This is a genomic window from Candidatus Rokuibacteriota bacterium (assembly GCA_030647435.1).
GTDB lineage: Bacteria > Methylomirabilota > Methylomirabilia > Rokubacteriales > CSP1-6 > AR37.
The window spans coordinates 1-56440 of record JAUSJX010000029.1 but is presented as its reverse complement, the minus strand read 5'-3'; the positions used below and the strand labels follow the sequence as shown (position 1 = coordinate 56440).

The 56440-nt window shown below is 68.3% G+C and carries 59 protein-coding genes and 2 pseudogenes (1 of these 61 cut by a window edge); 49 read left to right on the top strand and 12 right to left on the bottom strand.

The features are described 5' to 3' along the window. From Q7W02_05360 to Q7W02_05350, 3 genes are all read left to right on the top strand, one after another. Positions 1-754, top strand: partial view of an amidohydrolase family protein gene (locus tag Q7W02_05360; protein MDO8475617.1) — the 3' portion only. Its footprint begins 440 nt before the window's first position; 754 of the gene's 1194 nt are visible here — the last part of the coding sequence; its start codon lies off the left edge, out of view; its stop codon occupies positions 752-754. After that, positions 751-1449, top strand: a complete 699-nt coding sequence (locus Q7W02_05355) for a pirin family protein (protein ID MDO8475616.1) — start codon at positions 751-753, stop codon at positions 1447-1449. The genes Q7W02_05360 and Q7W02_05355 overlap by 4 nt, the downstream gene beginning before the upstream one ends. 152 nt (positions 1450-1601) lie before the next feature. Continuing rightward, the gene (locus Q7W02_05350; GenBank protein MDO8475615.1) at positions 1602-2567 is read left to right on the top strand and encodes an amidohydrolase family protein; all 966 of its coding nucleotides are present in this window, start codon (positions 1602-1604) and stop codon (positions 2565-2567) included. 391 nt (positions 2568-2958) lie between these two features. Here Q7W02_05350 and Q7W02_05345 read toward each other — a convergent pair whose 3' ends face one another. Beyond that, positions 2959-3630 (bottom strand): CBS domain-containing protein, encoded by a 672-nt coding sequence (locus tag Q7W02_05345; GenBank protein MDO8475614.1) that lies wholly within the window; start codon positions 3628-3630, stop codon positions 2959-2961. A 597-nt stretch (positions 3631-4227) separates the two neighbouring features. Here Q7W02_05345 and Q7W02_05340 point away from each other — a divergent pair. From Q7W02_05340 to Q7W02_05320, 5 genes and pseudogenes are all read left to right on the top strand, one after another. Further along, on the top strand, positions 4228-4866 hold the full coding sequence (locus Q7W02_05340) for a pyridoxamine 5'-phosphate oxidase family protein (GenBank protein MDO8475613.1): 639 nt from the start codon (positions 4228-4230) through the stop codon (positions 4864-4866). Between the two features lie 75 nt (positions 4867-4941). Further along, positions 4942-5421: a substrate-binding domain-containing protein gene (locus Q7W02_05335; GenBank protein ID MDO8475612.1), complete on the top strand. Its 480-nt coding sequence runs from the start codon at positions 4942-4944 to the stop codon at positions 5419-5421. 8 nt (positions 5422-5429) lie between these two features. Continuing rightward, on the top strand, positions 5430-5780 hold the full coding sequence (locus tag Q7W02_05330; GenBank protein ID MDO8475611.1) for a hypothetical protein: 351 nt from the start codon (positions 5430-5432) through the stop codon (positions 5778-5780). 316 nt (positions 5781-6096) lie between these two features. Next, positions 6097-6210: pseudogene (locus Q7W02_05325) on the top strand (BrnT family toxin). Between the two features lie 327 nt (positions 6211-6537). Next, complete coding sequence (locus Q7W02_05320; protein MDO8475610.1) at positions 6538-6942, top strand: cupin domain-containing protein; 405 nt, start codon at positions 6538-6540, stop codon at positions 6940-6942. A 218-nt stretch (positions 6943-7160) separates the two neighbouring features. Here the strand turns inward: Q7W02_05320 and Q7W02_05315 are convergent, their stop codons facing one another. Continuing rightward, positions 7161-8618 carry an Nramp family divalent metal transporter gene (locus Q7W02_05315; protein MDO8475609.1) on the bottom strand — a complete coding sequence of 486 codons (1458 nt, stop codon included), beginning with the start codon at positions 8616-8618 and terminating at the stop codon, positions 7161-7163. Next, entirely contained in the window at positions 8615-9016 is a 402-nt protein-coding gene (locus Q7W02_05310) for a VanZ family protein (protein MDO8475608.1), read from the bottom strand. Before Q7W02_05310 ends, Q7W02_05315 begins: the two co-directional genes overlap by 4 nt. Before the next feature lie 63 nt (positions 9017-9079). On the opposite strand from Q7W02_05310, the gene Q7W02_05305 reads away from it, so the two are divergent. The 4 genes from Q7W02_05305 to Q7W02_05290 all read left to right on the top strand — a co-directional run bounded on the left by Q7W02_05305 (position 9080) and on the right by Q7W02_05290 (position 15487). After that, the gene (locus Q7W02_05305) at positions 9080-11431 is read left to right on the top strand and encodes a DEAD/DEAH box helicase (GenBank protein MDO8475607.1); all 2352 of its coding nucleotides are present in this window, start codon (positions 9080-9082) and stop codon (positions 11429-11431) included. Between the two features lie 13 nt (positions 11432-11444). Further along, positions 11445-12659 (top strand): ribonuclease H-like domain-containing protein, encoded by a 1215-nt coding sequence (locus Q7W02_05300; GenBank protein MDO8475606.1) that lies wholly within the window; start codon positions 11445-11447, stop codon positions 12657-12659. 128 nt (positions 12660-12787) lie between these two features. Beyond that, a complete protein-coding gene (locus Q7W02_05295) occupies positions 12788-13813 on the top strand; it encodes an extracellular solute-binding protein (GenBank protein MDO8475605.1) in 1026 nt (341 codons plus the stop codon). 36 nt (positions 13814-13849) lie between these two features. Continuing rightward, positions 13850-15487, top strand: a complete 1638-nt coding sequence (locus Q7W02_05290; GenBank protein MDO8475604.1) for an iron ABC transporter permease — start codon at positions 13850-13852, stop codon at positions 15485-15487. Here the strand turns inward: Q7W02_05290 and Q7W02_05285 are convergent, their stop codons facing one another. Beyond that, the gene (locus Q7W02_05285; protein ID MDO8475603.1) at positions 15488-16579 is read right to left on the bottom strand and encodes an ABC transporter ATP-binding protein; all 1092 of its coding nucleotides are present in this window, start codon (positions 16577-16579) and stop codon (positions 15488-15490) included. A 2-nt stretch (positions 16580-16581) separates the two neighbouring features. Beyond that, positions 16582-17577, bottom strand: a complete 996-nt coding sequence (locus tag Q7W02_05280) for a D-glycerate dehydrogenase (GenBank protein ID MDO8475602.1) — start codon at positions 17575-17577, stop codon at positions 16582-16584. A gap of 163 nt (positions 17578-17740) precedes the next feature. On the opposite strand from Q7W02_05280, the gene groES reads away from it, so the two are divergent. From groES to Q7W02_05230, 10 genes are all read left to right on the top strand, one after another. Further along, on the top strand, positions 17741-18028 hold the full coding sequence (groES, locus tag Q7W02_05275; protein MDO8475601.1) for a co-chaperone GroES: 288 nt from the start codon (positions 17741-17743) through the stop codon (positions 18026-18028). A gap of 131 nt (positions 18029-18159) precedes the next feature. Further along, a complete protein-coding gene (groL, locus tag Q7W02_05270; protein MDO8475600.1) occupies positions 18160-19782 on the top strand; it encodes a chaperonin GroEL in 1623 nt (540 codons plus the stop codon). A gap of 180 nt (positions 19783-19962) precedes the next feature. After that, complete coding sequence (gene rpsF / locus Q7W02_05265; GenBank protein ID MDO8475599.1) at positions 19963-20316, top strand: 30S ribosomal protein S6; 354 nt, start codon at positions 19963-19965, stop codon at positions 20314-20316. Beyond that, entirely contained in the window at positions 20316-20726 is a 411-nt protein-coding gene (locus Q7W02_05260; GenBank protein MDO8475598.1) for a single-stranded DNA-binding protein, read from the top strand. Before rpsF ends, Q7W02_05260 begins: the two co-directional genes overlap by 1 nt. A gap of 12 nt (positions 20727-20738) precedes the next feature. Next, positions 20739-20984, top strand: coding sequence for a 30S ribosomal protein S18 (rpsR, locus tag Q7W02_05255; protein ID MDO8475597.1), 246 nt, complete (start codon positions 20739-20741; stop codon positions 20982-20984). 38 nt (positions 20985-21022) lie between these two features. Continuing rightward, on the top strand, positions 21023-21466 hold the full coding sequence (gene rplI / locus Q7W02_05250) for a 50S ribosomal protein L9 (protein ID MDO8475596.1): 444 nt from the start codon (positions 21023-21025) through the stop codon (positions 21464-21466). Positions 21467-21468: 2 nt separating this feature from the next. Continuing rightward, the gene (dnaB, locus tag Q7W02_05245) at positions 21469-22830 is read left to right on the top strand and encodes a replicative DNA helicase (GenBank protein MDO8475595.1); all 1362 of its coding nucleotides are present in this window, start codon (positions 21469-21471) and stop codon (positions 22828-22830) included. 19 nt (positions 22831-22849) lie between these two features. After that, a complete protein-coding gene (locus tag Q7W02_05240; protein MDO8475594.1) occupies positions 22850-24214 on the top strand; it encodes a sigma 54-interacting transcriptional regulator in 1365 nt (454 codons plus the stop codon). A gap of 224 nt (positions 24215-24438) precedes the next feature. After that, complete coding sequence (locus Q7W02_05235; protein MDO8475593.1) at positions 24439-24624, top strand: hypothetical protein; 186 nt, start codon at positions 24439-24441, stop codon at positions 24622-24624. A gap of 14 nt (positions 24625-24638) precedes the next feature. Beyond that, positions 24639-25610 carry an isocitrate lyase/PEP mutase family protein gene (locus tag Q7W02_05230; protein ID MDO8475592.1) on the top strand — a complete coding sequence of 324 codons (972 nt, stop codon included), beginning with the start codon at positions 24639-24641 and terminating at the stop codon, positions 25608-25610. A 12-nt stretch (positions 25611-25622) separates the two neighbouring features. Here Q7W02_05230 and Q7W02_05225 read toward each other — a convergent pair whose 3' ends face one another. Beyond that, positions 25623-26276 carry a DedA family protein gene (locus tag Q7W02_05225; GenBank protein MDO8475591.1) on the bottom strand — a complete coding sequence of 218 codons (654 nt, stop codon included), beginning with the start codon at positions 26274-26276 and terminating at the stop codon, positions 25623-25625. Further along, the gene (locus tag Q7W02_05220; protein ID MDO8475590.1) at positions 26273-26755 is read right to left on the bottom strand and encodes a DUF421 domain-containing protein; all 483 of its coding nucleotides are present in this window, start codon (positions 26753-26755) and stop codon (positions 26273-26275) included. Before Q7W02_05220 ends, Q7W02_05225 begins: the two co-directional genes overlap by 4 nt. A gap of 167 nt (positions 26756-26922) precedes the next feature. On the opposite strand from Q7W02_05220, the gene Q7W02_05215 reads away from it, so the two are divergent. Then, positions 26923-28746 (top strand): APC family permease, encoded by a 1824-nt coding sequence (locus tag Q7W02_05215; protein MDO8475589.1) that lies wholly within the window; start codon positions 26923-26925, stop codon positions 28744-28746. Positions 28747-28782: 36 nt separating this feature from the next. Next, positions 28783-30604 (top strand): annotated as a pseudogene (locus Q7W02_05210) (APC family permease). 38 nt (positions 30605-30642) lie between these two features. On the opposite strand, the gene Q7W02_05205 reads toward Q7W02_05210, so the two are convergent. Further along, the gene (locus Q7W02_05205) at positions 30643-31278 is read right to left on the bottom strand and encodes an enoyl-CoA hydratase-related protein (GenBank protein MDO8475588.1); all 636 of its coding nucleotides are present in this window, start codon (positions 31276-31278) and stop codon (positions 30643-30645) included. Positions 31279-31288: 10 nt separating this feature from the next. Beyond that, the gene (locus tag Q7W02_05200) at positions 31289-31450 is read right to left on the bottom strand and encodes a hypothetical protein (protein ID MDO8475587.1); all 162 of its coding nucleotides are present in this window, start codon (positions 31448-31450) and stop codon (positions 31289-31291) included. A 186-nt stretch (positions 31451-31636) separates the two neighbouring features. On the opposite strand from Q7W02_05200, the gene Q7W02_05195 reads away from it, so the two are divergent. The 11 genes from Q7W02_05195 (at position 31637) to Q7W02_05145 (ending at position 39371) form a co-directional block, all read left to right on the top strand. Next, positions 31637-32587, top strand: coding sequence for a GNAT family N-acetyltransferase (locus Q7W02_05195; protein ID MDO8475586.1), 951 nt, complete (start codon positions 31637-31639; stop codon positions 32585-32587). A gap of 51 nt (positions 32588-32638) precedes the next feature. Continuing rightward, entirely contained in the window at positions 32639-33547 is a 909-nt protein-coding gene (locus Q7W02_05190) for a hypothetical protein (protein MDO8475585.1), read from the top strand. A 4-nt stretch (positions 33548-33551) separates the two neighbouring features. Continuing rightward, entirely contained in the window at positions 33552-33878 is a 327-nt protein-coding gene (locus tag Q7W02_05185) for a gamma-butyrobetaine hydroxylase-like domain-containing protein (protein MDO8475584.1), read from the top strand. Further along, positions 33878-35425, top strand: coding sequence for an MDR family MFS transporter (locus Q7W02_05180; protein MDO8475583.1), 1548 nt, complete (start codon positions 33878-33880; stop codon positions 35423-35425). Before Q7W02_05185 ends, Q7W02_05180 begins: the two co-directional genes overlap by 1 nt. Before the next feature lies 1 nt (position 35426). Further along, positions 35427-35945 carry a hypothetical protein gene (locus Q7W02_05175; protein ID MDO8475582.1) on the top strand — a complete coding sequence of 173 codons (519 nt, stop codon included), beginning with the start codon at positions 35427-35429 and terminating at the stop codon, positions 35943-35945. After that, complete coding sequence (locus Q7W02_05170; protein ID MDO8475581.1) at positions 35942-36130, top strand: hypothetical protein; 189 nt, start codon at positions 35942-35944, stop codon at positions 36128-36130. The genes Q7W02_05175 and Q7W02_05170 overlap by 4 nt, the downstream gene beginning before the upstream one ends. 12 nt (positions 36131-36142) lie before the next feature. Continuing rightward, positions 36143-36292, top strand: coding sequence for a hypothetical protein (locus tag Q7W02_05165; GenBank protein MDO8475580.1), 150 nt, complete (start codon positions 36143-36145; stop codon positions 36290-36292). Continuing rightward, positions 36289-36687, top strand: a complete 399-nt coding sequence (locus tag Q7W02_05160) for a PPOX class F420-dependent oxidoreductase (GenBank protein MDO8475579.1) — start codon at positions 36289-36291, stop codon at positions 36685-36687. Before Q7W02_05165 ends, Q7W02_05160 begins: the two co-directional genes overlap by 4 nt. A 27-nt stretch (positions 36688-36714) precedes the next feature. Continuing rightward, positions 36715-38652, top strand: a complete 1938-nt coding sequence (locus Q7W02_05155) for an ABC-F family ATP-binding cassette domain-containing protein (GenBank protein ID MDO8475578.1) — start codon at positions 36715-36717, stop codon at positions 38650-38652. Further along, a complete protein-coding gene (locus Q7W02_05150) occupies positions 38649-38963 on the top strand; it encodes an HNH endonuclease (protein MDO8475577.1) in 315 nt (104 codons plus the stop codon). The genes Q7W02_05155 and Q7W02_05150 overlap by 4 nt, the downstream gene beginning before the upstream one ends. 96 nt (positions 38964-39059) lie before the next feature. Then, complete coding sequence (locus Q7W02_05145) at positions 39060-39371, top strand: helix-hairpin-helix domain-containing protein (protein MDO8475576.1); 312 nt, start codon at positions 39060-39062, stop codon at positions 39369-39371. Between the two features lie 449 nt (positions 39372-39820). Here the strand turns inward: Q7W02_05145 and Q7W02_05140 are convergent, their stop codons facing one another. From Q7W02_05140 to Q7W02_05130, 3 genes are all read right to left on the bottom strand, one after another. After that, complete coding sequence (locus Q7W02_05140) at positions 39821-40021, bottom strand: cold-shock protein (GenBank protein ID MDO8475575.1); 201 nt, start codon at positions 40019-40021, stop codon at positions 39821-39823. 321 nt (positions 40022-40342) lie between these two features. Then, positions 40343-40543, bottom strand: coding sequence for a cold-shock protein (locus Q7W02_05135; GenBank protein MDO8475574.1), 201 nt, complete (start codon positions 40541-40543; stop codon positions 40343-40345). Positions 40544-40757: 214 nt separating this feature from the next. Next, on the bottom strand, positions 40758-41825 hold the full coding sequence (locus tag Q7W02_05130; protein ID MDO8475573.1) for a hypothetical protein: 1068 nt from the start codon (positions 41823-41825) through the stop codon (positions 40758-40760). Between the two features lie 257 nt (positions 41826-42082). Between Q7W02_05130 and Q7W02_05125 the strand changes: the two genes are divergently transcribed. The 14 genes from Q7W02_05125 to Q7W02_05060 all read left to right on the top strand — a co-directional run bounded on the left by Q7W02_05125 (position 42083) and on the right by Q7W02_05060 (position 56419). Then, entirely contained in the window at positions 42083-43114 is a 1032-nt protein-coding gene (locus Q7W02_05125; protein MDO8475572.1) for a rod shape-determining protein, read from the top strand. A gap of 51 nt (positions 43115-43165) precedes the next feature. Next, the gene (gene mreC / locus Q7W02_05120; protein MDO8475571.1) at positions 43166-44005 is read left to right on the top strand and encodes a rod shape-determining protein MreC; all 840 of its coding nucleotides are present in this window, start codon (positions 43166-43168) and stop codon (positions 44003-44005) included. Positions 44006-44008: 3 nt separating this feature from the next. Then, positions 44009-44503: a rod shape-determining protein MreD gene (gene mreD / locus Q7W02_05115; protein MDO8475570.1), complete on the top strand. Its 495-nt coding sequence runs from the start codon at positions 44009-44011 to the stop codon at positions 44501-44503. Then, positions 44494-46305 carry a penicillin-binding protein 2 gene (mrdA, locus tag Q7W02_05110; protein MDO8475569.1) on the top strand — a complete coding sequence of 604 codons (1812 nt, stop codon included), beginning with the start codon at positions 44494-44496 and terminating at the stop codon, positions 46303-46305. Before mreD ends, mrdA begins: the two co-directional genes overlap by 10 nt. Further along, complete coding sequence (gene rodA, locus Q7W02_05105) at positions 46305-47399, top strand: rod shape-determining protein RodA (protein ID MDO8475568.1); 1095 nt, start codon at positions 46305-46307, stop codon at positions 47397-47399. Before mrdA ends, rodA begins: the two co-directional genes overlap by 1 nt. Positions 47400-47469: 70 nt before the next feature. Next, a complete protein-coding gene (locus tag Q7W02_05100; GenBank protein MDO8475567.1) occupies positions 47470-49002 on the top strand; it encodes an Rne/Rng family ribonuclease in 1533 nt (510 codons plus the stop codon). 24 nt (positions 49003-49026) lie between these two features. Further along, on the top strand, positions 49027-50079 hold the full coding sequence (locus Q7W02_05095) for a cobalamin-independent methionine synthase II family protein (protein MDO8475566.1): 1053 nt from the start codon (positions 49027-49029) through the stop codon (positions 50077-50079). After that, positions 50076-50438, top strand: a complete 363-nt coding sequence (locus Q7W02_05090) for a hypothetical protein (protein ID MDO8475565.1) — start codon at positions 50076-50078, stop codon at positions 50436-50438. The genes Q7W02_05095 and Q7W02_05090 overlap by 4 nt, the downstream gene beginning before the upstream one ends. A gap of 82 nt (positions 50439-50520) precedes the next feature. Next, the gene (locus Q7W02_05085; GenBank protein MDO8475564.1) at positions 50521-51309 is read left to right on the top strand and encodes an alkaline phytoceramidase; all 789 of its coding nucleotides are present in this window, start codon (positions 50521-50523) and stop codon (positions 51307-51309) included. Further along, complete coding sequence (locus Q7W02_05080; GenBank protein ID MDO8475563.1) at positions 51306-51587, top strand: metal-sensitive transcriptional regulator; 282 nt, start codon at positions 51306-51308, stop codon at positions 51585-51587. The genes Q7W02_05085 and Q7W02_05080 overlap by 4 nt, the downstream gene beginning before the upstream one ends. Before the next feature lie 63 nt (positions 51588-51650). Beyond that, positions 51651-54086, top strand: a complete 2436-nt coding sequence (locus tag Q7W02_05075) for a heavy metal translocating P-type ATPase (protein ID MDO8475562.1) — start codon at positions 51651-51653, stop codon at positions 54084-54086. Continuing rightward, a complete protein-coding gene (locus Q7W02_05070; protein ID MDO8475561.1) occupies positions 54083-54967 on the top strand; it encodes a DUF2889 domain-containing protein in 885 nt (294 codons plus the stop codon). The genes Q7W02_05075 and Q7W02_05070 overlap by 4 nt, the downstream gene beginning before the upstream one ends. A gap of 13 nt (positions 54968-54980) precedes the next feature. Further along, positions 54981-55703, top strand: a complete 723-nt coding sequence (locus Q7W02_05065; GenBank protein MDO8475560.1) for a dienelactone hydrolase family protein — start codon at positions 54981-54983, stop codon at positions 55701-55703. A 98-nt stretch (positions 55704-55801) separates the two neighbouring features. Further along, complete coding sequence (locus Q7W02_05060) at positions 55802-56419, top strand: TetR family transcriptional regulator C-terminal domain-containing protein (protein ID MDO8475559.1); 618 nt, start codon at positions 55802-55804, stop codon at positions 56417-56419. Positions 56420-56440: the final 21 nt, after the last annotated feature.

Sequence of the window (56440 nt, the reverse complement as noted above, 5' to 3'; positions counted from 1 at the left end):
CGGCAACTGGCTCGGGCGCGAGGCCGACGGCCCCGACGACGCGCGGAAGGCGGTGCGCGAGCAGCTCAAGGCGGGCGCCGATGTGATCAAGCTCATCGCGACGGGCGGCGTGATGACGCCGGGGGTCGAGCCGGGCTCGCCGCAGCTGACGCTCGAGGAGATGCGCGCGGCCGTCGAGGAGGCCGGGAAGGCAGGACGGCTTGCCGCCGCGCACGCCCAGGGCGCCTCCGGGATCGCCGACGCCATCGAGGCCGGCATCACGACGATCGAGCACGGCATCTTCCTGACCGACGAGATCATCGCGTCCATGAAGCGCAAGGGCGTGTTCCTCGTGCCGACGCTGGCGGCGCCCGCCGCCATCTCCGCGGGCGGGCTCGCCGCTGGCATCCCCGACTTCATGGTGCGAAAGTCCGACGCCGTGATCCCGCACCACATCGCGAGCTTCCAGCGCGCGGCCAAGGCCGGGGTGCGCATCGCGGCCGGCGCCGACTCGGGCACGCCGCTCAACTTCCACGGCAGCCTGCTGCCCGAGCTCGAGCTGATGGTCAAGTACGGCATGACGCCGCTCGAGGCGATCCGCTCGGCGACCTCGGTGGCGGCCGAGGCGCTCGGGCTGGGCGGCGAGACCGGCCGTGTAGCGCCGGGGTACGCGGCCGATCTCCTTGCGGTGGCCGGGCAGCCCGCCGAGCGCATCGGCGCCCTCGCTGACGTCCGTCTCGTCCTGGCGCGCGGCGCCGTCGTCACGGCGCCATGATCGCCATCCGCCCGGCGGCTGAGCGCGGGCACGCCGACCACGGCTGGCTCGACACGCGCCACACGTTTTCGTTCGCCTCGTACCACGACCCGAGGCACATGGGCTTCCGGTCGCTGCGCGTCATCAACGAGGATCGCGTCAAGCCCGGCGAGGGCTTCGGCACGCACGCGCACCGTGACATGGAGATCCTGACCTGGGTGCTCGACGGCGCCCTCGAGCACAAGGACAGCATGGGCAACGGCGCGGTGATCCGGCCGGGGGATCTGCAGCGCATGAGCGCGGGCACGGGCGTGACCCACAGCGAGTTCAACCCGTCGCCGGAGGCGCCGGTGCACTTCCTGCAGATCTGGCTCCTGCCGCGCGAGCGCGGGCTCCCTCCCGGCTACGAGCAGAAGCGATTTCCGCAGGAAGAGCGGCGCGGCCGTCTTCGCCTCATCGCCGCGGGCGACGGACGGGACGGCGCCGTCACGATCCACCAGGACGCAGACCTCTGGACAGCCGTGCTCCAGCCGGGCGAGTCGGTGCGCCATGCGCCGGCGCCCGAGCGCTACGCCTGGGTCCATGTGGCGCGCGGCGCGGTGAGCCTCAACGGCTCGACGCTCGGTGCCGGTGACGGCGCCGCGGTCAGCGACGAGGCGGCGCTCGAGATCGCCGGCGCGGCCGACGCCGAGGTGCTCCTCTTCGATCTGGCCTGACGGGGTCTGGGATTTAGTCTGACGGGGTCTGGTTGGCCGAGTGAGCAGTCTGGTTGATGAGAAACAGCGCCAACTTTTACGGAGGTGCCGATATGCCGTTCGGAGGAACTGACTGGCTCGCGTTGACTTCGGAACCGGCCGTGGAGCCGGAGATGCCCATCTGCGATCCCCATCACCATTTCTGGGACTTTCGCACCTCGCGCCTGCCCTACCAGCGATATTTGCTCCACGAGCTGGCCGCCGACATGCAGAGCGGTCACAACGTGCGTTCCACCGTGTTCATCGAGGCGCGAGCCATGTACCGCGCCGACGGCCCTGAGGAGATGCGTCCCGTCGGCGAAGTCGAATTCGTCCAGGGGCTGGCCGCGGCCAGCGCGAGCGGTCTGTACGGCCCCGGCCGGGCCGCCGCCGCCATCGTCGGTCACGCCAACCTGAACCTGGGCGCGCGCGTGGCGCCGGTGCTGGAGGCGCTGCGGGCGGCCAGCCCCAACCGCTTCCGGGGCATCCGCCATTCCGTGACGTGGGATCCCCACCCGGAGGTGGAGAACACTGCCGCGCACAACAGGCAGGGGCAGCTGGCCAGTGACGAGTTCCGGGCCGGCGCGCGGGTGCTGGCGCGGATGGGGTTGTCCCTCGAGGGGTGGCTGTACTTTCCGCAGCTGCCCGAGTTGGCGGCGTTCGCCAAGGCCGTCCCCGACCTGACCGTCATCCTGAACCATATCGGCGGGCTGCTGCGGATCGGCCCGTACGCCAACCGGGACCACGAGGTGCTGACCACCTGGCGGAGCGGGATCGCCGCCGTCGCGGCGTGCCCCAACGTCTACGTGAAACTGGGCGGCATCGGCATGCCGCGCACCGGTTTCGACTGGCATGCGCGGAACACGCCCATCGGCTCGGAAGAGCTGGCGGCGTCGATGGCGCCCTTCATGACGTACTGCATCGAGCAGTTCGGCCCCACCCGGTGCATGTTCGAGAGCAACTTCCCAGTTGATAAGGTCTCGTACTCCTACAACGTCATGTACAACGCCTTCAAGCGGCTGTCCAAGGGCTACTCGACGTTCGAGCGCGCCGCGATGTTCCACGACACGGCGGCTCGTGTCTACCGGATAGACGTCTAACCCGCCGCCGACGTCGACGACGACAGACGGCAACCTGCCCAGCATAGACGGCCCCCTATGTGGCCGTGTTGACCCTAGTCGCTCAAAAAAACGGTGGCCGGTCTCGCGGGGACGCGCCGCCCCGCGGACCGGGCAGTTGTCGTGCGGCACCTTTTCTTAGGCACATCGGCCCATGCCATCGTCACGCCGTGGATCGTGTCGCGAGCACCGCCCTGGAGATGGTTGCGCCCCAATATCAGCCGCCGAGGGCGAGCCTGGTTTCCAGGAAGCGGCACTTCCTGCGAAATCGGGAGAAGGCCGAGGGAGGCTCCTTGTTGTCGCGGCTCGGCCTGGCGCCGCCAGCATCCAGTCCTGGGTGCGGCCGCTGAGAGGCGAGCGGCCCCTCCGCGCATCACATCCCGTACGAGTACGGAATCTCCGACTCCACGAGCAGCCGGCTCCGGACGCCCTTCACCCCCGGCAGGGACCGCGCCATGGTCTCGACGGCTGATTTCTCCGCCTCGGAGGCGACCAGCCCCCAGATCAGGAGCTCCCCCTTCTCCGCGGCGACCACGATCCCGTGATGGGAGGCCCAGGGTTCCTTCGCAAGCCGCGCTCGCATCTCGCTCACGAGCTGACTGTCGGAGGTCGGCCCGCCAACCGGGCTCGGCGCATTTGCCAGGACCTTGACAAGATCTCCCCGGCTCACGATCCCCACGACCCGGCCGTCGGCCACCACGGGGACACGCCGGATCCGGCGCTGATCCAGAATGAGAGCGGCCGCCTCGATCGGGAGATCGGGGCTCACCGAGATCACCGCCTTGGTCATGACCTCCGCCACCGTCGTCCCCGCGGCCTTCTGGTACTCGCGGGCCAGCCGCTCGCCGTCCTGGAAGAAGGCGCGCCACCAGGGCACCCGCTGTCGAGCCCTCTGTCGCAAGATCAGGTCACCCTCGCTGAGCACACCGACCAGTTTCCCATGCTCGTCCACGACAGGCAGGCCGCTGACGCCGTGGTCCACCATGAGGCGCGCGGCCTCGCGGATCGGGGTCTGGGGGGCAACGGTGATCACATCCCGTGTCATGATCTCTTGGATCCTCATAGCCTCAATCCTCCGCATGCGAGTTGCCCAATGTCTCGCGGGAAGACTGGCCCGCGACCGGGCGAAAGAAACTAGCTCCAGCCCGGCCCATACTGCTCCCGCTACAGAGGCGCCGTCAATGCACGCGTCTCCGAGTTCCGTCGCCTGCTCCTGCCGCCATGCCACCGCCGATACGGGCGTGTATGTTGGCTATGCCCCCGCGCACGGTCAAACCGGAGGACATGTTCGCCCACAACACGCTGGAGCTGGAGTAGCGCGTCACCCGTCGGATACGCCTTGCGGACTCCGACCCGCTCGGCTATGTTCTGGGCGCACGATCAGAAGGGAGCGTTGCCAGCATGGCTATCGCCATTCGGTCGAACAGCCAGATCCCCTATCCCATCATTTCTGGCGGGGCCTTCACTCGGAGGTCCAGGTGATATCTTGCGGCGCCTCGCGGTGTATCACGGCATGGGAACGAAGGCGTGCCCTGCGGTTTCGCGTAAACGCGGGTGCCGACGGAGCTCGGCCGGGCTCGTTCGTTGCGCTATTCAGAACTACGCAGCCGGATATCGCAGTTCAAGAGAGATAGAGTTATCCGTGCCGGAGCAGCAGGAGGGGAAGATGATGAACGGGCCCATGTATCACGACGGCTCGCGCCAGCTCCAGGATCGTTTTGCCACGCGCAGGCTTGCCGACCGCCTCGTCGAGGTCGTTGCGCACGACACGTTCACGGACGGCGATCGAGTGTTCATCGGGAGCCGCCCCCTGTTCTTCCTTGCCACGGCCGACGCCGATGGGCGGCCGGACTGCTCGTACAAAGGCGGCCTGCCCGGCTTTGTCCGCGTGGTCGACCCGCGGACGCTCGCGTTTCCCAGCTACGATGGCAACGGGATGTTCAAGAGCCTCGGCAACATCCTCGTCAACCCGCAGGTTGGAATGCTATTCATCGACTTCGAGAGTCCCAAGCGCCTGCGGGTGAACGGTCGGGCGACCATGCACGACGATGATCCGCTGCTCTCCGAGTTTGTTGGCGCCCAGCTGATTGTGCGGGTGGATGCCCATGCCATTTTCCCAAACTGTCCCCGCTACATCCACAAGATGCAGGTTGTTGAGCATTCGGCGTTTGCGCCGCGCGAGAACTACACGCCGCCGATACCCGAATGGAAGCAGCGCCCCGAATTTCGCGAGGTGTTGCCAGCTTGTGATCCGGCCGCGGATTCGCCGGACAACAGATGACCGTGCTTGCCACGATGGAAAACACCGGCGTGTTGCGGACCACGCCTCCGCGCGTTGGGCAACAGAGGAGACATTGTGTCGCCAAGAAAGCATAGCTTCTCGTCAAAAAGTGTGCGGTTCACGATCTTGCTGCTATGGGCGCTCGTGGTTGTGCCGGCATGGGGGGAGGAAAAGATCGTCCTTGACGGTTCAAGTGGCATGCTCCCACTGGCGACGGCGCTTGCCACCGCCTATCAACAGCGGGCGTCCGATCCCCAGATAGAGACCGGCAAGGGACTGGGGACCGGGGCACGCCTCCAAGCCCTGGCGGAGGGAAAGATTCAGATCGCCTTGGCCAGCCATGGACTCAAATCTGAGGATATCGAGAAAGGGAAACTGCGAGTCATCGAGGTGGCGAAGGGGGCGATCGTCTTCGCGGTCAACGCTGGCGTTCCAATCACGAACATTACCGAGGCCCAGGTATGTGATGTATACAGCGGCAAGAGCCGGAGCTGGCGACTCCTAGGCGGTCCCGACAGTGCCATTGCCGTGCTCACTCGCCCCCCACAGAGGTAGACCCCGAGGTGATTCGGGCAAAGGTCAGTTGCTTCAAGGAGCTGAAAGAAGCGGAGACGGTCAAGGTGATGGCGCGGGGGGGCGACATGGCCAAAGGGCTGGCGGACACACAACATGCCATCGGGATGACCAGCATGACCGTGGTGGAACAGAGCGGCGGGAAGGTGAAGGCTCTTACCCTGAACGGTGTCGCTCCCACCCCAGAGCACGTCAAGAGCGGGCGCTACTTTCTGACGCGTGACTTTTTCTTCGCCATCAAGGGAGAGCCGACGCCCTCCATCAAGAAATTTCTCGACTTCGTCCTGAGTCCGGACGGTGACCGCGTCATGCTGGCCAACGGCGCCGTCCCCCTGCGATAGGCAGGGCAGAAAATAGGTGTGGGGTCGAAGGCCTCAGTGTTGGCTTTGCCAGTATCGTTTGGGCGTTCACAGCCCAACAATCGGCTGCGGCCGACAACCCTACAGCGTCCGCTGCGCTCCCGCTTCCGGGCGCGGCTGAGCCTGGGCGGAACGCCGCCTCCGGGGCCAGCCGACCTTCGACCGCCGCAGGGCAGTGACGGGTCCTCGGAGCCAAGCCCGGCGAACTGCCGAGCGCCGGCGCCGGGTCGGAGCATACTGACCACAAGCAGCGGACGATCTACCCGCAACCAACGACCCGCTTGCCTCTGGCGTGGCGGGAGTACTGACGGTCCGCTTCACGTATCGCGAGGATGTCGTTCGAATCTTTGGTGCTGGCTACTGGCGAAGGGGTAAGGCAATCTATGAGCGCAAAAATCAGATACACGGATGAGCCGCTCGGGAGACTGAAGGTCGTTCGTGACTTCCTTCCGCGACCGGAGGACCTCGTCTTCCGGGAGGAGGGCGTCAAGGTCACGATCGCGTTGAGCAAGCGCAGCGTTGAATTCTTCAAAGGGGAGGCACGGAAGCACAACACGCAGTATCAGCGAATGATTCGGCGGCTTCTTGACGCCTATGCGGAACATCACTCGCGACGTCCAACCACGCGCTCAACACGGACGCGCGCCCGGACGGCGCGCGCCGGTTAGCGCGGGCGTTAGGCGTCCTCCCTCCGATTCCCACCGTTCTATGCCCTGCCGTAAGGAGACTACATGTGAACATGTCGATGCGAGTTAGCCTCTTGCTTGCCGGTCTGTTCATCGGTTCGCAGTCGATGGCGCAAGGGCAAAGTACCGCCAAGCCTCAATTGCTCTTGAAAGAGATCGTATCGGGCATGCCCAGGGGAGAGAAACAAGAAGTTCGAGTTCTGACGGCTAGTTTTAATCCGGGCGACAAGACCGTATTCCATACGCACCGATTCCCGGTGACGGTGTTTATCTTGGAGGGCGCATTCACCTTAGAGCTAGAGGGGCGTGCGCCAATCATTGTGAAAGCGGGCCAAGCGTTTGTGGAACCACCGAATGTGAAGATGACGGGCTACAACCGCAGTAGTTCTGAGCCTTTGCGACTCGTGATCTTTTACACGAGCGATCCCGACACCCCCTTCCTTGACCCGATACCGTAGTTACGTGGCGAATGATGAATTGCCGGCGGACGCCTGACCCGCCGGTCAACGCGGACGCCCACCGGCGGCTAATAACCCGCCGCCGGTGGGCGCCGGTTACCTTGTGTCGTTAGCGGGCAGAGGAGGGAGCCACATGCTTGAGTCGGTCCAACAGTTAGCGCCATGCGCTTCCGGTCTGAGGGAGATTTTCTTCTTCGATCTGGCCTGACTGGGTCTGGCTAGCCCAAGAGCCCCGAGAGCCGCGCGGGGTCGCGCACGACCTTGGCCAGCAGCGCCGCGAAGAAAGCCCCGCAGGCCAGCACGCCGAGCTCGCGCCAGAGGGACGGGCGCAGCTCCCGCGGGAGCAGCGCGCGGTTGATCCAGACCGTGTGCAGGGAGAGCAGGACGAAATTGAGCGCCGCCACGTTGGCGCCGATCAGGATGAGCCGGAACGGGTCCGCGAGCGTCATGGCCGCGCAGCCGGCCGCCGTGAAGGCCACGAGGACGGCGTAGTAGAGGCCGCCCGCCGGCCCTTCCGCTCCCGGTGCGCGCCTCCGCGCGCGGGCCGTCCACAGGATGTCCGTCACGCTCCGCGCGAAGCCTTCGACGATGCCGACCTGCGTCAGGGCGAGGATGGCGAAGCCGGTGAGGAGCACGAGCGTCCAGACCACGAACCCGTAGCGCCACCCGATGGCCTGCGCGAGCCATGCGGGCGCGCCCACGCCGGTCCAGATCTCCCCGCGCGTAGCAAGGTGAGCCGCGAGCAGCGCGGGGAGCGCCATGCCGGCGAGACAGCCGGCCGTCCAGAGGTACCAGAAGTCGGTTCTCAAGTAGCGCCACCACTGCCGCCACTTGCCGAGGTTGGCCTCGGTCGGTGCGAAGGTCATCCCGTCCCGCGCGAAGCGGACGCTCTCGCCGCCGACCACTACCGGCCGGCTTTCGATCGTACCCGCCATGCCGAAGCCCTTGTCCCGAAGCCAGTGGGTGAGCGCCGCGTTGATGGTGCCGCCTCCGCCCGAGTAGGCGGCGAACGCGGCGAGCAGCACCCAATCGAAGCTCACGTCCCGTTCGGCGGGCAGGGAGGGCCACACGAAGCCCACGGCGACGGCCTGCCAGACGCTCCAGGGAACGAGGAGCAGCCCGAGGACGGCCAGAAACCCGAGCGTCCAGGCCATGACGAGCCACTCGGCCCACTCGACCGTTCGCCGGGCCCGCGCGCCGAGCAGAGTCACCGCGACGGCTCCGAGGAAGATTGCGTAGCCCAGGCCGACGATGACGGCCCCGTCCTCGGCTCGCGGCATGCGCCCAAGGAAGGCCGCGGTGAGCGTGGAGGCCGCCGCGAGCGCCCAGCCCGGCCAGCCCACCTGCCCGAGGTGCAGGAGCGCGTAGACCGGTCCCCACACGCGCGGCCCGGGCGCCACGCGCATGAAGCCCGCGAAGACGGACTCGCCCGTCGCGAGCGTGTAGCGGGCCATTTCCGTGTTGAGCAGCGCCTGCAGCAGGACGGATATCGTGCAGATCCAGAGTATGCCCGGGCCCCAGCGGGCCGTGGCGGCCGGCCCGAGGATCCAGTCACCCGAGCCGAGCGACAGTCCCAGGAGGATGGCGCCGGGGCCGATGATGCGCACGACGTTGCGGAGGGTGTAGGGAGGCGGCTGGGGCAGATCCGATTGCCGCCACTCGGCGGGTTGCCTCACGAGACGGCCCCGCGAAGCCGTGCGCGTAGGGCGATCAGCCCGAGCGCCGTCGCAGCGGCTGCTCCGTCGAGGAGCACGTCGACCATGCTGCCCACGCGTCCGGGCGTGAACGACTGGCGAAGCTCGTCGAGACAGGCCGTCAGCACTCCTAAGCCCAGCGGCGCCCACGCGCCTCCCACGCCTCGCCGCCAGAGACCGGCGAGGACGGCGTATTCGATGATGTGACCGGCCTTGCGGATGAGGAGATGAGCGGCCGCCAGCGCTTCAGGTGACGCGGCAGGCAGGAGCGCGCGGAGAAGGGGACCGAGCCACTCGGCGGTGTGGGCCCCGTCCCACTGGCCGCCGCCGAAGTACACGATGAGCCCCGTCCAGCAGAGCGGCGGCAGGAGCCGGAGCATGGCTACACGGTGGCACGGCGGCCGGAAGTTGACAAGGCTCTCACACTAAACATAGGATGAGCCATGTCGCTGCAGGAGATCCTCGACAGTCTCCTGACTTCCTCCCGCACCGGTCCCCTCATCACTGCCACACGCCACTTCGAAGGCAAGCCTCCGGTCCTGGCGCCGTTTCCCTCATCGCTCGATCCGCGCCTGCTCGAAGCGCTCCGGGGCCGCGGCGTCCAGCAGCTCTACTCGCACCAGGCCAAGGCCTATGACACGGTCGCGAAGGGCGAGAACCTGGTTGTCGTGACGCCGACCGCGTCCGGCAAGACGCTCTGCTACAACCTGCCGGTGCTCCAGGCTCTCGTCCAGCAGCCCGAATCGCGCGTCCTCTATCTCTTTCCCACCAAGGCGCTGGCCCAGGACCAGCTGGCCGAGCTCATGGAGCTGGCGAAGACCTTGCCCGACATGCGCATGTACACCTACGACGGGGACACGCCGCAGGACGCGCGCCGCTCGGTGCGCGCGCGGGCCAACCTCGTGCTCACCAACCCCGACATGCTCCACTCGGGAATCCTGCCGCATCACACCAAGTGGGTGAACCTGTTCCAGAACCTCCGCTACGTCGTCATCGACGAGCTCCACGCGTACCGCGGCGTCTTCGGAAGCCACTTGGCGAACGTCCTGCGGCGGCTCAAGCGCATCTGCCGGCACTACGGCTCCTCGCCGCAGTTCATCATGGCCTCGGCGACCATCGCCAACCCGCGCGAGCTGGCCGAGCGGCTGACGGGCGAGGCTGTCAGCGAGGTGAGCGAGAGCGGCGCGCCCACGGGGGAGAAGCTCTTCCTGTGCTACAACCCGCCGGTGGTCAACAAGGAGCTGGGCATCCGCGCGCCCTATCTCGGCGAAGCGGCGACGCTCGCGATCCAGCTCCTCAAGGAGAAGATCGCCACCATCGTCTTCGCGCAGAGCCGGCTGTCTACCGAGGTTTTGCTCTCCGCCATCAAGAGGGGTGTCGAGGACAGGACGGGGGATGCCGGTATCGTCCGCGGCTACCGCGGCGGCTATCTCCCGCTGCGCCGGCGCGAGGTGGAGCAGGGCCTGCGCTCGGGCGAGGTCCTGGGAGTCGTCGCCACGAGCGCGCTCGAGCTCGGCATCGACATCGGCCACCTGGACGTGGCCATCCTGGCGGGCTACCCCGGCACCATCGCCTCCATGTGGCAGCAGGCCGGCCGCGCGGGGCGGAGGAGCGCCTGGTCGGCGGCGATCCTGGTGGCGACCTCCTCGCCCATGGACCAGTACCTGGCCGCGCATCCCGACTACCTCTTCGGCGCGCCGCCCGAGCACGCGCGCATCAATCCGGAGAACCCGTTCATCCTGGTCAACCACCTCAAGTGCGCGGCCTTCGAGCTGCCCTTCGGCGGGCAGGAGGCTTTCGGCTTGGAAGTCCAGCCTCACCTCGCCGCGCTCGAGGAGGAGGGCCTGCTCCACCGCGCGGGCGAGCAGTTCCACTGGACATCCGAGACGTACCCGGCCGACCACATCTCGCTCCGCACGGTCACCTCCGACAACTTCCTGGTGATCGACACCACGGCGCGCGACGCGAAGCAGGTCAAGCGCCGGCAGATCATCGCCGAGGTGGACTGGAAGAGCGCCTTCTCGATGGTCTACCCCAAGGCCATCTACATGGTCGAGGGCGAGCCGTTCGAGGTCCAGGAGCTCCACTACCGAGAGGACGAGGAAAAGGTCGCCTACGTCAAGAAGGTCGTGGTCGACTACTTCACCGACGCCATCAGCGCCAAAGGCGTGTGGATGCTCCAGCGGTTCACCCGGCAGGAGACCCCGGGGCTCGTGGCCGAGCAGGGCGAGGTGCTCGTCGCGGAAAAGGTCGTGGGCTTCAAGAAGATCAAGATGGGCACGATGGAGAACGTCGGCTCGGGCGAGGTCGAGCTGCCCCAGCAGGAGATGCAGACGACGGCCGCGTGGCTGACCGTCGCCCCGGCGATGCTCGCCGAGATCTCGCCGCACCGCGACGAGCTCGTCGACGGGCTGCGCGCGCTCACGCGCCTGCTCCATTCGCTGGCGCCGATCTTCCTCCTCTGCGACATCCGCGACATCGGCGCGTGGCTCGGCGACGGCACGCCCTCGGCGGAGGGCCAGGTGGTCACGCGCGAGACGATGCGGGCCCAGCTCGTCCAGGGTAACGAGTTCACCCCGACCATCTACCTCTACGACAACCAGCCGGGCGGCATCGGGCTCGCCGAGCGCATCTTCGAGGTCCTGCCGGAGCTGCTCGCGCGCGGCCTCGAGACGCTCGAGAGCTGCGCGTGTCCTGCGGGCTGTCCCTCCTGCGTGGGCCCCGTGAACGAGGTCGGCCGCCGCGCCAAGCCGGTCGCGCTCCACCTGCTCAAGCGCCTCGTCGCCCGTCGCTGAGCGCGTTGCCCGCGTGAGCGACGCCATCCCCGACCTCAGCCGCGTCATCCGGCGGCTCGAGGCCAAGAGCCGGATCAATGCCGCTTCTCGCCAAACGGCCTCGCTCGAGGACCTCCTGGGCGGCGCCGTCGAGGAGACCGAGAAGGGGCGCGTCCTCTGCGTCCGCCGGCGCTTCGCCGAGGGCTACCGCCACGGCCGGCAGCCGCTCGAGGCCGCGCGCGACATGGCGCATGGGCCGCTCGCGCTGATGGCGCGCGTCGACGCGCCGCCGCGTGGGCCGCGCCTCCTCTATCTCGACACGGAAACGACCGGTCTGGCCGGCGGCACGGGCACCTATGCCTTCCTCGTGGGCGTGGGCTTCTTCGACGGCGGCGAGTTCGAGGTGAGGCAGTACTTCATGCGCGACCTCGACGAAGAACCGGCGCTTCTGGCCGCCCTCGATCCGCTCCTGCGGGAGGTCGATGGGCTGGTCACGTACAATGGCGCCGGCTTCGACCTGCCGCTCCTGGAGACGCGTTTCGTGCTCGCCCGGCGTCGCTGGCCGGAAGCCGCTTTCCACCTCGACCTCTTACCCGCCGCACGGCGGCTGTGGAGCGCGAGGCTGCCCGACTGTCGCCTTGGTACCGTCGAGCAGCATGCACTCGGCTTCGTCCGGGAGGACGATCTGCCGGGCGCGCTGATCCCGCAGGTGTATTTCGACTATCTGAGACGCAAGTCCCCCGGGGAGCTGCCGCGCGTCTTCGAGCACAACCGGCACGACATCCTGTCCCTCGCGGCGCTCGCCGGGTGGGTGGCGAAGACCGTTGCGCAGGCGCCCGGAGTCGATCTCGGCCCGGACGAGCTGGCGGGGCTCGGCCGGCTCTGGGAGACGGCCGACCCCGACCGTGGCGAGGCCTGTTACCGGAGGGCGCTCGACCGCGGCCTCGCGAGCCCCGCGCGGGAGCGGCTCCTCGCGCGGCTGGCCTGGCGGGAGAAGCGGCGCTCGCGCTGGGAGGCCTCGCGCGAGCTGTGGGAAGCCGCGGCCCGCGGCGCGCGAATCTTCGACGCGCGACCGTGGGAAGAGATGGCGAAGATCCACGAGCACCGGCTGCGTGACTTTATCGCCGCCAAGGCCGTGGTGGTCGAGGCGCTCGCGCGCGCCCGAGCCCATCGGGCGCCGGCCGTGGTGGTCGAGGCGCTTCACCACCGCCTCGAGCGGCTCACCCGACGCCTCGCGACGGTCCTCTAGCTTTCGTCCCAGCCCGCCGCGCCCATAGAGTTAGCCTTGACACACTCCTGGAGTTAGGGTAGCCTCACCTTCGATGTTATCCGGCTCCCCCGAGCGGTGGTCGGGGCACCAAATACGAGGAGATGACTATGGCGCGCATATGGCGTGACGGTTGTGCCGGGCTCGCGGTCCTGGCTGCGGTGCTGACGGTGCTAAGCCTGGCCGGCGCGGCCCTGGGCGAGGCTGGGGAGTTGGTGGTCTACTCCGCTCGCTCGCACTACGGTCAGGAACCGGCCATGGAAGCGTTCACCAAGAAGACCGGAATCCAGATCCAGAGCCTGGGCGGTGAGACGGGGCAGCTCTTCGAACGGCTGAAGGCCGAGGGTGACAGGACCCCAGCCGACGTCTTGATCACGGTGGATGCCGGCAATCTGTGGAACGCCGCCCGGGCGGGTCTGCTCGCGCGGGTGGACTCGCCCGAGATTCAGGCCAGTATCCCGGCCCACCTGCGCGATCCCGAGAACCGCTGGGTGGGACTGACGGTGCGCGCGCGCACCATCATGTACAACACGCAGCGGGTCAAGCCCGATGAGCTCTCGACCTACGAAGCGCTCGGCGATCCGAAGTGGAAGGGCCGCGTGTGCCTGAGGACATCGAGTCACGTCTACAATCAGTCGCTCCTGGCGACGATGATCAAGCGCTACGGCGAGCCCAAGACGGAAGCCCTCGTCCGCGGCTGGGTTGCCAACAATCCCACGCTGATCAACGGTGACACGAAGATCCTCGAGGCCATGGCCGCAGGCCAGTGCGACGTGGGTCTGACCAACACGTACTACCTCGGCCGCATCGTCGCCAAGGATCCGAGCTTCCCGGTCGCCCCATTCTGGGCCAACCAGCAGACGACCGGCACGCACATCAATATCTCGGGGGCCGGCGTGACGGCCCACTCGAAGAACCGGGCCGAAGCTATCAAGCTGATCGAGTTCCTCACGAGCCCTGAAGCCCAGCAGCTCTTCGCCGACTCGAACTTCGAGTACCCGGCCAATCCCCAGGCCGCCGTCAGCCCGATTCTCGCCAAGTGGGGAAAGTTCAAGCAGGACGATACGAATGTGGCCGCCGCCGGGGAGTTCCAGGCGGCAGCCACGCGGCTTGCCGACCGCGCCGGCTACAAGTAGACGGCGCGATCGGGGGCCCGCGATGGCGCCGGCCTCATGATCGCGCTTCGGTCGGCGAGCGGGTACCCGTGGACCTGGGTCGCGGTGGGGATCGCGAGCGTTTTGGCGGTGCCCATCGCGGCCGTCCTCTCGTCACTGGCGCGACCCCGGGGCGAGGTCTGGCTCCACCTCTGGCGCACGCAGCTGGTCGAGCTGGTCCTCAACACCGTGCTGCTCCTGGCCGGGGTCGGCGCCGGTACGCTCCTCGTGGGCACGGGCCTCGCGTGGCTGATCGTCCACTACCGCTTCCCAGGTCGTGCCCTCTTCGAGTGGGCGCTGATTCTGCCGCTGGCCGTGCCGGCCTATGTGATCGGCTTCGCCTTCCTCGGCCTCTTCGACTACGCGGGGCCCGTTCAGGGCACGCTGCGTAGCTGGCTGGGTCAGGGGAACCGTCTTCCCGAGATGCGGTCCTCCTGGGGCGTCATCCTCGTGATGACGCTCGTGTTCTATCCTTACGTCTACCTGCTCGCGCGCGTGGCGTTCCGGGAGCAGGGCGTGGCCGGCATCGAGACCGCGCGGACCTTGGGACGGTCCCGGCTGGGAGCATTCCTGCACGTCACGCTGCCCCTGGCGCGCCCGTCTCTCGCCGCCGGCGTGGCCCTGGCCATGATGGAGGCGCTCGCGGACTTCGGCACCGTCGCGACATTCGGTTTCCGTACCCTCACGGAGGCTGTGTACCGGGTGTGGAACGGCATGTTCGACCGGGTGGCCGCCACGCAATTGGCGAGCGTGCTGCTCCTCTTCGCGCTGGCCCTGATTCTGCTCGAGCGTCGCTCACGCGGCCGGGCGCGATTCGCTGAGTCGCGCCGGCGCGGGCCCATGCCGCCACCGCCCAGGCTCCGCGGCTTTAGGGCGGCTCTTGCCGCGGCCGCGTGCCTCATCGTGCTCGGGCTGGCTTTCGCGCTTCCCGTGGGACAGCTCGCGTGGTGGGGCGCCGGTGCGCTCCGGGCTGGCCAGGTCGCGCCGGACTTCATCGCCCTGCTCGGGCGGACCTGCACGCTCGCGACGGCAACCGCCCTTCTGGCATGTGTGCTGGCGGTGCTGCTGGCCTATGCCGGGCGCCTGCACGCCACGCCCCCGGTTCGCCTGGCCGCCCGGTTCGCCTCGATGGGATACGCGCTGCCCGGCGCGGTGATCGCGGTCGGCGTGCTCCTGCCACTCTCCTGGGTGGATCACGCGATCGTGCCCGAGCTCGAGCGGTGGCTGCAACGGCCGCTCGGGCTCCTGCTCACCGGCTCCGCGGCCGGCCTCGTCCTCGCCTACCTGGTGAGATTCCTGGCGGTGAGCCTGCAAAGCGTCGAGGCCGGCCTCAGCAAGATCTCGCCGAGCCTCGATGATGCGGCGCGTTCGCTCGGGGTCCGGTCCGGCGGCGCGCTCCGCCGGGTACACGTGCCATTGCTGCGCGGCAGTCTGCTGACGGCCGTCGTGCTGGTCTTCGTCGAGACGATGAAGGAGATGCCCGCCACGCTCCTGCTTCGGCCGCTCGGTTTCAATACGCTCGCGGTCGAGATCTGGGAGCGGACCTCAGAGGCGATGTGGCAGGAAGCCTCCGTGCCGGCGCTGACCCTCGTCGCGATCGGGCTCCTGCCGGTCGTGGCGCTGGTCCGCCTGACTGCCCGCCGCTCTGGATTCTGATCAGCCGGGCTCACCCGAGGCGGGCTCACCCGCGGCTGGCTCACCCGCGGCCGGCTTGGATGTGAACGCCACCACGTGGAGGACATGCGCCGTGGCCCGGACTCGTATCCCGGTGGGAATGGCCGACGCCGACGGCTGAGAAGAGTGGACCCGGTGGCCGGAGGGCAAGAGTATGCAATAGAGCGTCTCCGAGCCCCGGAAGTGCCGGCTGGCGATCGTGCCGAGGCCGTCGTCCTCGGCGACGAAGGTGATGTCGCCGGGCCTGATCATCACGTCCACGCTCTCGCCTGGCTCCAACTGGTCCACGTTGGCGAAGATCCCCACTTCCGTCGCGACGCCATGGCTCGTGACGGTGCCGGGAAGGAAGTCCGCCGCCCCCACGAAAGCCGCGACGAAACGCGTCGCGGGCCGATGGTAGACCTGCTCCGGCGTGTCGAGCTGTTCCATCCGGCCCGCATGGAGGACGCCGACGCGATCGGCCAGTGTGAAAGCCTCCTCCTGGTCGTGAGTCACGAACACGGTCGTGGTGCCTGTCGAACGCAGGATGCGCTCGATCTCGTCGCGCATCTGCGCGCGCAGGTCGGCATCAAGACTGGAAAAGGGTTCGTCCAGGAGCATCAGGGTCGGCGCCGGCGCCATGGCGCGGGCGACGGCAACGCGCTGCTGTTGCCCTCCGGAGAGCTCGTGCGGATAGCGTCGCTCGAACCCGCTCATGCCGACCAGATCGAGAACCTCGCCGACGCGGGTCTGGCGGGCGCCCCGGCGGAGCTTCAGGAGGCCGAAGCTCACGTTCTCGGCAACAGTGAGGTGAGGAAAGAGTGCATAGTCCTGAAAGACGATGCCGATGCCGCGTTCTTCGGCGGGGACCGCGTGCCCGGATCCCCCTACGATCCGTCCGCGCATCGCGACGGTCCCTGAGTCGGGGGTTTCGAGCCCCGCGATGATCCGCAGGGTCGTTGTCTTGCCGCAGCCCGAGGGGCCAAGCAGAGCCAGGATCTCTCCCTGAGTGAGGCTGAGAGACAGGCGGTCTACCGCCGGTAGGCCGTCAGCGGAGAAGCGCTTGGAAACCCCCCGAAGCTCTAGCGGGCCCACCACTACCGTCGCGCGAGCGCCTCGGGGTTGACCGGGGTCGGGGGAGTGCTGCCCTCGAGCACGGCGAGACAGTTGTCCACGGCCAGGTTGGCCATTTGCAGGCGCGTGTCCGACGAGGCGCTGGCGATGTGGGGTGACAGGACCACGTTGGGCAGACCCATGAGGCCCGGGTGGACCTTGGGCTCCTCTTCGAAAACGTCGATGCCCGCGCCTGCTATCCACCCCTCTTTGAGCGCCTGCGCCAACGCAGCCTCGTCGACGACTGGGCCCCGCGAGGCGTTGACGAGGTAGGCCGTCTTCTTCATGGTTCTGAGCGACTGGGCATTGATGAGGTGCTGCGTCTCCGGCAGGAGCGGCGTGTGGAGGGTGACGAAGTCCGACTCCCGGAGCAGGGTCGCCGTGTCGGTCCTCGTGGCCCGGAGCTCCCGTTCCGTGGCGGGGTCGGCGGCCACGGCGTCCTGGTAGAGGACACGCATGTCGAAGCCGCGCGCCCGCCTGGCCATGGCACGGCCGATGCGGCCGAAGCCGATGATGCCGAGGGTCTTGCCGTGGATGTCGCCCCCCAGCAGCAGCATGAACTCCCACTGCGTGAACTTGCCTTCGCGGACGTAGCGATCCGCTTCGACCACCCGCCGGGCCGTCGCCATGAGGAGCGTCCAGGCGAAATCGGCCGTGGTCTCGGTGAGGACGTCGGGAGTATTCGTGATGACAACGCCGCGCTTGGTCGCCTCCGCCACGTCGATGTTGTTGAAGCCGACGGCCACGTTGGCCACGACCTTGAGATCCGGGCAGGCGGCCAGGAGTGGGGCATCGATGACATCGGTGATGAGGCAGACGAGGCCCTGGCGGCCCTTGAGCCTCGCGATGAGCTCGGTCCGCCCGAGCGGCTTATCAGCCTCGTGGAGATCCACCACGGCCCGGCTCCGGGCGCGGGCGACCGCCTCTTCAGGGAGTATGCGAGAAATCAGGATGGAAGGCTTGGGGGACGGTGGGGCCATGTGGTCTCCGTGTAAGATATTGAGTGGAAAAGACTTTTTTGCTCTTGACTCACCAGACCCCGACTGCTATGTTAGCACTCGTCTTCGGTGAGTGCTAACCACTAGAGTGGTCACGAACCGGTCAGAAACGTCAACATCTTATCTATCGGGAGGCGATTTGGCCATGAAGATTCGTCCGTTGCACGACCGCATCCTCATCAAGCGGCAGGAAGAGAAGGAAACCAGGAAGGGCGGCATCATCATCCCGGACAGCGCCAAGGAGAAGCCCCAGGAGGGCAAGGTGATCGCCGTCGGGAATGGCAAGGTCAACGACGAGGGAAAGAAGATTCCCCTCGACGTCAAGACCGGCGACAAGATCCTGTTCGGCAAGTATTCGGGCTCCGAGGTCACCCTCGACGACGTGGAGTACCTGATCCTCCGCGAGGAGGACATCCTCTGCATCCTTGAATAGAGGCGAAGGCGGCCGCGGCGCTGAGTAGGCGCCTAGGTCGGCAGCAGCGACCTGGAGCGCTATCCGGGACACATCCCGGCCGGCCAAGACGGGCCGGCCCATTCCATCGAACGAACGAGGAGGAGAATCAGATGCCCAAGCAGGTGCTATTCAGCGACGAGGGGCGGGCCGCCCTGCTCCGCGGGGTCAACGTCATGGCGGCGGCGGTCAAGGCCACCATGGGTCCGAAGGGGCGGAACGTCATCATCGACAAGAAGTTCGGCAGCCCGACCATCACCAAGGACGGAGTGACGGTCGCCAAGGAGATCGAGCTCAAGGACAACTACGAGGACATGGGGGCGCAGATGATCAAGGAGGTGGCCTCCAAGACCTCTGACATCGCGGGCGACGGGACCACCACCGCGACGGTGCTCGCCCAAGCCATCATCCGCGATGGCATGAAGAACGTCACGGCCGGCGCCAACCCCATGGGGCTCAAGCGCGGCATCGACAAGGCCGTGGACGTGGTCGTCGAAGAGCTGAAGAAGATGTCCAAGTCCACCAAGGACAAGAAGGAGATCGCCCAGGTTGCGACGATCGCCTCCAACAACGACAAGACCATCGGCAGCCTGATCGCCGAGGCGATGGAGAAGGTGGGCAAGGACGGCGTCATCACGGTCGAGGAGTCGAAGTCGGCCGAGACGGTGCTGGACGTGGTCGAGGGCATGCAGTTCGACCGTGGCTACCTCTCGCCCTACTTCGTCACCGATGCCGAGCGCATGGAGTGCGTGCTCGAAGACGCGCTGGTTCTGATCCACGAGAAGAAGATCAGCGTGATGAAGGACATGCTGCCGCTGCTCGAGCAGGTGGCGCGCGCCGGCAAGCCCTTCCTGATCATCGCCGAGGACATCGAGGGTGAGGCCCTGGCGACGCTGGTCGTCAACAAGCTCCGCGGCACGCTGCACTGCGCCGCCGTGAAGGCGCCCGGCTTCGGGGACCGTCGCAAGGCCATGCTGGAAGACATCGCCACCCTGACCGGCGGCAAGGCCATCACCGAGGACCTGGGGATCAAGCTCGAGAACATCAAGCTCGAAGACCTGGGCAAGGCCAAGAAGGTGATGGTGGACAAGGACAACACCACCCTCGTCGAGGGCGCGGGCAAGACGGGCGCCATCGAGGGCCGCATCAAGCAGATCAGGGCGCAGATCGAGGAGACCACCTCCGACTACGACAAGGAGAAGCTGCAGGAGCGCCTGGCCAAGCTGGCCGGCGGCGTGGCGGTGATCAAGGTCGGCGCCCCGACGGAGACGGCCATGAAGGAGAAGAAGGCCCGCGTGGAGGACGCGCTGAACGCGACCCGCGCGGCGGTCGAGGAGGGCATCGTGCCGGGCGGCGGCGTCGCCCTGCTGCGGGCGTCGACCAAGATCGAGAGCCTGAAGCTTGAGGGCGATGAGAAGGTCGGCGCGTTGATCGTGCGCCGGGCGCTCGAAGAGCCGATCCGGCAGATCGTTGAGAACGCCGGGCTCGAGGGCAGCGTCATCGTCGAGAAGGTGAAGGCCGAGAAGGTCGTCACGCGCGGCTTCGACGCCGAGACCCTCGAGTACGTGGACATGATCGAAGCCGGCATCATCGACCCGACCAAGGTCGAGCGTGTCGCGCTGCAGAATGCGGCGTCGGTGGCCTCGCTGCTGCTCACCACGGAGGCCCTGATCACCGATCTGCCCGAGGAGAAGTCCGCCGCGGCGCCCGCCATGCCGCACGGGGACATGTACTAGGCCGTTCGCAGAATTTTGCGGGGCGCGGCCCCTGCCGGTCAACCGGCGGGGGCCGTGTCTTTTTGTCCACGTCTTGACCGCTGCGCGAAGGCCACGCCATGATCGCCGCATGAGTTGTGTTCGAACGGCGCTTCTGGTATCGTCAAGTGCTTCCGAAATGATCCATAGGAGTTGAGGGGGGTGAACAGTCTGTATCCGTACGAGATCCTGGTGATTATCGATCCGCGGCCTACCGACGAGGAGGTTGCGGCGCTTCTGACCAAGCTCGGGGAAAACCTGAAGGGCCTCGGCGCCGAGCTCGGCAAGGCCGAGAGCTGGGGCAAGCGCCGTCTGGCCTACGACCTGCGCAAGCAGCGCGAGGGCACCTACGCCGTCCTCGAGTGCTCGGCCGAGCCGGCCACCATCAAGGAGTTCGAGCGCCAGCTCCGGCTGACCGAGCAGGTGCTTCGCTTCATGACGACGCGCGTGCCGGTCAAGAAGCGCGTCCGTGGGACGCCCAAGCGGGAGCCCGCGGCCGTCGAGGAGAGCGCCTGATGGCGAGTCTCAACAAGGTGTTCCTGATGGGGAACCTGACGCGTCCCCCGGAGCTCCGGTATACGCCGAGCGGCACCGCCGTCGCGGACCTGCGCCTCGCGGTGAACCGCAACTACACCACGCAGAGCGGCGAGAAGCGCGAGGAGACATGCTTCCTCACCGTGGTGGTATGGGGCAAGCAGGCGGAGAGCTGCGGCGAGTACCTCGACAAGGGCAGCCCGATCATGGTCGAGGGGCGGCTGCAGACGCGGGACTGGGAGACGAAGGACGGCCAGAAGCGCAACGTCGTCGAGGTCGTCGCGGAGCGCGTACAGTTCATGGGACGGAGCAAGTCGGCGGCGGGCGCCCCAGGGGCGCCGGAAGCCGTGGAGGCATCAGCAGCCGAAGGGGAAGACGAAGTCCCCTTCTAGGAGGATAGGAACATTCCGCCAGCGAGCAAGCCAGTCAAGCGGCGCCGGTTCGGCCGGCGCAAAGTTTGTAAGTTCTGCATGGACAAGGTGCAGCTCATCGACCACAAGGACGTCCGCCGGCTGAAGAACTTCGTATCGGAACGGGGCAAGATCACCCCGCGGCGGATCTCCGGCAGCTGCGCCCGTCACCAGCGCCAGCTCACGCGCGCCATCCGGCGGGCGCGAACCGTGGCGCTGCTGGCCCAGATCTCCGAATAGCCCAGATTTTTGAACAGCTCAGGAACGGGGAATCGGCGATGAAGATCATCCTGATGGACGACGTGCCCGCGCTCGGGCGCCGCGGCGAGGTCCGGGACGTCTCCGACGGCTACGCGCGCAACTACCTCCTGCCGCACAAGCTGGCGCTCCACGCGACGACGGCCAACCTGAAGAATCTCGAGCAGATCAAGGCGAGCCAGGACGCGGCGGCGGCAAAGCTCACGGCCCAGGCGCAGGAGCAGGCCCGGGCCATCGAGGCGCTGCACTTCACCCAGGCCCGCCAGGCCTCCGACGAAGGGCGCCTCTTCGGCTCCATCGGCAAGGCGGATCTCGCCGCGTTCCTCTCCCAGCACGGGGTCGAGGTCGAGCGGCGGCGAATCGCGCTGGACGAGCCCATCAAGAGTGTGGGTGACTTCACCGTGCCCGTTCGGCTCCACGCCGAGGTGACCGGGCAGCTCAAGGTCTCCGTTACCCGCGAGTAGCCGTGGCAACCCTCGCCGATCTGCTCACCTCCAAAATCCCGCCGCACAGCCTGGAGGCGGAGCGGGCGGTGCTGGGCGGGATGCTGCTGGACCGGGAGAGCCTGCCGAAAGCCGTCGAGCTCCTCAAGCCCTCCGACTTCTACAAGGAGGGCCACCGCAAAATCTTCGACTCCATGCTCGCGCTCTTCGAGCGGAACGAGCCGGTCGACCTCCTGACGGTCTCCGAGGATCTGCGCCGCCGGAGCGAGCTCGACGAGGTCGGCGGGCCCGCGACGCTGGGCGCGCTCGTGGAGGAGGCGGCGACGGCGGCTCACCTCCTCTCCTACGGCGGCATCGTCCGCGAGAAGGCCGTCCTGCGGGACCTGATCCGCATCGCCACCGAGATCATCGGCAAGAGCTACGAAGGCCGGGACGACGTCGAAAAGGTGCTGGACGACGCGGAGCGGCTCATCTTCCAGATCTCCGAGCGACGCATGCAGGGCACGGCGATCCCCGTGCGGTCCATCCTCAAGGGCACATTCGAGCAGATCGAGAAGCTCTACGACCAGAAGGAGCACATCACCGGCCTGGCGACGGGGTTCGGCAAGCTGGACGAGATGACCTCCGGCTTCCAGTCGAGCGATTTCATCATCATCGCGGGCCGGCCGTCCATGGGTAAGACGGCCTTCGCGATGAACATCGCCAAGTATGCCGGCGTCCGGAACCACAAGCGGGTACTCGTGCTGAGCCTCGAGATGTCCAAGGAGCAGCTGGTGCAGCGGCTGCTCTGCGCCGAGGGGCGCGTGGATTCGCACAAGGTTCGCACCGGCTACCTCGACACGCGGGACTGGACCAGCCTGACCAATGCCGCCGGGCGGCTGGCGGAGGCGCCTATCTTCATCGACGACTCGCCGGCGCTCTCGGTGCTCGAGGCACGCGCCAAGGCGCGACGCATGAAGGCCGAGCACGGTCTCGACATGATCGTCATCGACTACCTGCAGCTGATGCGCGGGCGCAACCCCGAGAACCGCCAGCAGGAGATCTCGGAAATCTCGCGCTCGCTGAAGGCGCTGGCCAAGGAGATCGACGTGCCCGTCGTGGCGCTGTCGCAGCTCTCGCGGGCGGTGGAGAGCCGCCAGAGCAAGGAGCCGCAGCTCTCCGACCTGCGCGAATCGGGCGCGCTCGAGCAGGACGCCGACCTGATCCTCTTCCTGTACCGCCCCGACCGCTACGGGCTCCAGAAGGAAGAGGACGAGCGCATGGCCGACGTCATCATCGGCAAGCAGCGGAACGGGCCGACCGGGGTGATCAAGCTGACCTTCATCCCCGAGTACGCGTCCTTCGAGAACCGGGCGGAGCCCGAACGGGTGCCGCAGCCGTTCTGAACGCCCCGCACGCCCGCGCATGACCACGGTCGCCATCATCGGCGCCGGCAAGGGCGGGCGCGCCCTGCTGGAGATGTTTGCGGGCGATCCGACCGTGACCATCCTGGGCGTCGCCGACGTCAACGCCTGGGCGCCGGGCCTCGAGCTCGCGCGGCGGCTCAACATCCCCGTCGTGACGGATCTACGGTCGCTCATCGCGGACCCCCGCCTCGATCTCGTCATCGACGTCACGGGAAGCCCTGAAGTCCAGCGGATCATCCTCGAGCTCAAGCCGGCGGCGACGGAGGTGATGGGCGGCGCCAGCGCGCGATTCATGTGGGACCTCCTGGCGGAGCGCAAACGGTCGGAGGAGCTGGAAGACCGGTATTCGCTCATGTTGAGGGAGCTGCAGGCGCAGGCGGAGGGCGACTTTATCATCGGCCAGAACCCGAAGATGAAGGACGTGGCGCAGTTGATCGTCCGCGTCGCGGCCACGCCCACGACCGTGCTCATCCTGGGCGAGTCGGGCACGGGCAAGGAGCTGGTCGCCCGCGCCATCCACCGCTACTCGAACCTGCGCGACAAGCCGCTCATTACCGTGAACTGCACGGCCCTGGCGCCGACGCTGCTCGAGTCAGAGCTCTTCGGCCACAAGCGGGGCGCCTTCACGGGAGCCGTCGCCGACAAGCCGGGGCTGTTCGAGAAGGCCGATGGCGGCACCATCTTCCTCGACGAGGTCGGCGATATGCCGCCTGAGATGCAGAGCCGGCTCCTGCGCGTGCTGCAGACCGGGGAGAGCAAGCCCGTGGGCGACGTCGTCACGCGCAAAGTGCGCGTCCGCGTCATCGCCGCGACCAACCGGCTGCTCGAGAAGGCGATCGCGACGGGCGAGTTCCGCGAGGACCTGTTCTACCGGTTCAACGCCTTCACGATCACGCTGCCGCCGCTGCGGGAGCGGACCGAGGACATCCCCGTTCTGGCCCACCACTTCCTGCGGAAGGCCGAGGCAAAGGTCAACAAGAAGGTGGACCGCTTCGCTCCGGAGGCGCTCGATCTCCTCAAGCGCTACCCGTGGCCGGGGAACCTGCGCGAGCTGGAGAACATCATCGAGCGCGCCGTGGTCCTGGCGACCAGCCGCCAGATCGAGGTCGCGCTGCTGCCGCTCCATCTCCAGGAGAACGCCCCGGTCCCCATGCGGGCCGGCGAGAGCTTTCTCGAGGCGAAGGAGCGCGCGGTTGCCCGCGTCGAGCGAGAGGCCATTGAGCGCTTCCTCGGTGAAGCCAGGGGCAATGTTTCGGCGGCAGCCAAGCGGGCCGGCATCACGCGCCGCAACTTCCACCGGCTCATAGTGAAATACGCCATCGACATGCGGCCCTTCAGAAGTGAGACGTACAAGACTCAGTAGTGAGCTATAATAGTCTCATATCCTATTAGGCAGTAAACGCTTGTTTTTCCCACAGTTTAGCCAGACCAAGAATCCATTTTGCTCAATAGTGGGACTAGAATGTCTCACTATCGATCCATGCTCGCCGCAGTCTCTGGCCACCCTCTCAATTGAAATCAACCACTTACGGACAGAGAACACTTCTTGCAACGCGTGCTGGCAGCCTGAACGACGAGGAGGTTTACATGGCCGAGCATTGCCGCTGCGGGAGCGAAGTCCAGTTCGCGTTTGAGCGGCTGGGCTGCATCGAGTGCGGGGCCGCATGCTGTCCCGGCTGCTCGTACCAGCTGGAGTCCACCCACTACTGCGGGAGCTGCGCGGAGAGCTTGCTGGAGCTGCCATGGGCGGCGACGCTCCCCGCGCGACCCTAGAGGAGAGTATCACCATGGAAAGCAAGGGCAAGGCGTTCCGGCAGCTGCTCCGCGACGAGCCGTACCTCTTCACCGGCGGGATCTACTCGCCGCTCGATGCGCAGATCGCGGAGAGCGCGGGGATGAAGTCCATCTACCTGAGCGGCTACTCCGTCGCCATGATGAACGGCTGGCCGGACATGGGGCTCCTGACGATGACGGAAGTGGCGAAGACGGCGTCCATGGTGGCGAGCGCCGTCGAGGTGCCGATCATCGCGGACGCCGACGACGGCTACGGCAACGCGCTGTCGACCATGCGGACCGTCCAGGAGTTCGTGAAGACCGGCGTGGCGGGCATCCATCTCGAGGACCAGCGCTTTCCCAAGCGGTGCGGTCACATCGCCGGAAAGACCGTCGTGTCCCGCGAGGAAGCCATCGGCAAGTACAAGGCGGCGCTCGCCGAGCGCGACCGGCTGGACCGGGAGTTCGTGATCATCGCGCGCACCGATGCGTACGGAGCGGTCGGCGGCAGCATGGAGGAGGCCGTCTGGCGGGGCCGCGCCTACGCTGATGCCGGCGTAGACCTCGTCTGGTCCGAGCTCTCGAACTCCGACCGCGGGCCGGCCATCGAGTTCGCCCGGGCGATGAAGCAGACGCACCCCAAGCTGCCGCTGGCCTTCAACTACTCCTCGTCGTTCCGCTGGCACAAGGACCCCAGCCCGCTCACGTTCCGCGAGCTGGGCGAGCTCGGCTACAAGTTCATCTTCATCACGCTGTACGGCGCCCATGCCGCCATGTACTCGGTGTGGAACGCCATGCACGAGCTCACGAAGAACGAGGAGCAGGCCCAGTGGGCGATCGAGCGGACGAAGGTCGGCCACCCGACCGAGAGCCACCACGTCATGGCCAGGGTCGCCCATTTTCAGGAGCTGGAGCGGCGCTACATTCCCGGCACGGACGAGCGGCTCAAGGATTCGGACGGTTTCAGCGAGGCCAAGGCCCACTAGGCCGGGCTTCACTCACGGACGGCGGCCGCGCGCGGCCTGGATGACGCGCCACCCCAGGACCGCGGCAGCCGCCGCGACCACGAGCCCGAGCGCCACGTGCTCTACGTTGCCCACGATGTGGCGCAGCGGCTCCACGTAGTCGCCGAACCCGTAGCCGAGCGCCCAGCCGCCGCCGACCATGATCGGGACGTAGACGGCTGCCCCGAGGACGTTGGCGGCGAGGAAGGGCCACACGCCGAGCCCGAGCGCGCCCGCCAAGGGGCCGGCCATGAAGCGCAGCCCAGGAACGAAGCGCGCGACGAAGATTGCCATCGCGCCCCGCCGCCCGACGAACGCCTGCATCGCCCCGAGCCGCTCGGGGTGGCCGAGGATCCAGTGGGCGTGGCGCTCGAGTGCGCCACGGCCGAAGCGGCGGCCGATCCAGTAGCCTACGTTGTCGCCGACCACCGCGCTCACGAAGCCGACCGCCAGCACGAGATCCAGGCGCAGCTGGCCGCGCCACACGAGGAAACCCGCCACCACCAGTACGATCTCCTCGGGGACCGGCACCCCTGCATTGCCCAGGATCACGAGCACGAAGACGGCGACATAGCCCCAATGAGCGACGGCCGTACCCGGGTCCAGGACGCCCGCCTGTGTGGCGAACCAGCCGGCGAACTCGGTCACGCGGGCACGGGCCTCCGGGGGATGACGCTCACGTGCCCATCCTCTTCGAGGATGGCGTAGCGGACCTCGCTCATCGTCGTGATGCCTTCCTTGCGGAGGGCGGCGCGCAGCTCGGGCATGCTCATGTGCTCGCGGTCGAGATTCGCGTGGAGGACTTGGCCGTGCTTGACGAGGACGGTCGGGACATTCTCGACGATTCTCTCGAGGCGCTTGTGGCGGAAGGTGAGCCACGCCACCACCCAGTTGAGCGCGATGATGACGGAGGCGCCGACAAGCCCGCCGCCCAAGGAGCTGTCGCTGCCGATGGCCGCGTTCTGGAGCACGTTGCTGATGACCAGCAGCACGACCAGGTCGAAGGCCGTGAGCTGCCCCAGCTGGCGCTTGCCCGCCACACGGAAGGCGACCAGCAGGAAGAGGTACACGCCCACCGACCGCACAACCTTCTCGGTGATGGCGATGTCCGGAACCAGGATGTCCATGGGTGTCTCCTTGGTTTGGCGTGCTCGCGCGTCCGTGGCACCGATCAGCTGGAGCCTAGCAACCCGGTGCCGTCCACACAAGGATGGCGGTGCCCCGGCGCCCTTCGGCCGCGACGCTTGACCTTGACGCGGGGCGCGGCTAGGGTAAAGCCTTCGGGAACCTTCCGGTGAACCTCAACTCCCTCAAGAAACTTCTGGTCGGGAGTCCCCTCGCCACGGCGCAGGCCCGCCACGAGCGGCTCTCCAAGACCTCTGCGCTCGCAGTCTTCTCCTCGGATGCGCTCTCTTCCGTCGCGTACGCGACCGAGGAGATCCTGCTCATCCTCGTCCTGGCCGGCACGGTCGCCCTCCACTACTCGATCCCCATCGGCGTCGCCATCGCCGTCTTGATCGCGGTGGTCGTCAGCTCGTACCGGCAGACCATCCTCGCCTACCCGCAGGGCGGCGGCTCCTACATCGTCACCAAGGACAACCTCGGCACGCTTCCGGGGCTCATCTCGGGCGGGGCGCTCCTGATCGACTACGTGCTGACCGTGGCCGTCAGCGTGGCGGCGGGGGTCGCGGCGCTGACGTCCGCCGTGCCGTGGCTCTACCCGTACCGCATCGTCATCGGCGTGGCGTTCGTCGCACTCGTCACGCTCGCCAACCTCAGGGGCATCCGCGAGTCCGGCAAGCTCTTCGCGCTCCCGACCTACCTGTTCATCGCCGGATTCTGCGTCCTGATCGTCTACGGGCTCGTCCGCTGGACCTTCGGCTTGGACGCGCCGGCTCAGGCGGTGCGCCCGGTCATCCCGGGAGCGCAGGAGCTGACGCTCTTCCTGGTCCTCCGCGCCTTCGCTTCGGGCTGCGCGGCGCTCACCGGGGTCGAGGCGGTCTCGGACGGGGTGCCGGCCTTCAAGCCGCCCGAGGCGAAGAACGCGCGCGTCGTGCTGGCGTGGCTCGGCATCATCCTGATTTCGCTCTTCATGGGCATCACGTTCCTCACGCGGCACTACGGCTTGACGCCGCTCCCGGAGGAGACCATCGTCTCCCAGCTGGCGCGCCAGATCTTCGGCGAGGGCCTCTTCTACTACGCGCTGCAGGGCTCGACCATGCTCATCCTGGTGCTGGCGGCCAACACCGCCTTCGCCGACTTTCCGCGGCTGTCCTTCTTCCTCGCCCGGGATGGTTTCCTGCCGCGCCAGTTCGGCACGCGGGGCGACCGGCTCGTGTTCTCCAACGGCATCCTCATCCTGGGCGGCACGGCGGCGCTCCTGCTCGTGCTCTTTGGCGGGAGCACGCACGCGCTGATCCCGCTGTACGCGGTGGGCGTGTTCCTCTCCTTCACGCTCTCGCAGGCGAGCATGGTCCGACGGTGGCTCGTCCGGCGCGAGCCGGGATGGCGGTGGCGCTGGTGGGTCAACGCGGTGGGCGCCGCCACGACGGGGCTCGTGGTGATGGTCATCACCGCCACCAAGTTCACCCACGGCGCCTGGGTGGTCGTGCTGCTGATCCCGCTCCTCGTCATGATGTTCGTGTCCATCCGCCGCCACTATGTAGACGTCGCCGGACAGCTCTCGCTCGAACACCTGTCCGACGAGCCGCCGATGACCAACACGGTGCTCGTGCTGGTGGGCGATCTCCACATGGGCGTGGTGCGGGCGCTCCGCTTCGCACAGTCGCTGTCCTCGAACCCCAGGGCGGTCTACGTCGAGCTTGACCCGGCCCGCACGCTTCGGCTCGAGGAGCGTTGGGCCAAAGGGGGCTGCGGGGTGCCGCTGGTGGTGTTGTCGTCACCCTACCGGTCGGTGCTGGGGCCGCTCTTCGAGTACATGGACCGCATACAGAGCCAGGCGCCGCACGGGGTCATCACCATCGTCATCCCCGAGTTCGTGCCGCTCCACTGGTGGCAGCACGCGCTCCACAACCAGACGGCGCTTCTGGTCAAGGGCGCGCTGCTCTTCCGGCCGGGCATCGCGGTGGTGGACGTTCCCTTCCACCTCAAGGCCTGACCGACCCGGCTGGGGTATGGCTTTCGGGAACGTCCGGTGAACCTCAACTCCCTCAAGAAGCTCCTGGTCGGGAGCCCCTTGGCCACGGCGCAGGCACGCCACGAGCGCCTCGGGAAGGCCACGGGGCTCGCAGTGTTCGCTTCGGACAACCTCTCCTCCGTGGCCTACGCGACGGAGGAGATCCTGCGGGTGCTCGTGCTGGCCGGGGTCGCGGCCCTCACGTACGCCGTGCCCATCGGCGTGGCCATCGGCGTCGTCATCGCCGTCGTCATCAGCTCGTACCGGCAGACGATCGCGTCGTACCCGCAGGGCGCCAGCGACTACCTCGTCACCAAGGACAACCTGGGCGTCTATCCGGGTCTCACGGCGGGCGCCGCCCTGCTCATCGACTACACCCTGACGGTCGCGGTGAGCGTGTCGGCCGGCGTCGCTGCGCTGACGTCGGCGTTGCCCGCGCTCTTCCCGTACCGCGTCCTGTTGGGGGGTCAGCCTGGTCGGGTTGATCGGCCTCGCCAACCTCCGGGGCATCCGCGAGTCCGCCCGCTTCTTCGCGGTCTGGAGCTATCTCTTTATCGGCGCCTACGCGCTCCTGATGCTCTACGGCTTCGGCGCCTACGTGGTCTGGGGGCTCCCCGTGTTGCCGCCGCCGCCGCCCGTCCGCGAAGCCACAGAGACGCTGGGTGTCTTTTTGATCCTGCGGGCGTTCGCCTCCGGCGCCGTAGCCCTGACCGGGATCGAGGCGGTCTCGGACGGGGTGACGGCGTTCAAGCCGCCGGAGGTGAAAAACGCGCAGACCGTGCTGGTCGCGCTGGGCCTGATCATGATCGCGCTGTTCGTGGGCATCACGCTGCTGGCCTCGATCCACGGCATCGTCCCGCACGATGAGGAGACCGTCGTGTCGCAGCTGACACGGCGGATCTTCGGGAGCGGGCTCCTCTACTACTTCGTTCAGGCCATCTCGGTGATCATCCTGGCGTTGGCCGCCAACACCGCCTTCGCGGACTTTCCGCGGCTGGCGTTTTTCATGGCCCGCGATGGCTACCTGCGCAGGCAGTTCGCGAGCCGGGGCGACCGGCTGGTGTTCTCAAACGGAGTCATCATGCTCGGCGTGGCCTCCGCGACACTCATCGCGGTGTTCGACGGGAGTACCCACGCGCTGATCCCGTTGTATGCCGTAGGGGTCTTCACCTCGTTCACCTTGTCCCAGTCCAGCATGGTGCGGCGCTGGATCAGCCGGCGCCCGGCAGGATGGCGGTGGTGCGTCGCGGTCAGCGGGCTCGGGGCGGCCACCACGGGGCTCGTGATGCTGATCGTCGGCGTCACGAAGTTCGTGGGCGGAGCCTGGATCGTGATGATCCTGGGCGGGCTCCTGATCGCCCATTTCGTGAGCATCAATCGGCACTACGGTCAGGTCGCGGCGCAGCTGTCGTTGGACGGCTTCGAAGGCCACCCGCCCATGGGGCACACCGTGCTGGTCCTGGTGGGCGACCTCCACAAGGGCGTGCTCCACGCGCTCCAGTACGCGCGAATGCTCTCGCCGTCGGTCAAGGGCGTCTACGTCGAGCTCGACCCGGACAAGACGCGGCGCCTCGAGGAGAAATGGATCAAGTGGGGCATGGGCGCGTCCCTCGTCGTGCTGTCCTCACCCTACCGGTCACTGCTCCATCCGTTCCTGGAATACCTCGACCACCTGCTGGCGATCGGCGACAATCACATGGTCACGACCGTCGTCCCCGAATTCGTGCCGGCCAAGTGGTGGCAGCACCTGCTCCACAACCAGACGGCGCTCCTGATCAAGGGGGCGCTGCTCTTCCGCAAGAACGTCGTCGTCACGAACGTCCCGTATCACCTGCGCTGACGAGGGCGATAGCCGTGGCCCCGGTCGCCGCCCTTCGGCTAGGCGCCGGTGAAGCGGGGCGGGCGCTTGGCCGCCAGGGCCTCCACGCCCTCGGCGAAGTCCCGCGTGGCGAAACAGGCGGTCTGCTGCTCGAGCGTCGCCTCGAGCTCGGCAAGGAACGTCGAGTCGAGCCCGCGGTTGAGCGCGGTCTTGGCCGCCGCGAGCGCGCGCGCGGGACCGCGCGCCAGCCGCCGCGCGAGCTCGAAGGCCGCGCGCGGAAGGTCGGGCGGGATGACGACCTTGTTCACGAGGCCGATGCGCAGGGCCTCCGCGGCGTCGATGATCTCGCCGGTCATCACGAGCTCCGTCGCCTTCGCCAGGCCCACGATCCGCGGCAGGAGGAACATCCCGCCGAGCGCCGGCACGCAGCCGAGGTTGATCCAGACCTCGCCGAAACGCGCGAGCGAAGAGGCGATCCGGAAATCGCAGGCGACCGTGATCTCGCACCCGGCGCCCACGGCCGCGCTGTTGACGGCGGCGACCACGGGCTTGTCCATAGAGCGTATGGCCCGCGGCACGCGCTGGAAGGTGCCGTAGACCACCTCGCGGATGCGGGCCGGCGGCATGGCCGGCAGCTCCTGGAGGAACGCCAGGTCACCGCCCGCCGAGAAGGCGTTGCCCGCGCCCGTGATCACCACTGCGCGCTCACCGGACCTGGCGGCGCCTGGGGGGATCCGCGGCGGCCTCCTCGAGGCGGTCGGCCAGCGCCGCCATGGCTGGGACCGTCAGGGCATTGAGGGCATCGGGCCGGTTGAGCGTGAGCGTCCGGACCCCTTCCGACTGCTCGACGAGCACAAGGTCTGTCATGGCGTCCTCCTGGAACGTGGGAGAGGTGCCGAAAACCTACGCCGGCCGGGATACCGTGGCAACGCCCGCATCGCGATTCTTTCACCGCCCCAGTCTTCCGGCCTGGGGTAGGATGGCGGCCGAGCGCAGCCGGAGAAGGACTCGATCGCGGAGGGAGGGCCTACGACCCATTCGCTCCTGACCCAGATTGCAGGGGACACCGTCCTTCGGGAAGCGACCGAGGACGACCACCCCTCCTTGCTTGCCCTCGAGGGTACGGCGCCCCACGCGGGGGCGTCCCTCATCCAGGCCCGCGCTCACTTCTTCGCCCGTACCGACGCCTACCCCGTTTCCCAGGTGCTGGTGGCAGAGCGCGAGGGCGCCGTCATCGGAGTCGAGTGCCTGGCGCTGACGGAGGTGCGGGTCGGCGGGGTCAGATGCAGGACGGGCTACTCCTTTAATACGCGCGTCCAGCCGGGCCTCCAGCGTCGGGGGCTGGGGCCGGCCCTGCTCGAGGCCGCCGAGCAGTGGGCCCAGGCCCAGGGCGCCGGCTACCTCACGGGGCTCATCAAGACATCCAATGTCCCGTCGATGAAGATGGTGACCGCGCTCGGGTGGGAGACGGTAGCCCGCTTCGACTACCTGGTGCTGGAGCTCGCGCGCTTCGACGGCATGGCCGAGCCCCGGGCCGTCCAGTTCGATCTCTACCGCGACCCGCACCTGATGCGGTTGAGACTCGCCGCCGTCCAGTCCAACCACTTCGCGCCGCTCTTCCTCGAGCGGGAGCTCTTCTCGCCCGCGCCCGAGGGCGCCTACGCGGGCAGCTGGACGGCGATCAGCCGCCGCGGCACCGCCTGGCTGTCCGTGTGGGACGACCGCGCGGCGCGCGGGCTCGACCCGTTCGCCTTCCGCGCGGTCAAGGCCTTCGACCTGATGCTCGAAGGACCCGAGGCACTCGGCGCCTTCGCGAGTCTGGTCGGGGTCCTGCGCGCGCGGGGCGTCCGCCAGCTCCTCGTGCCGCTGCCCGCCGAGTCCGCCGCCTGCGCCATGCTCCGCCCCTTCGCAGCCGATCTGGTGGACTTCAACTTCGTGGTCAAGCGGCTGGGGAACAGTCCGCCCGTCCCTCCCGGTCCGCTCTATTTCGACATCCGCCACTGATCCTGGACGGCGTGTCCACCCGGGACGGCTCTGGTAGACTGAGAGCCCGCCATGAAGACCGAGATTCGGGTTGAAGGCTTCCTTGACGTCCCGCGCACGCTCCAGCGCTTCCACCTCTGGGGCGAGGATCCCGCCAACCGGCTGTCGCCGGGCGTGTTCCGTCGCGCCGTGAAGGTGGGCCGTCGCTGGTGCGGCTACGAGGTGCGTTGGACGGGCAGCGTCGAGGGCGCGCGGCTCCTCGTGTCCACGCCGGGGGAGCGCAGCGCGCGCGTGCTCGAGGCGGCCGCGGACGAGGTCGCGCGCATCTGCGGCCTCGGTCTCGACGTCGAAGGGTTCTACCGCGTCGCGGAGCAAGACCCCGTGCTGGGCTTTCTCGTGCCGCGCCTCCGGGGATTGAGACCCACCCTCGCCCCGCAGCCTTTCGAGATGCTGGTCGGCACGGTGTGCGCCCAGCAGGTCAACCTGTCATTCGCCTTCGCGGTCAAGGCCCGGCTCGTGCGCCGCTTCGGCACGGCGGTCGAGGTGGGCGGGCACACCGTCTACGGATTTCCCGAGGCGGAGCGGCTGGCGCGGGCGAGGGTGAGCGAGCTGCGCCGGATGCAGCTCACGACGCGCAAGTCGGAGTACATCGTGGGCCTCGGGCGCCAGGTGGCCTCGGGCGCTCTCGATCTCACCGCCCTCGGCGGACGCTCCAACGAAGAAGTTGTCGAGGAGCTCACCGCCGTGCGCGGCTTCGGCCGGTGGACGGCCGACTGGTTCCTCGCGCGCCACCTCGGCCGAGGCGACGTCTGCGCCGCGGGCGATCTCGCGGTTCGCCGCGCGTTCGAGCACTTCTACAACCGGGGGCGGCCCCTCGACGAGGCGGCCGTCAGGCGGCGCGCTGCCGCGTGGGGGCCGTACCAGAACATGGCCGTGCACTACCTCCTGGCGGGGCGGCAGCTGGGCGCGGCGGCGGCCTGACAGTATGGCGATCAAGATCAACCTGCCCATTCTGGGTCAGCCCAGTCCCGATGAGCCCACGGACGTGCATCTGGTGGGCCGGTACGCGGTCGGCGTGACGTGGGCGGACAAACACTCGAGCATCTATCCGTTCGAGAAGCTGCGGCTGGACGATCCGGCCCGGAAGGGCGAGGCCGAAACGGCGCTGTCCCCCGCCATGAGCTGGCCGCGGGACATCAAGAAGCTGCCCGAAGGGCTTCGCGTGACGTGGTCCGACGGCCACGAGAGCCTCTACCCGTTTCCCGTCCTGCGCGCGTTGTGCAAGTGCGCCGGCTGCACCGGCGGCCACTGATGACCGAGCACGCGGAGCTGCGGCGTCGGCTGGTGCTGGCGGGCGTCATGGGATCGGTCTTCCTCGCGGCCATGGAGTCCACGGTCGTGGCCACGGCCATGCCCACGGTCATCGCGACCCTGGGCGGCATCCAGATCTATTCCTGGGTATTCTCGGGCTTCCTCCTGGCTTCGACGGTGACCATGCCGCTCTGGGGCCGGCTCGCCGACCAGCTCGGACGCCGCCGCGTCTACCTCACGGGCCTGAGCCTCTTCCTCATCGGCTCGGCGCTGTCCGGCCTGTCCCAGAGCATGACCCAGCTCATCGTCTTCCGCGCCATCCAGGGGCTCGGCGCGGGGTCCCTCATCACGATCGGCATGACCATCATCGCCGACCTCTACGGGCTCGAGCGCCGCGCCAAGATGCAGGGGTACTTCTCGGGTGTCTGGGGCGTGGCCTCGCTGGTGGGCCCGCTCATCGGCGGATTCCTGACCGACGCGGTCTCGTGGCGCGCGGTCTTCTACATCAACCTGCCATTCGGATTCCTCGCGATGGCCGCCATCAGGTGGGGGCTGGCCGGCGAGCGGACTGCGCGGCGCACGGCGGCCTTCGACTATGCCGGCACGGCGGTCTTCGCGGCGGCGATCTCGGCGCTCCTGATCGGACTTGTCGAGGCCGGGCGCGGCGCCTCGTGGTGGAGACCCGAGGTGCTGGCGCTGCTCGGGCTCTCGGCCCTGCTGTTGGTCTTATTCGTGATGATCGAACGGCAGGCCGTCGAGCCCGTGGTGCCGCTCGGGCTCTTCGCGAACCCGATGGTCCGGGCGGCGGCGGCGACGGGCTTCCTGTCGGGCATGGCCATGTTCGGCGCCATCACCTTCGTGCCGCTCTTTCTCCAGGCCGTGACCGGCAGCAGCGCGACGCAGGCGGGGTTCGTGCTCATGCCGTTCGTGATCGGTTGGGTCGCCTGCTCCATCCTGGGCGCGCGTCTCGTGCTGCGCGTCGGCTATCGCTCGGTGGTGGTGGCGGGCATGCTCTTCCTGACGCTGGCCTTTGTCCTGCTGGCGGGCTGGAACGAGTCGCTGACGCGGGGCGCCGCGGTGCGCGACATGATCCTGGCCGGGGTGGGCATGGGGCTCGTCTTCGTGCCGATGCTGATCGCGGTCCAGAGTGCCGTCCCGCGCTCGCTGCTCGGCTCCGCGACGTCGGTCACGGGCTTCTTCCGCACCATCGGCGGCGCCGTCGGCGTGGCGGTGATGGGCTCGGTCATGGCCCAGCGTCTCCACCAGGAGCTCTCCGCGCTGCTCGCGGCGGCGCCGGCGGGTTTACAAGATAGGCTGCGCGAGGTCGTCGCCCACCCCGACCTGATCGTCAACCCGGTGACGCGCGCGGGCCTGGGCGCCGACGTCCTCGGCCAGATGCGGCCCGCGATGGCGCACGCCGTGGGCAGCGTCTTCGTGGTGGGGCTCGTCGTCGCGGTGGCGGCGCTTGCCTCGGCTTTCCTCGTGCCGGCGGGACAGGCGCGTGACCTGGCCGTCGCGCAGGAGCCCGCGGCGCCCTCGGGGTCCTGACGTGGCAGGCGACGCGCCGCTCCTCGACCGGCTTGCAGGGCTGCCTCCCGTCCCCGTGGCCGAGCTCCTCGACCTCCTCGAGCAATTGCCCGAGCTCGGACGGGACCCGATGCTGGCCGGGCTCGCCGGCGTGGACGACGAGGGCGAGCCCGCCGTCCATCCGCTGCTGGCGGTTGTGGTCGAGCACCTCAAGCAGAAGCCCGACGCGACCTGCTACGCGGCGCTGCTCGAGGCGCTGACGGGCATGTGGAACGCCGCGGTGCGCGGCGCCGTGGTCGCCCGGCTGCGGGCGGCAGGGCTGCCGGCGGACGACCTGCTGCTCCGCCTCGAGCAGCTGTCGCCCACGCTCGGCTTGAAGGCCGGGAGCCGCGAGTGGGCGAGAGCGTGGATGGCCGATCCCACGGCGCAGGACGCGGCCCTGGTCCAGCAGTGCATGGTGCGGCTGCTGCTGGCCCTGCGCGGGCTGGCCGAGGCCCGCGCCCGGATGCTCACCGACGTACCGCCCAAGGAGGGCGCATGATCCACCTCCACGAGAAGAACCAGGAGCGCAAACGGCTCAACGGCCTCATCGCCAAGAGCCCGATGAAGGTGCCCGCGGTCGTGGGCGAGGTCGGCAGGCGGGTGTTCGCCGACGGGGCCCTCAGCAAGAAGCACAAGGAGCTGACGGCGCTCAGCGTCGCGGTCGTCCAGAACTGTTTCGACTGAATCGAGCACCGCGTGGAGGAGGTCCTCCACCTGGGCGCGACGGACGCGGAGATCGCAGAGACGCTCGACATCGGCGCCATCATGGGCGGCACGATCAGCATGAAGTCCGTTCGCCACGCTTTCGCCGTCATGGACGAAGTCAAGAAAGGATCCGCACAATGAGCGCCATTCCCGAGGCATACAGCGACCTGCTCACGACGAAGAAGGCCTTCGCAAACCTGGCGACGCTCAACGCCGACGGCACGCCTCAGGTGACGCCCGTGTGGTTCGACTGGGACGGCAGCCGTCTCCGCATCAACACCGCCAAGGGGCGCCTGAAGGACAAGAACCTCCGCCGCACTCCGGCGGTGGCGCTGTCCATCATGGATCCCGACAACCCCTACCGGTACGTGCAGGTCAGGGGCCGCGTCGCCGCCGTCACCGAGTCGGGCGCCGACGCCCATATCGACGCGCTCTCGAAGAAGTACCTGGGCCAGGACCGCTACCCGTACCGCAAGCCGGGCGAGGTGCGCGTGATCTTCACGATCGCGCCGGACCGCGTCCAGACCATGGGGTAGGGGAAGAGAGATAGGGGGAGGCCCGCCGTGATCGCGCTCGACGCCGTCTCCAAGGGGTACGGCGGCCAGCCCCTGCTCCGCGAGGTCTCCTGGCGCATCGGCCGGGGCGAGCGCATCGGCCTCTGCGGGCCCAACGGCACGGGCAAGACCACGCTGTGCCGGATCCTGGCGGGCGTCGAGGATGCGGACGCCGGGCGAGTGCACCGTGACACCGACGTGACCGTCGGCTATCTCCCCCAGGAAGTCGGCGCGACCGAGGCCGGCACCGTGCTGGCCGAGGCGCTGTCCGGCTTCGACCAGGTCTGGCGCCTCGAGGCGGAGCTCGAGCGCCTGGCTGCGCTCATGGCCGCGGCGGACGCGGGCCCGGAGCTGACGGAGCGCTACGGCGAGGTGCAGCACCGCTTCGAGGCCCTCGGCGGCTACCGCCTCGAGGCCGAGGCGAAGATCATCCTGGGCGGGCTCGGCTTCGCTTCCGCCGACGTCCACCGGCCCCTCGGCGAGTTCTCGGGCGGCTGGCGGATGCGCGCGGCGCTGGCCCGGCTCCTCCTGCTTCGTCCGGATCTCCTCCTGCTCGACGAGCCCACGAACCACCTCGACCTCGAGTCGCTCGCCTGGCTCGAGAGCTTTCTCTCCTCCTACGACGGCAGCGTGGTCGTGGTCTCGCATGACCGCTACTTCCTGAACCGCATGGTCACCTCCATCGCCGAGATGGCCGACGGCGTGGTCACGCTCTACATGGGCGACTACGACCACTACCTGGTCGAGCGCGAGGCCAGGCACGCGCTGCTGGAGGCGCGGCAGCGCAACCAGGCCAAGCGCGTGGCGGAGATCGAGCGCTTCATCGACCGCTTCCGTTTCCAGGCGACCAAGGCGCGGCAGGTGCAGAGCCGCGTCAAGATGCTCGACAAGATCGAGCGGATCGAGGTCGGCGGGGACTCGCGGCGCATCCATTTCGCCTTTCCCCAACCGCCGCGCACCGGCCGCACCGTCGCCCGGCTGACCGGCGTCCACAAGGCCTACGGCGACAACGTCGTGTACGCCGGGATGGAATTCGCGGTGGAGCGCGGGCAACGGGTCGCCCTCGTGGGCGTCAATGGCGCGGGCAAGTCCACGCTGCTCAAGATGCTGGCGGGCGTGCTGCCGTTCGACCGCGGCGAGCGGGCGCTCGGGGCGAACGTCGCGGTGCACTACTACGCCCAGCACCAGCTGGACGCCCTCGACCCCGCGCGGACCGTGCTCGAAGAGCTGGAGCAGGCGGATTCGGCTTCGACGCTTCAGCGTCTCAGGACCATCCTGGGCTCCTTCCTCTTCAGCGGCGACCAGGTGGACAAGCGCATCTCCGTCCTCTCGGGCGGGGAGAAGGCGCGGGTGGCGCTGGCCAAGATGCTGGTGCGGCCGGCGGCGCTCCTGTGCATGGACGAGCCGACCAACCATCTCGACCTGGCCTCGAAGGAGGTGCTGGAGGGGGCGCTCGCGGCCTTCACCGGGACCATCGTCTTCATCTCGCACGACCGCTACTTCATCAACCGCATCGCCACGCAGGTGGTCGAGGTGGACCGGGGACGCCTGACCACGCACCTGGGCAACTACGACGACTACCTCGCGCGCAAGGCCCAACCCGAGGCAGCGCCCGCCGTGACACCCCGCGTGCCTGCCGGTGGAGCGGCTGCGGGGCCCGTGTCGAAGCCTCCGCAGAAGAAAGTCCAGGCGCCGCGCAAGGCGCTCGACCGCGAGATCAAGGCCATCAAGGCGCGGCTCCAGGCCGTCGAGACGCAGATCTCGACCATGGAGCGGCGGCTCGAGGAGATCTCGCTCTCGCTGGCCGACCCCGATCTCTACCGCGACGGCGAGCGGGCCCGGCAGATCGCCCAGGCTCGCAAGGACGCGGAAGGGCAGGTCGTCTGGCTGATGAAGGAGTGGGAGGAGCTGTCGCTGCAGCTCGCGGCCGCCACGGGCGGAGCATGACCGCGACGGAGCGGTTCGTGCCCGAGGGCGACGCGGCGGGCATCCGCCGCGAGAAGGTGCGGGCGCGCGAGCTTCGCCAGAGCGGGTGGTGGAAGCGACGGATCGCGGACGGCCGCTGCCACTACTGCGGGCGCGAGGTCGGCGCCCGCAGCCTCACCCTCGACCACGTGGTGCCCCTGATCCGCGGGGGCAAGTCCGTCCGGGCCAATGTCGTGCCGGCCTGTAAGGACTGCAACTCGGCAAAGCAGTCCCTTTTGCCGTGGGAGTGGAACGTCTACCTGGATCGCCTCGCACGACCTGACGCCGAATAGATACGTCTCTCCTGTCTCGAATTGTGGGCATTGTCAGCCCGCGCTTTCCGGGATGGAATCGGCTCCAGCAGTGCACCCATTCCAAAGGAGGCGCGTATGAAGATGCTCAGGTGGATCGCGGTGGTGACGGCCTGCGTGTGGTGCGCGGGAGCGGCGCTCGCGTCGGAGGACAAGCACGCCAAGGGCGAGGCCAAGGAAGCCTCCCAGGCGGAGCACAAGGTCAACATCAACGAGGCCGGTCAGGCCGAGCTCATGAAGCTCGAAGGAGTCGGCGCGGGCACGGCCAAGAAGATCATGGCCTGGCGCGAGGCGCACGGACCCTTCAAGCGGCTGCACGACCTGGAGAAGGTGCCGGGTGTGGGCCGCGAGGTGCTCGAGAAGAACCACGGCCGCATCGCGGTGAAGTGAAAAAAACTCTTTTGCACCGGAAGCGAGTTAGGTAGGATGGATCAAATCGGTCGGAGCGCACACAGGCTTCCTTGATCGTCCCCCGTGGCAATCACGCCGTGGGCGATGTGACCGAGCCTCGGGCCGGGAGTCGGCGTCCGGTGCGAGGTAGTGGTCCTGGGCCCCGATTTGGGCCGCGCCGAGAAAGGGAGGTGATCCAGCCGATGTGTACCCCTGCGGTGATCTGTGAGGTGGTCGCCTCCTAAGGCCCGGATGTAGGCAGTTGCAGGTGGGCCTGGAGGACCCAGGAACCACCGGCCCCGACGGTCCCGCTATTCACCAGCGGGGCGGCACGGATGGATCGATGCCGCAGACGCCGTCGGGGCTTTTCTTTGCCCCGACGCGGGAGCGGGAAAGTAAAACGGCCCGCCGGAGGGCCCGGCGGGCCGTCGAGTGTTCAGCGTGGGAAGCTAGACCTTTCGGACGTTGGAGGCCTGCAGCCCCTTCGGGCCCTTAGTGACTTCAAACTCGACCTTGTCGCCCTCGGCCAGGCTCTTGAAGCCCTGGGCCTGAATGGCGCTGTAGTGGACGAAGACATCCTCACCGCCCTCAACCTGGATGAAGCCGTATCCCTTCGCATCGTTGAACCACTTGACCGTGCCTTGTGCCATACGTCTGGTTCCTCTCTCGTTGGGACGACGATGAAGCCGCCCCTGTGATCCCCGCACCACCATGGCCGGGGCTCCCCCAGAATCGGGGGGAACAAAAAAACGCCGTCGAGGACGCGAGTCCTCGCGGCGTTTACATCCCTAGGAGACGAACTGTTCGTTCACGTACGGATCAAGTGCGTCACGGACTGTTCCAGACGGGCAGAAACTAGCAGAGGGGGTAGACCCTGTCAAGACCGTTTTGCGCGCAGGCCTCGGGAGGCCGGCTGGGGTTGGGGCAGGCCGGGCCCCGGGGTTTCCGGGGCCCGGCCTTTGGGGCCGTCCTTAGGCCTTGCGGACGTTGGCGGCCTGGAGGCCCTTGGGGCCCCGGCTCACCTCGAACTCGACCTTGTCGCCCTCGGTCAGGCTCTTGAAACCGGAAGCCTGAATGGCGCTGAAGTGCACGAACACGTCCTCGCCGTCCTCCTGGGAGATGAAACCGAACCCCTTCGCATCGTTGAACCACTTCACGCTGCCCTGAGCCATCTGTATCTACCTCTTTCTTTAAGGCTTGCGCCTCAGTGATACCCCGCCACCATGGCGGGGGCGCCCTCCGGGATCGGAGGGCAAACAAAAACGCCGCGGGACTTGAGGTCCTCGCGGCGTTGGTTTCGAATCTAGCGACTGCATAATCGCTACGTATCCGACTACCGGGTGAACCTACAACCTGCACGGAGGATAGCCCATCGCCCCGCGCGTGTCAAGGAATCTTTCGGACCGGCACGGTGATCGGGGCGGAACCGTTCTTGGTCCCGAGCCAGCCCGCGACCGCCATGGAGAAGCGTCCGGCCGTGCCGCCGGCCACCACCACGTGGATCTCGTCGGCCGAGGGGAACTTGGGTATGAGCTCCTCCGGGCCCGGCTCGCGAGCCTTGCTGAAGCGCAAGTTGGTGCCCTCGCCGTTCTCCGCGTCCGGCAGCAGCGTACGGTAGGGCACGCGCACGGTCTCGAAGAGGTGCCGCTTGAGATCCGCCTTGCTCCACCCGCCGTCGCCGAAGGTGCGGGCGTGCTCGGGGCCGACGACCAGCATGGTGTGGGAGTAGAGAGGAAAGTGCTTGATGTTCCACAGCCCGCACATGGACCAGCCGAGTGAACCGGCGAGGCTCCGGGGCGTGCGGCTCGCATGGTCCGAGATGCCGTGCGGTGCCTCGCCGGCGAACACGGTCACCGTGCTCTCCTCCGGCCCGAATCCCCGCTCGACGTGGTACGGCGGCCAGGGGCTCGCCTCCTCGTATTCTCCGATGCAGTACGTGTAGCGCCCCGGGTGGCCGAAGGTCGACATCGAGGTTTCGCCCGGCTTGGCGCCGCCCACGTTGATCATGACGAGGCGCAGCGCGCGGCCGATGGTGGCGTTGGCGCGGTAGCCCGGTCCGAACACGCCGAAGGAGCAGTTGAGCCCGACGCGCTCGCGGATCGGCCCATTCACCACGATGAGCGGCGCCGAGAAGTGTGTGGACGTGGACATGCCGTGCAGGTTGAAGGCGGGGTCGCACGCGGCCTCGACCGCCGCCAGCACCACCGGCAGGTACTCGGGGCGGCAGCCTGCCATCACAGCGTTCACGGCGACCTTTTCCACCGTCGCGCGGCCGTAGTTGGGCGCGACCTCGGCCACGAGTTCCGCCCGATCGAGCGCCGTCCCCGCGAGCATCCGCTCTACGCGCTCGCGCGTGGGCGGCACGACGGGCAGGCCGTCCGTCACGCCCTTGTCGAACCAGACCTCGAGATCGTCGATGCTCATGCCCGTGAGGATCGCGTCATGCTGACACATTTTCCGTGCGCCTGCCGCGGCAGACGACCGGGCCCGCGCTGTCCGCCCGGCCCTGCGGGGGCTATCGGACTCAAATAGGTGAAAAGATTGCGGCTTGACGTGCCGGGCCCGAAGTGGCCCAGCGCCGGACCCATCCGTGCACGCCATCCTCCCGGAAAGACTGAAGGAACCTTGTGGGCGCTCACCCGGAGGTGTTAGACTCGCCAAACTGTCGGGTTTCGATCGAGCCTGTTGCTACTAGATGGGAGCGCACCGCCATGCTGCTGAGTTTCCTCGCCGGTCTCTTCTCCAACGACCTCGCCATCGACCTGGGCACGGCGAACACCCTCGTGTATGTCCGCGGCGAGGGCATCGTCATGAACGAGCCCTCGATCGTCGCCATCCACCAGGCGGATCACTCGGTGCTCGCGGTGGGGCACGAGGCCAAGGCGATGATGGGGCGCACGCCCGGCAACATCCTGGCCATCCGCCCGCTCAAGGACGGTGTCATCGCCGACTTCGACGTGACGGAGAAGATGCTCCACTATTTCATCAGCAAGGTGCACCGGCGGCGCACGCTCGTGCACCCGCGCATCGTCATCGGCGTGCCGTCGGGCATCACGCAGGTCGAGAAGCGCGCGGTCCGGGATTCGGCGATGCAGGCGGGGGCGCGCGAGGTCTACCTGATCGAGGAGCCGATGGCCGCGGCGATCGGCGCGGGGCTGCCGATCCAGGAGCCCGGCGGCAACATGATCGTGGACATGGGCGGCGGCACGACAGAAGTCGCCGTCATCTCGCTGTCCGGCATCGTGATTTCGAAATCCGTGCGTATCGCCGGAGACGAGATGGACGAAGCGATCGTGCAGTACATCAGGAAGCACTACAACCTCCTCGTCGGCGAGCGCCGCGCGGAGGAGATCAAGATCAAGCTGGGGTCGGCCTACCCGATGGCGGGCGAGCGCGTCACCATGGAGGTCAAGGGCCGCGACCTTATCGACGGCATCCCGAAGACCATCGTCGTCACCGACGAGGAAATTCGCGAGGCGCTCCGGGAGCCCGTCATGTCGATCGTGGACACGGTGCGCACCTGCCTCGAGCGGACGCCGCCCGAGCTCGCCGCCGACATCGTGGACAAAGGCATCGTGCTCACGGGGGGAGGGGCGCTCCTGCGCGGCCTCGACCTCCTGCTGCGACAGGAAACGGACCTGCCGATCACCGTCGCCGACGACCCGCTATCGTGCGTCGCGCTCGGCACCGGCAAGGTCCTCGACGAGTTGGAGCTCCTCAAGAAGGTCGCGATCCCCGCCTAGCCCGCTCGCCGCGTGCGGCTGGTCGGGAGATCGTTGACGCAGGTGGTGTCGGTGAGATTTCGCAGATACGCGCTGCTCCTCGCGGTGCTGCTGACGTCCCTGTTCCTGCTGACGGTCCAGACGCGGGGCGGGGGACCGACGCGGGCCGCCGACCTCGTCGCGCTGGCGATTACCCCGGTCCAGAGCCTGCTCGCCAACGCCCACCGCGGCGCCCTCAGCGCCTGGCTCACCTTCACGGATTGGAAGACCGTGCGAAGCGAGAATATGGCCCTGCGCGCCGACAACGAGCGCTTGCGCGTCCAGTCGCTGCAGGTTCGCGAAACCGACCAGGAGAACCACCGGCTGCGCCGGCTGCTCGCGCTGCGCGATCGGATGCCGCTGGCAACCCTGACCGGCGAGATCATCGGCCGCGAGGCCGGCGGCTGGGCGCGGTCGCTGACGGTCAACCGCGGCCGCGCCGACGGTGTTGCGCAGCAGATGCCGGTCATCGTCTCCGAGGGCCTGGTCGGTCGGGTGGCCCAGGTGAGATCCGGCGCCTCGATCGTCCAGCTTCTCAACGATCCGACCTCGACCGTCGGCGCCGTCGTCCAGCGCACCCGCACGCCCGGCCTCGTCGAGGGTGAGCCGGGCGGCGGTGTCCGCTTCAAGTTCATGGCGCGCGACGGCGCCGGGGTCGCCCCGGGCGATCTCATCGTCACCTCGGGCCTGGGCACGCTCTTCCCGAAGGGGATCCCGGTCGGGCGCGTGACCGCGATTGAGGACAAGGGCTCGGCGCTCTTCCACTTCGCGGTGCTGGCGCCGGCGGTGGACGCAGCAAGGGTCGAGGAAGTGCTGCTGCTCACGGGCCAGCCGGCGCAGGACGTCGCCGGCCTCTTCACCCCGGACGGCTGAGGGATGCGCCTCTCCCTCCTGCTGATGGCTTTCGGCGGCAGCCTCGCCCAGTCGAGCGTCGTGCCGTCGTGGAGCGTGGGTGGTGTCACCCCGGACCTGCCGTTCATCCTGACCGCGCTCATCGCGCTTCGCCGCGGGCCCGAGGCGGGCTGCCTCGTCGGGTTCGCGGCCGGGCTCCTCCAGGACGCGACGGGCGGCGGTCTCCTGGGCGTGCAGGCGCTCTCCCGCGCGCTGGCGGGTTTCGCGATGGGCCTCTTGCCCGGAAGGCTCTGGGTCGGCCACCCGCTGGTGCAGATCCCCGGCCTCGTGCTCCTGACCGTCGCCGAAGGACTCGTGCGGTTCGGACTGCTGCAGCTCTTCCACTTCCCGGCCTCGATCGGCGAGCTCCTCGTCCGCGTGATCCTGCCGCAGGCCCTCTACAACGGTTTCCTCGGCGCGGCCTGCGTGCTCGCTGTCGAGCTGGCGCACATGCTGCGCGGCAGGCACACGTGGATCTAACCGGCGAGTCCACGGCGCGTCGGGAGGCGTGGCGGCGTCGCGTCCTCTCGCTGTCCGCCGCGGTCGCCGTCGCCTTCGTCGGGCTGCTGGGCCAGCTCTGGTACCTCCAGGTGCTCGAGGGCGGCAAGCTCCAGGAGCTGTCTGAGAGGAACCGCATCCGGGTCCGTCCCGTCGCGGCCCCGCGCGGCATCCTCTTTGACCGGAACGGTCTGGCCCTCGTCGACAACCGTCCCGCCTTCACCCTGTCGCTCATCCCGCGGGAGATGGATGACCGCGACACGGTCCTGGCGAGGCTGTCGGTGCTGCTCAAGTTTCCCATGCGCGAGCTCGAGGAGGCGCTCGATCGCGTCCCGCCCGACTCCTTCCGCCCCGTGCGCGTGCGGCGCGGGCTCACCCTCGAGGAAGTCACCAAGGTCGAGGAGCGCAAGCTCGAGCTGCCCGGTGTCGTTGTCGAGGTCGAGCCCCAGCGCGTCTACCCCACGAGCACGTTCGCCGCGCACCTCCTCGGCTACGTCAGGGAGGTGAGCGACGAGCAGATGAAGCAGGGGCGCTACCGCCGCGGCGACATGATCGGCCAGAGCGGGCTCGAGCGCCTGCTCGATGAGTACCTCCGCGGCCGCGACGGCGGCGAGCGCATCGAGGTGGATGCCCTCGGCCGCCCCGTGCAGGTCATGCGGCGGGAGGAGCCCGACCCGGGCGCCCAGGTCATCACCACGGTGGACCGGCGGATCCAGGAGGCGGCGGAGCGGGCCATGGCGGGGCGCTCGGGCGCCGTGGTCGTCATGGATCCGCGCAACGGCGATGTCCTCGCCATGACATCGAGCCCCGCGTTCGCGCTCGACCGCCTCACTGGGAACGTCGAGAAGGAAGACTGGCTCAAGGTCGTCCGCGACCCGCTGACGCCGCTCATGAACCGCGCGCTCCAGGGCCAGTACGCGCCCGGCTCACTCTTCAAGGTCATCGTTGCGGCGACGGGGCTGCAGGAGGGCTCGCTGACGCCCATGGACCGGATCTACTGCAACGGCGAGTTCCACCTGGGGCGGTGGACCTTCAAGGACTGGAAGCCAGGCGGCCACGGGTGGGTGGACACGCGCTCGGCGCTCGTCCGCTCCTGCAACATCTTCTTCTACCAGGCGGGGCTCAAGGTCGGGCCCGAGGCCATCGCCCGCTACGCCCGGGCCTTCGGGCTCGGATCAAACACGGGCGTGGACCTGGGCGGCGAGAAGCCCGGGCTGGTCCCGTTCCTCGACGGCCGGCGACGCGGCGACGGCCGCGGCTGGCAGTCGGGCGACACCGTCAACATGTCCATCGGCCAGGGGCAGCTGCTCGTGACGCCGATGCAGGTGGCGCGCATGATGTCCGCCGTAGCCAATGGCGGCGTCCTCTGGCGGCCTCGCCTCGTCCAGCGCGTGGAGCGCGTGGACGGCACGCTCGCCTACTCGTCCTCCAGCAAGATGACCGGGCGCGTGGACCTCTCGCCGGTGGTGTGGGCGTTTCTGCGCGACGCGCTGTCCGGCGTGGTCAACGAAGGCGGCACGGGAGCCGCCGCGCGCATCCCCGGTGTGGAGGTCGCGGGCAAGACCGGCACGGCACAGAGCGTGGCCAAGAGCGACAGCTCCAAGGGGCAAGACCACGCCTGGTTCGCCTCCTTTGCGCCCGCGCACGACCCCGAAGTCGTCGTGGTCGTCCTGGTCGAGCGCGGCGGCAAAGGCGGCCAGGTGGCGGCGCCCATCGCGCGGCAGATCTACCAGGCGATCTTCCTCGAGAAGGTCGCGATGGTTCAGATCGGCGGGGACGGCTGATGCTGCGGGTGGACCGCCGGCTCCTGAAGAACGTGGACTGGCCGCTGTTGGGCGCCGCGTTCGCGATCATCCTCCTGGGCGTCGTGTCCCTGTCGAGCCTCGGGCTCGGCCGCGGGGGCCCCGGGCTCGCCTGGCGGCAGCTCATGTGGGTGGGCGTGGGCGCAATGGCCCTCTTCGCGGTCGTGACGTTCGACTACCGGAGCCTCGTCAGGGCCGCGCCGGCTCTGTACCTCCTCGGCCTGGGCTTGCTCGTGACGGTGGTCGTGCTCGGGCGCACGGTCTCGGGCGCGCGGCGCTGGATCCACCTCGGACCGCTCACGTTCCAGCCCTCCGAACTCTTCAAGCTGATCTTCATCTTGACGCTCGCCTGGGCGCTGACCTGGCGCCGCGCGCCCCAGCAGACCCCGCGGGGAACATTCGGTTGGATCATCGTCCTCGTCGCGGTCCCCTTCGCGCTCGTGGTCCGCCAGCCGGACCTCGGGACGGCGCTGGTGCTGCTGCCGGTGCTGGGAGCCGTGCTGATCGGCGTCGGCGTGCGCCTGCGCATCCTGGGCGCGCTGGTGGCGGCGGGCGTCGCCCTCATGCCGCTCGGCTGGCTCGCGCTGAAGCCGTACCAGCGGGACCGGCTCTTCGTGTACCTCGATCCGTTCCGGGATCCGCTCGGGACGGCGTACAATGTGATTCAGGCGAAAATCGCCATTGGTTCCGGCCAACTCCTGGGCAAGGGCATCAGCGGTGCGACGCAGAGCCGGCTGGCCTTTCTTCCGGAGCGCCACACGGATTTCATTTTTGCCGTATTCGCCGAGACGTGGGGGTTCGTCGGCTGTCTGGTGCTGATCCTGGCGTACGGGGTCCTGATCGTGCGGGGCTTCGAGATCGCCGTCGGCACGCGGGAGGCCCGGGGGCGCATCATCGCCCTGGGCGTCACGGCCCTTTTCGCCGCCCAAACGCTCATCAACCTGGGCATGGTAACGGGGCTGTTGCCCGTCGTGGGCATCCCGCTCCCGCTCATGAGCTACGGCGGGTCGTCCATGGTCGTGTCGTTCATGGCGCTGGGGCTCCTCCTCTCGGTTCGAATGCGGCAGTTCCAGTAACCGGGCCCGCCTCTGGCGGGCCTCCTGTCGTGCACCGGGGGCTCACGCCTCCGAACTGGGGATTGCTGCCGTGGGAAAGCGTATCGTCGTCAATGCCGGCGTGACGGAAACCCGTCTCGCCGTGCAGGATGGAACGCAGCTCGTCGAGCTGTACGTGGAGCGCGCCGGACGCCGCTCCATCGTCGGCAACATCTACAAGGGCGTGGTCACCAACGTCCTGCCCGGCATGCAGGCCGCGTTCGTGGACATCGGCCTCCAGAAGGACGCCTTCCTCTACGCCGGCGACTACACGGCGGACCGCGGCGAGGATCCCGGCGCCATTGCACCCGACGCCGATGAGGACGCGGTCGATCTCGACGACGGCGAGGGCGAGGGCGAGCCCGAGCACCGGCGTGACGCCGTGGCGCCCATCGAGGAGGTCCTGCGCAAGGGCCAGGAGGTGCTCGTCCAGGTCTCAAAGGAATCGCTGGGCACGAAGGGCGCCCGGATCACTTCTTTCGTTTCCATCCCCGGCCGCTACATCGTCTATATGCCGCAGAGCGGTCATGTCGGCGTCTCGCGCCGCATCCAGGACGACGCCGAGCGCGACCGCCTGCGGGGGATCGTCAAGGGCCTGCCCCCGCCGCCCGGCGGGTTCATCGTCCGCACGGTCGCCGAAGGCAAGCCGGCCGAGGAGCTGATCGCCGACATCCAGTTCCTGACGCGGCTGTGGGGCCAGGTGCAGAGCCGCTTCGAGTCGGCGCCCGCGCCGTCGCTCCTGCACGCGGAGATGGACCTGACCTTCCGCGTCGTTCGCGACCTCTTCTCCCCGGACATCGAGGAGTTCCTCGTCGACACCCCCGCTGCCTACGAGAAGTGCCTCCACTTCGCCGAGTCGCTGGTGCCGCAGCTCGCCTCCCGCGTCAAGCTGTACGAGGCGCCGCAGCCGGTGTTCGAGTCGACCGGCATCGAGAAGGAGATCGACAAGGCGCTCCGGCGCCGCGTGTGGCTCAAGTCCGGCGGCTACATCGTCATCGACCACACCGAGGCGCTCGTCGCGATCGACGTCAACTCGGGCAAGTACGTCGGCAAGCGCGACTTCGAGGAGACGGTGCTGAAGATCAACCTCGAAGCCGCCACCGAGGTCATCCGGCAGATCCGCCTGCGCGACCTGGGCGGTATTATCATCATCGACTTCATCGACATGGAGCGCGCGGAGCACCGCGACCAGGTCTTCAAGGCCCTGATGAAGGCGCTCGCCGACGACAAGGCCCGCACCAACGTCCTCGAGATCTCCGAGCTCGGAGTAGTCGAGATGACGCGCAAACGCGTGCGCCAGGGGCTCCTATCCCTGCTGACATCGGCGTGCCCGACGTGCAAGGGCGCGGGCACCGTCAAGTCCGACCTGACGCTCACCGCCGAGATCTTCCGGAAGGTCCAGGCGGGCGCTCGGGAGGGAGGCGGCCACGAGGTGGTCATCCGCGCCCACCCGGAGATCGCGTACCACATCGAGGCCGAGGAGCGCGACGGCCTCGAGCGACTTCAGGGCCTGGTCGCGCGCAAAGTCGCCGTCCAGAGCATGCCCTCGTACCATCGCGAGCAGTACGACCTCTTGTTCCGCTAGCGCGGGCCGCGCGGGAGGAGAGCCGTGACCGACCCCATGCCGCTGATCCCGACCACCGTGTGCGGCAGCCACGGGCTGCCGTCCTGGCTCCACCTCGTGCGGGAGGCGGCCGCCGCGGACCGCCTGGGACCGATGGACCTCCAGGAGGCCTACAACGACGCCGTCCGCCTCGCCATCCGGGACCAGGTCGAGGCGGGCGTGGACGTGATCTCCGACGGCGAGATGCGCCGCGTGACCTTCATCCGCGGCTTCTACGACCGGCTGGCCGGCATCCGACCGCTGCCGGTCCCGCGGCGACTGGGCGCTCCCAACTACGACAGCCATTGCCCGTACGAGGTCGTGGACAGGATTACCGCGCCCGAGGGGCTCGGCATCGTCGATGAGTTCCGCTTCGCGCGCCCGCATGCGGACCGGCCGATGCGTGTGGCCGTGCCCGGGCCGATCACGCTGCTCATCCCGCTCCGTCGCGGCGGGCCGTACGCCTCCGAGGACAGCCTGATCGCCGACCTCATCGCGCTCGTCAACGCCGAGATGAAGGCCCTCGTGGCCGCGGGCTGTGACTTCATCCAGGTGGACGAGCCGAACTACGTCATGACCGCCGGCAAGCATCGCATCCTGAAAGGCGAGGCCGGGCCCATGGTGTCGGCGCTCAACGCGGCGCTCGAAGGGATCACCGTCAAGACAGCCCTGCACGTGTGCTTTGGGAACGCGCACAACAACTCGTTCGCGTCACCACGGCAGTACCGGCCGCTGTATCCCCGGCTGCTCGACGCGCGGGTCAGCCAGTTCGTCTTCGAGTACGCGAACAGGGAGATGAGCGAGATCGAGCTTTGGAGCGAGTTCCCCACCGACAAGGAAGTCGCCGTGGGCGTGATTGACGTGAAGGCCTTCCGGGTGGAGACGCCGGAGGAGGTCGCCGACCGCGTGCGCTTGGCGCTCAAGCACATCCCCGCAGCACGTCTCTGGCTCGTGCCTGACTGCGGGCTGTGGGAGACGCCGCGCTGGGTCGGGGTCTCCAAGCTCCGCTCGATGGTGGTGGCGGCGCGCATGATCCGCCGCGAGCTGGGCGTCGCGTGACCCGCCCGTCCCGCATCAGTCGGGCGCGCATTGTCGAACAGCTCCGGCTGGCGGCCCGAAAGGGTGACCGCGGGGCCCTCATGCTCGCGGCTGAGCAGATGAAGACGCTGGCCTACACGCCGCGATACTGGGACAAGTACCTCGATCTCCTCGCCAACCCGCTGGCGCGCCTGGTCGACCTCCTGCTGATCAAGCAGGGAGACAAGATCGCCCACCAGAAGGGTTGGGCGCGGCCGAAGCGGGAGCGCCCCCCCGCCAAGGCGCCGGCTCGTGCCGGCAAGGTCGCCAAGTCGGGGAGCCGCCGGCGCCCCGCCGCGGGGCCGGCGCAGCCGTCGCTCTTTCCCGACCTGCCGGCCTGAAGCGGCGCCGGGCATCCCCCGGGCGCGCCGCTGCGACCCCCCGCCTTGACCCATGGTAGAGTACCCCTGTAGGGTATATGCCATGACACGGGGGGCGCGGATAGGAGTGCTGCTGGGCATCACTGCCGCGGCGGTGACGGCCGCATGTGTCGTGCCGCCCATCCCGCAGGATCCCGCCTATCACCGATTTGCCGACACGCGCCCCCTCGGGGGCGCCCCCAACGGGTGGGCGGTGCTCTCCAACCTGCCTTTCCTGGTCGTTGGGCTCTTGGGGCTCCGGCAGGTCCTGATGGCCCCTGTCGGCGCGGCCGCCCCGTTCGTCGAGTCCCGCGAGCGCTGGCCGTACGCGCTGTTCTTCGCGGGTGTCGCGCTCACCGGCGTGGGCTCGGCGTACTACCACTGGGCGCCTGACAACGCGCGGCTCGTGTGGGACCGGCTGCCCATGACGATCGGCTTCATGGCTCTCCTGGCCGCGGTCGTGGCCGAGCGCGTGAGCGTGACCGCCGGGATCGCGCTGCTGCCGGTGCTTCTCCTGGCTGGAGCGGGCAGCGTCGCATACTGGTACGCGGGCGAGCTCCACGGCGCGGGCGACCTGCGGCCCTACGCCCTGGTGCAATTCGCTCCGGCGGCGCTGATACCCCTGGCGCTGTGGCTCTTCCCTGCGCGCTACACGCACGGCGGCTACCTCGTCGGTGTCATCGCCATCTACGGCGCCGCGAAGCTCTTCGAGGTTCTGGACGGCCCGATGTTTTCGATGGGACACTTGCTGAGCGGCCACACGCTCAAGCACCTGACGGCGGCTCTCGCGGCCTGGTGGCTGCTGCGGGGTCTCGACGCCAGGCGCCCGGCGGCCGCGGAGGAGCGGACGTGATTGACGACGAGACCAAGGTCAAGGCCCTCGGCCGGCTGCGGCGCATCGAGGGGCAGGTGCAGGGCATCCAGCGCATGGTGGAAGAGGAGAAGTACTGCGTCGACATCCTGCTCCAGCTGACGGCCGTGGAGGGCGCCGTGGAGCAGGTGCAGCGGCTCCTTCTCGGGCGCCACATCGAGTCCTGCGTCGCCGACGCCATACGCTCGGGCAGCACGCGCGACCGCCAGAAGAAGGTGGACGAGCTGCTCGAGGTGTTCTCCCGGTTTTCGGGGCGGTAGGATGCCACGGCGGTAGGATGCCAAGGCGGTAGGATGCCAAGGCTGTAGGATAGAGGTCCGGCCATGACAATGCCCACCGAGATGCCCGCGAGGACGATGGGAGAGGAAGCGCGGCTCGACTTTCCCGTGAAGGGGATGCACTGCGCGGCCTGCGTTGGCAAGGTCGAGCGGGCGCTGCTGGGCGTGCCGGGCGTGAAGACGGCAGCGGTGAACCTGGCCACCGAGCGCGCCACTGTCCGCCTGGGCGCCGGCGGCCCCTCGCTTGACGCGCTTCGCCGGGCTGTGGATGCGGCGGGCTACACCGTGCCCGCCGACATCGCGGCGACACCCGAGGCCGCCGATCGCGAACAGGCCGAACGCGCGCGGGAGAACCGGCGCCTGCGACTCAAGTTCGTAGCGGGCGCCGCGCTGTCGGTCCCGGTGCTGCTCGGGAGTATGCACGAGGTATTTTCCTGGGCGCCTCACTGGCTGCGCGACCCGTTCCTGCTCTGGGCTCTGACGACGCCGGTGCAGTTCTGGGTGGGCTGGCAGTTCCACGCGGGATTCCTCGCGGAGCTGCGACATCGCTCGGCCAGCATGAACACCCTGGTGTCCATCGGCACCAACGCCGCGTACTTCTTCAGCGTGGCGGTCACGCTTTGGCCCAACGTGTTCGCGACCACGGGCGCCATGCCGTACTACGAGGCCTCGGCGCTGCTCATGACCTTTCTCGTCCTCGGGCGCTGGTTCGAGGCGCGCGCGCGGGGTGGCACCTCCGAAGCCATCCGACGCTTGATCGCGCTCCGGCCCAAGACGGCCCGCGTTGTGCGGGCCGGCAAGGAAGAGGACGTGCCCATCGGCCTCGTGTTGGTCGGGGACCTGCTCCGAGTGAGGCCCGGCGAGCGCGTCGCGGTGGACGGCCAGGTGGTCGAGGGCGCCTCGACAGTGGACGAGTCCATGCTCACCGGTGAGAGCCTTCCTGTCGAGAAGAGGCCGGGGACCGCGGTCGTCGGGGGCTCGGTCAACCGGACCGGCGCGTTCACCTTCCGGGCCACGCGCGTTGGAAGCGAGACGGTGCTCGCCCAGATCATACGGTTGGTCGAGGAGGCGCAGGGATCCAAGGCGCCGATCCAGCGGCTGGCCGACCGCGTCGCGAGCGTCTTCGTGCCGGTGGTCCTCGTCATCGCCGCGCTTACCTTCGGCGTGTGGTGGGCCTGGGGTCCGGAGCCCTCCTTCTTTTACGCGCTGGCCAACGCCGTCGGCGTCTTGGTCATCGCCTGCCCCTGCGCCATGGGGCTGGCCACGCCCACGGCCATCATGGTCGGCACGGGCAAGGGCGCCGAGCTGGGCGTGCTCGTCAAGAGCGCGGGGGCGCTCGAGCTGCTCCACCGGGTTGGCATTGTGGTCTTCGACAAGACGGGAACGCTCACTGTCGGGAAGCCGGTCGTTACCGACGTCGTCCCGGGGCCCGGCTTCGACGCCGATGGCGTCTTGGCGCTGGCGGCTGCCGCCGAGCAGGGGTCGGAGCACCCGCTGGGCGAGGCCATCGTCACCGAGGCCAAGGCGCGCGGGCTCGCGCTGCCGCCGGTGAGCGAGTTCCAGGCCGTCCCCGGCCAGGGCGTGGACGCGGTGGCCCCCGACGGACGGATCCTGCTGGGCAACGCGCGCATGATGCAGGCGCGCGGTCTCGACGTCGCGGGGCTCGAGCCCGTGGCCCGGCGGCTCGCCGCCGAGGGCAAGAGCGTCGTGTACGTCGCTTTCGCCGGAGAGACCCACGGCCTCGTTGCCGTGGCCGATGCCCTCAAGCCCGACGCTCGCGCGGCGGTGGCGGCTCTCCAGGCGCTGGGCATCGAGGTCGCCATGCTCACGGGCGACACGCGGCTGACGGGGGAGGCGATCGCCCGCCAGGCCGGCATCGACCGCGTGCTGGCCGAAGTGCTGCCTGAGCAGAAGGCGGCCGAGATCAAGCGGCTGCAAGGGGAAGGCCGGCTGGTCGCGATGGTCGGTGACGGAATCAACGACGCGCCGGCCCTGGCCCAGGCCGACGTCGGTATCGCGATGGGCTCGGGCACGGACGTGGCCATCGAGGCCGCCGACGTCACGCTGATGAGGGGAAATCTCCATGGGGTCGTGACGGCGGTGGAGCTGTCGCGCCGGACCATCCGGATCATCAAGGAGAACCTGGGCTGGGCCTTCGGGTACAACATCGTGCTGGTGCCGGTGGCCGCCGGGGCGCTCTACCCGCTCTGGGGCGTGCTGCTCTCGCCGATCCTGGCGGGCTTGGCGATGGCGCTGTCGTCGGTCTCGGTGGTCGCCAACAGCCTGAGGCTCAAGCGCTTCCACACCACATTGCCCGAGGAGGGAGAACGCGCCATGGCGAAGGATCCGGTGTGCAGCATGGAGGTCGACCCGAAGAAGGCCGCCGCCCAATCGAACTACAAGGGGCAGATGGTCTACTTCTGCGCCGTGGGGTGCAAGCAGAAGTTCGACGCCAATCCGGAGAAGTACCTCTCCAAGTGATCACCTCTCCGTACCTCGGCGGGCGCGACCGCTACGAGCGGAGCATGGAAGGCTGGGTGGACAACACGCACGACGACGCCTTCACTCATAGCGTGCGGCTCACCGACGACGACGCGGCCGTGGAGCTCGCGGCGGTGTGCACGCCCTCGCCGCGCTACGAGGTGCGCGAGGCCGTGGCGCGGGTTCTCGACGGCGCGGCGGATCCCGCGGCCGCCGAGCGGTTCGGGCGGCTCGCCGGCGCGCGGATGGTGGCGGGCTTCAGCCGGCGCCTGGCGGAGCTGGCGGGGTCGGGGCCGGGCTCGCGGCTCCTCGTAGACGCCGGTATCGAGATCGCGCGCCTCGCGCGTCAGGCGACCAAGCTCCCCCGCGAGGCGACGGCTGGGCTTCTCGCCGGTGGCGCGCGCGCCTGCTGGGACCTCGATACTACTGGATGGATCGATCTCCCCGGCTCCTGCTTTACCTACAGCGCCGCGGGCCGCGCGCTGCTCGAGACGCGGGTCGTCTCGACGCCGATGGTCGCGGATCTCTACAGCCCGCCTCCCGGTGCGCGACGGATCTTCGTGCGGAAGAAAGTCATGCGGCTCGTGCGGACGGGCTCGCGGCTGCACCTCTTCCACTCGATGCACGACAACGTCCACGGCTTCGACCTCCATATCGAGATCGACCTGGAGACCGGAACCGTGGCCGCGGCAGACTCCATCACCTCGCGGCTGCCGTACCAGGGCATCTGCACGGAGCCCCAAGGCAAGATCGGGTCCCTCGTGGGCCAGCCGGCGGACGGGGAGCTGCGCAAGCGCATCCAGACACAGTTGGGCGGCGAGAGTGGTTGCGCCCAGCTGTACGACCTGACGGCGGACCTTCTCAAGCTCTTGAGCTTCTAGCGCGGGGGAACTCATGGATCTTCGCACCGAGATGGAGTCGCTGCCCACGGCCGACGGCCTGATGCCGGCCTACCTCTGTCGGCCCGCAGGTCCCGGGCCCCATCCCGCCGTCATCGTCGTCATGGAGGCGTTCGGTCTCAACGCCCATATCAAGGACGTAGCGGAGCGCATCGCGCGGGAGGGGTACGTCGCCATCGCGCCCGATCTCTTCTACCGCTTCGGCAGCCCGATCGTGCCATACGAGGACGTGCCGCGCGCGATCGGCTACATCCAGAAGTTCGACGACGCCGTCCTGATGGCCGAGCTGGGCGTGGTCATCCAGCACCTGAAGGGCCGGCCCGACGTGCGGGGCGATCGCATCGGGATCACAGGTTTCTGCGTCGGCGGCCGCATCGCCTTCCTCACCGCGTGCCGGCACCCCGCGGCCATCAAGGTCGCCGTGCCGTTTTACGGCGGCGGCATCGCGGCCGACACGCCGGCCGCGCCGATCAACCTGGCGGACCGCATCCAGTGCCCGGTGCTGTGCTTCTTTGGCGAAGCGGACCGAATGATCCCGATGGACCAGGTCAGGCGCGTGGACGAAACCCTCAAGCGGCTCAAGAAGACGGCCGAGGTGAAGGTCTACAAGGGGGCCGGGCACGGCTTCTTCTGCAACGACCGGGCATCCTATGACCCGGTGGCCGCCCAGAACGCCTGGGACACCATGCGCTCTTGGCTCGGCAAGTATCTGAGTTAGAAGCATAAATACTAAATCTTGACGCCGGAACCACTCGTAAGATAGAGTTGTACCGACTGTTTGGTACAATACGTTGTCCAAGGGGGCGTGACGGGCACATGCTGACCGAGACGAAGAGCGCAAAGGGAGCCGCGACGAGGGATCAGATCCTCGACGCAGCCGCCCGCCTGATCCACCTGCAGGGCTACCACTGCACCTCGCTCGACGATGTCCTCCGCGAGAGCGGCGTGGGCAAGGGCAACTTCTACTACCACTTCAAGAGCAAGGAAGAGCTCTGCTACGCCCTCATCGACCGGCTGGTGCGCGGCTTTCTCGAGCGCACCCTCGAACCGGCCTTCGCCGATCCCGATCGCGATCCCGTAGCGCAGATCCACGGCTTCCTCGACCGTGTCCTTGACAACCTGCGCCAGCGCAACTGCGTCGGAGGCTGCCCCATCGGCAATCTCGCCTCCGAGCTGTCCGACGTCCACGAGGGCTTCAGGCAGCGGCTGGCCGAGATCTTCGTCCAGTGGCGCGCGACACTGGCCCGATCGCTGCGCCAGGGTCAGGCGTCCGGGCGGCTCAGAGCCGACTGCAATCCCGAGGGGGCGGCCCACTTTCTCGTGGCCAGCCTTGAGGGCGCCATCCTCATGAGCAAGGTGACAAAGGACATCACGGTGATGGAGCAATGCGTGGACGAGCTCAAGCGACACCTGACCCTGTCCATCCGGTCTTGAGCCCCCGGTCTTAAGCCCCCA

What these genes read in the sequence shown, in the direction of transcription:
- Q7W02_05355 (MDO8475616.1), top strand. Translation starts at nt 751, where the DNA reads ATGATCGCCATCCGCCCGGCGGCTGAGCGCGGGCACGCCGACCACGGC.
- Q7W02_05350 (MDO8475615.1), top strand. Translation starts at nt 1,602, where the DNA reads ATGCCCATCTGCGATCCCCATCACCATTTCTGGGACTTTCGCACCTCG.
- Q7W02_05345 (MDO8475614.1), bottom strand. Translation starts at nt 3,630, where the DNA reads ATGACACGGGATGTGATCACCGTTGCCCCCCAGACCCCGATCCGCGAG.
- Q7W02_05320 (MDO8475610.1), top strand. Translation starts at nt 6,538, where the DNA reads ATGTCGATGCGAGTTAGCCTCTTGCTTGCCGGTCTGTTCATCGGTTCG.
- Q7W02_05310 (MDO8475608.1), bottom strand. Translation starts at nt 9,016, where the DNA reads ATGCTCCGGCTCCTGCCGCCGCTCTGCTGGACGGGGCTCATCGTGTAC.
- Q7W02_05305 (MDO8475607.1), top strand. Translation starts at nt 9,080, where the DNA reads ATGTCGCTGCAGGAGATCCTCGACAGTCTCCTGACTTCCTCCCGCACC.
- Q7W02_05295 (MDO8475605.1), top strand. Translation starts at nt 12,788, where the DNA reads ATGGCGCGCATATGGCGTGACGGTTGTGCCGGGCTCGCGGTCCTGGCT.
- Q7W02_05290 (MDO8475604.1), top strand. Translation starts at nt 13,850, where the DNA reads ATGATCGCGCTTCGGTCGGCGAGCGGGTACCCGTGGACCTGGGTCGCG.
- Q7W02_05280 (MDO8475602.1), bottom strand. Translation starts at nt 17,577, where the DNA reads ATGGCCCCACCGTCCCCCAAGCCTTCCATCCTGATTTCTCGCATACTC.
- groES (MDO8475601.1), top strand. Translation starts at nt 17,741, where the DNA reads ATGAAGATTCGTCCGTTGCACGACCGCATCCTCATCAAGCGGCAGGAA.
- groL (MDO8475600.1), top strand. Translation starts at nt 18,160, where the DNA reads ATGCCCAAGCAGGTGCTATTCAGCGACGAGGGGCGGGCCGCCCTGCTC.
- Q7W02_05260 (MDO8475598.1), top strand. Translation starts at nt 20,316, where the DNA reads ATGGCGAGTCTCAACAAGGTGTTCCTGATGGGGAACCTGACGCGTCCC.
- rplI (MDO8475596.1), top strand. Translation starts at nt 21,023, where the DNA reads ATGAAGATCATCCTGATGGACGACGTGCCCGCGCTCGGGCGCCGCGGC.
- Q7W02_05240 (MDO8475594.1), top strand. Translation starts at nt 22,850, where the DNA reads ATGACCACGGTCGCCATCATCGGCGCCGGCAAGGGCGGGCGCGCCCTG.
- Q7W02_05235 (MDO8475593.1), top strand. Translation starts at nt 24,439, where the DNA reads ATGGCCGAGCATTGCCGCTGCGGGAGCGAAGTCCAGTTCGCGTTTGAG.
- Q7W02_05230 (MDO8475592.1), top strand. Translation starts at nt 24,639, where the DNA reads ATGGAAAGCAAGGGCAAGGCGTTCCGGCAGCTGCTCCGCGACGAGCCG.
- Q7W02_05220 (MDO8475590.1), bottom strand. Translation starts at nt 26,755, where the DNA reads ATGGACATCCTGGTTCCGGACATCGCCATCACCGAGAAGGTTGTGCGG.
- Q7W02_05200 (MDO8475587.1), bottom strand. Translation starts at nt 31,450, where the DNA reads ATGACAGACCTTGTGCTCGTCGAGCAGTCGGAAGGGGTCCGGACGCTC.
- Q7W02_05190 (MDO8475585.1), top strand. Translation starts at nt 32,639, where the DNA reads ATGAAGACCGAGATTCGGGTTGAAGGCTTCCTTGACGTCCCGCGCACG.
- Q7W02_05185 (MDO8475584.1), top strand. Translation starts at nt 33,552, where the DNA reads ATGGCGATCAAGATCAACCTGCCCATTCTGGGTCAGCCCAGTCCCGAT.
- Q7W02_05180 (MDO8475583.1), top strand. Translation starts at nt 33,878, where the DNA reads ATGACCGAGCACGCGGAGCTGCGGCGTCGGCTGGTGCTGGCGGGCGTC.
- Q7W02_05170 (MDO8475581.1), top strand. Translation starts at nt 35,942, where the DNA reads ATGATCCACCTCCACGAGAAGAACCAGGAGCGCAAACGGCTCAACGGC.
- Q7W02_05160 (MDO8475579.1), top strand. Translation starts at nt 36,289, where the DNA reads ATGAGCGCCATTCCCGAGGCATACAGCGACCTGCTCACGACGAAGAAG.
- Q7W02_05150 (MDO8475577.1), top strand. Translation starts at nt 38,649, where the DNA reads ATGACCGCGACGGAGCGGTTCGTGCCCGAGGGCGACGCGGCGGGCATC.
- Q7W02_05145 (MDO8475576.1), top strand. Translation starts at nt 39,060, where the DNA reads ATGAAGATGCTCAGGTGGATCGCGGTGGTGACGGCCTGCGTGTGGTGC.
- Q7W02_05140 (MDO8475575.1), bottom strand. Translation starts at nt 40,021, where the DNA reads ATGGCACAAGGCACGGTCAAGTGGTTCAACGATGCGAAGGGATACGGC.
- Q7W02_05135 (MDO8475574.1), bottom strand. Translation starts at nt 40,543, where the DNA reads ATGGCTCAGGGCAGCGTGAAGTGGTTCAACGATGCGAAGGGGTTCGGT.
- Q7W02_05130 (MDO8475573.1), bottom strand. Translation starts at nt 41,825, where the DNA reads ATGTGTCAGCATGACGCGATCCTCACGGGCATGAGCATCGACGATCTC.
- Q7W02_05125 (MDO8475572.1), top strand. Translation starts at nt 42,083, where the DNA reads ATGCTGCTGAGTTTCCTCGCCGGTCTCTTCTCCAACGACCTCGCCATC.
- mreD (MDO8475570.1), top strand. Translation starts at nt 44,009, where the DNA reads ATGCGCCTCTCCCTCCTGCTGATGGCTTTCGGCGGCAGCCTCGCCCAG.
- rodA (MDO8475568.1), top strand. Translation starts at nt 46,305, where the DNA reads ATGCTGCGGGTGGACCGCCGGCTCCTGAAGAACGTGGACTGGCCGCTG.
- Q7W02_05085 (MDO8475564.1), top strand. Translation starts at nt 50,521, where the DNA reads ATGACACGGGGGGCGCGGATAGGAGTGCTGCTGGGCATCACTGCCGCG.
- Q7W02_05075 (MDO8475562.1), top strand. Translation starts at nt 51,651, where the DNA reads ATGACAATGCCCACCGAGATGCCCGCGAGGACGATGGGAGAGGAAGCG.
- Q7W02_05065 (MDO8475560.1), top strand. Translation starts at nt 54,981, where the DNA reads ATGGATCTTCGCACCGAGATGGAGTCGCTGCCCACGGCCGACGGCCTG.
- Q7W02_05060 (MDO8475559.1), top strand. Translation starts at nt 55,802, where the DNA reads ATGCTGACCGAGACGAAGAGCGCAAAGGGAGCCGCGACGAGGGATCAG.